Origin of the sequence: Mobiluncus porci, from assembly GCF_009695935.1 — a bacterium.
Classification (GTDB): Bacteria; Actinomycetota; Actinomycetes; order Actinomycetales; family Actinomycetaceae; genus Mobiluncus; species Mobiluncus porci.
Map to the genome: position 1 here is coordinate 57672 of NZ_VUMY01000004.1, position 57671 is coordinate 115342.

Annotated in this window: 42 protein-coding genes and 2 tRNA genes (2 of these 44 cut by a window edge); 26 read left to right on the forward strand and 18 right to left on the reverse strand. The window is 58.5% G+C overall.

What is annotated here, in order from left to right:
* A protein-coding gene (locus tag FYJ63_RS03000) for an N-acetylglucosamine-6-phosphate deacetylase (RefSeq protein ID WP_154543641.1) crosses the window boundary here: on the reverse strand, window positions 1-112 show its beginning. 1145 nt of this gene lie to the left of the window's left edge; 112 of the gene's 1257 nt are visible here — the first part of the coding sequence; the start codon lies at window positions 110-112; the stop codon falls past the left edge of the window.
* A gap of 55 nt (window positions 113-167) precedes the next feature.
* On the opposite strand from FYJ63_RS03000, the gene FYJ63_RS03005 reads away from it, so the two are divergent.
* Window positions 168-947, forward strand: coding sequence for an alpha/beta fold hydrolase (locus tag FYJ63_RS03005; protein WP_277027634.1), 780 nt, complete (start codon window positions 168-170; stop codon window positions 945-947).
* Window positions 948-1122: 175 nt separating this feature from the next.
* On the opposite strand, the gene FYJ63_RS03010 is transcribed toward FYJ63_RS03005, so the two are convergent.
* On the reverse strand, window positions 1123-2460 hold the full coding sequence (locus FYJ63_RS03010) for a coiled-coil domain-containing protein (protein WP_277027636.1): 1338 nt from the start codon (window positions 2458-2460) through the stop codon (window positions 1123-1125).
* 201 nt (window positions 2461-2661) lie between these two features.
* Here FYJ63_RS03010 and FYJ63_RS03015 point away from each other — a divergent pair, with 201 nt between their 5' ends.
* The 4 genes from FYJ63_RS03015 to FYJ63_RS03030 all read left to right on the forward strand — a co-directional run bounded on the left by FYJ63_RS03015 (window position 2662) and on the right by FYJ63_RS03030 (window position 7387).
* Window positions 2662-4158, forward strand: coding sequence for a hypothetical protein (locus FYJ63_RS03015; protein ID WP_154543645.1), 1497 nt, complete (start codon window positions 2662-2664; stop codon window positions 4156-4158).
* Window positions 4158-5213 (forward strand): DUF8094 domain-containing protein, encoded by a 1056-nt coding sequence (locus FYJ63_RS03020; RefSeq protein WP_229769904.1) that lies wholly within the window; start codon window positions 4158-4160, stop codon window positions 5211-5213. The genes FYJ63_RS03015 and FYJ63_RS03020 overlap by 1 nt, the downstream gene beginning before the upstream one ends.
* A 226-nt stretch (window positions 5214-5439) precedes the next feature.
* Window positions 5440-6462: a tetratricopeptide repeat protein gene (locus tag FYJ63_RS03025; RefSeq protein WP_154543647.1), complete on the forward strand. Its 1023-nt coding sequence runs from the start codon at window positions 5440-5442 to the stop codon at window positions 6460-6462.
* Window positions 6463-6754: 292 nt separating this feature from the next.
* Entirely contained in the window at window positions 6755-7387 is a 633-nt protein-coding gene (locus FYJ63_RS03030; RefSeq protein WP_154543649.1) for a TetR/AcrR family transcriptional regulator, read from the forward strand.
* 486 nt (window positions 7388-7873) lie between these two features.
* Here the strand turns inward: FYJ63_RS03030 and glgP are convergent, their stop codons facing one another.
* On the reverse strand, window positions 7874-10495 hold the full coding sequence (glgP, locus tag FYJ63_RS03035; RefSeq protein WP_287847449.1) for an alpha-glucan family phosphorylase: 2622 nt from the start codon (window positions 10493-10495) through the stop codon (window positions 7874-7876).
* Between the two features lie 232 nt (window positions 10496-10727).
* On the opposite strand from glgP, the gene FYJ63_RS03040 reads away from it, so the two are divergent.
* The 3 genes from FYJ63_RS03040 to glgB all read left to right on the forward strand — a co-directional run bounded on the left by FYJ63_RS03040 (window position 10728) and on the right by glgB (window position 17036).
* Window positions 10728-11471: a VIT1/CCC1 transporter family protein gene (locus tag FYJ63_RS03040; RefSeq protein ID WP_154543651.1), complete on the forward strand. Its 744-nt coding sequence runs from the start codon at window positions 10728-10730 to the stop codon at window positions 11469-11471.
* A 1123-nt stretch (window positions 11472-12594) separates the two neighbouring features.
* Window positions 12595-14715, forward strand: a complete 2121-nt coding sequence (locus tag FYJ63_RS03045; RefSeq protein ID WP_338106805.1) for an alpha-1,4-glucan--maltose-1-phosphate maltosyltransferase — start codon at window positions 12595-12597, stop codon at window positions 14713-14715.
* 77 nt (window positions 14716-14792) lie between these two features.
* Complete coding sequence (gene glgB / locus FYJ63_RS03050) at window positions 14793-17036, forward strand: 1,4-alpha-glucan branching protein GlgB (RefSeq protein WP_154543653.1); 2244 nt, start codon at window positions 14793-14795, stop codon at window positions 17034-17036.
* 350 nt (window positions 17037-17386) lie between these two features.
* On the opposite strand, the gene FYJ63_RS03055 is transcribed toward glgB, so the two are convergent.
* The 3 genes from FYJ63_RS03055 to FYJ63_RS03065 all read right to left on the reverse strand — a co-directional run bounded on the left by FYJ63_RS03055 (window position 17387) and on the right by FYJ63_RS03065 (window position 22108).
* The gene (locus FYJ63_RS03055) at window positions 17387-19246 is read right to left on the reverse strand and encodes a cell wall-binding repeat-containing protein (protein ID WP_154543655.1); all 1860 of its coding nucleotides are present in this window, start codon (window positions 19244-19246) and stop codon (window positions 17387-17389) included.
* A 288-nt stretch (window positions 19247-19534) separates the two neighbouring features.
* Entirely contained in the window at window positions 19535-20803 is a 1269-nt protein-coding gene (locus FYJ63_RS03060; protein ID WP_154543657.1) for an ATP-binding protein, read from the reverse strand.
* Window positions 20804-20896: 93 nt separating this feature from the next.
* Window positions 20897-22108 carry a tyrosine-type recombinase/integrase gene (locus tag FYJ63_RS03065; protein ID WP_229769905.1) on the reverse strand — a complete coding sequence of 404 codons (1212 nt, stop codon included), beginning with the start codon at window positions 22106-22108 and terminating at the stop codon, window positions 20897-20899.
* 221 nt (window positions 22109-22329) lie between these two features.
* Between FYJ63_RS03065 and FYJ63_RS03070 the strand changes: the two genes are divergently transcribed.
* Window positions 22330-23082: a PKD domain-containing protein gene (locus FYJ63_RS03070; protein WP_154543659.1), complete on the forward strand. Its 753-nt coding sequence runs from the start codon at window positions 22330-22332 to the stop codon at window positions 23080-23082.
* A 28-nt stretch (window positions 23083-23110) separates the two neighbouring features.
* Window positions 23111-23554 (forward strand): hypothetical protein, encoded by a 444-nt coding sequence (locus tag FYJ63_RS11135; RefSeq protein WP_229769907.1) that lies wholly within the window; start codon window positions 23111-23113, stop codon window positions 23552-23554.
* Between the two features lie 167 nt (window positions 23555-23721).
* Here the strand turns inward: FYJ63_RS11135 and FYJ63_RS03080 are convergent, their stop codons facing one another.
* Window positions 23722-24927, reverse strand: a complete 1206-nt coding sequence (locus FYJ63_RS03080) for a pyridoxal phosphate-dependent aminotransferase (protein ID WP_154543661.1) — start codon at window positions 24925-24927, stop codon at window positions 23722-23724.
* Window positions 24928-24980: 53 nt separating this feature from the next.
* The gene (locus tag FYJ63_RS03085) at window positions 24981-25745 is read right to left on the reverse strand and encodes a hypothetical protein (RefSeq protein WP_154543663.1); all 765 of its coding nucleotides are present in this window, start codon (window positions 25743-25745) and stop codon (window positions 24981-24983) included.
* Window positions 25746-25874: 129 nt separating this feature from the next.
* On the opposite strand from FYJ63_RS03085, the gene FYJ63_RS03090 reads away from it, so the two are divergent.
* From FYJ63_RS03090 to nusG, 3 genes are all read left to right on the forward strand, one after another.
* Window positions 25875-25947: transfer RNA gene (locus tag FYJ63_RS03090), tRNA-Trp, on the forward strand.
* Between the two features lie 294 nt (window positions 25948-26241).
* Window positions 26242-26511: a preprotein translocase subunit SecE gene (gene secE, locus FYJ63_RS03095; RefSeq protein WP_154543665.1), complete on the forward strand. Its 270-nt coding sequence runs from the start codon at window positions 26242-26244 to the stop codon at window positions 26509-26511.
* Window positions 26512-26528: 17 nt separating this feature from the next.
* Entirely contained in the window at window positions 26529-27368 is an 840-nt protein-coding gene (nusG, locus tag FYJ63_RS03100) for a transcription termination/antitermination protein NusG (protein WP_154543667.1), read from the forward strand.
* Window positions 27369-27444: 76 nt separating this feature from the next.
* On the opposite strand, the gene FYJ63_RS03105 is transcribed toward nusG, so the two are convergent.
* Both FYJ63_RS03105 and FYJ63_RS03110 read right to left on the reverse strand, forming a co-directional pair.
* Window positions 27445-27520: transfer RNA gene (locus FYJ63_RS03105), tRNA-Lys, on the reverse strand.
* 173 nt (window positions 27521-27693) lie between these two features.
* Window positions 27694-28134: an HIT family protein gene (locus FYJ63_RS03110; RefSeq protein ID WP_154543669.1), complete on the reverse strand. Its 441-nt coding sequence runs from the start codon at window positions 28132-28134 to the stop codon at window positions 27694-27696.
* A gap of 72 nt (window positions 28135-28206) precedes the next feature.
* Between FYJ63_RS03110 and holA the strand changes: the two genes are divergently transcribed.
* On the forward strand, window positions 28207-29481 hold the full coding sequence (holA, locus tag FYJ63_RS03115; RefSeq protein ID WP_338106801.1) for a DNA polymerase III subunit delta: 1275 nt from the start codon (window positions 28207-28209) through the stop codon (window positions 29479-29481).
* On the opposite strand, the gene FYJ63_RS03120 is transcribed toward holA, so the two are convergent.
* Both FYJ63_RS03120 and FYJ63_RS03125 read right to left on the reverse strand, forming a co-directional pair.
* Window positions 29384-31399: a ComEC/Rec2 family competence protein gene (locus FYJ63_RS03120; protein WP_154543671.1), complete on the reverse strand. Its 2016-nt coding sequence runs from the start codon at window positions 31397-31399 to the stop codon at window positions 29384-29386. The genes holA and FYJ63_RS03120 overlap by 98 nt on opposite strands.
* A gap of 588 nt (window positions 31400-31987) precedes the next feature.
* Complete coding sequence (locus FYJ63_RS03125; RefSeq protein ID WP_154543673.1) at window positions 31988-32935, reverse strand: ComEA family DNA-binding protein; 948 nt, start codon at window positions 32933-32935, stop codon at window positions 31988-31990.
* Between the two features lie 136 nt (window positions 32936-33071).
* On the opposite strand from FYJ63_RS03125, the gene FYJ63_RS03130 reads away from it, so the two are divergent.
* Window positions 33072-34679 carry a hypothetical protein gene (locus FYJ63_RS03130; RefSeq protein WP_338106802.1) on the forward strand — a complete coding sequence of 536 codons (1608 nt, stop codon included), beginning with the start codon at window positions 33072-33074 and terminating at the stop codon, window positions 34677-34679.
* Window positions 34680-34792: 113 nt separating this feature from the next.
* The gene (locus FYJ63_RS03135) at window positions 34793-36505 is read left to right on the forward strand and encodes a helicase HerA-like domain-containing protein (protein ID WP_154543675.1); all 1713 of its coding nucleotides are present in this window, start codon (window positions 34793-34795) and stop codon (window positions 36503-36505) included.
* 127 nt (window positions 36506-36632) lie between these two features.
* Here FYJ63_RS03135 and FYJ63_RS03140 read toward each other — a convergent pair whose 3' ends face one another.
* Window positions 36633-39560 carry a leucine--tRNA ligase gene (locus tag FYJ63_RS03140; protein WP_154543677.1) on the reverse strand — a complete coding sequence of 976 codons (2928 nt, stop codon included), beginning with the start codon at window positions 39558-39560 and terminating at the stop codon, window positions 36633-36635.
* A 303-nt stretch (window positions 39561-39863) separates the two neighbouring features.
* Between FYJ63_RS03140 and FYJ63_RS03145 the strand changes: the two genes are divergently transcribed.
* Entirely contained in the window at window positions 39864-40559 is a 696-nt protein-coding gene (locus tag FYJ63_RS03145) for a hypothetical protein (RefSeq protein ID WP_154543679.1), read from the forward strand.
* A 642-nt stretch (window positions 40560-41201) separates the two neighbouring features.
* Here FYJ63_RS03145 and rpsT read toward each other — a convergent pair.
* Complete coding sequence (rpsT, locus tag FYJ63_RS03150; protein WP_154543681.1) at window positions 41202-41465, reverse strand: 30S ribosomal protein S20; 264 nt, start codon at window positions 41463-41465, stop codon at window positions 41202-41204.
* Between the two features lie 205 nt (window positions 41466-41670).
* On the opposite strand from rpsT, the gene lepA reads away from it, so the two are divergent.
* The 5 genes from lepA (at window position 41671) to FYJ63_RS03180 (ending at window position 47062) form a co-directional block, all read left to right on the forward strand.
* Window positions 41671-43521, forward strand: a complete 1851-nt coding sequence (gene lepA, locus FYJ63_RS03155) for a translation elongation factor 4 (RefSeq protein ID WP_154543683.1) — start codon at window positions 41671-41673, stop codon at window positions 43519-43521.
* A gap of 143 nt (window positions 43522-43664) precedes the next feature.
* Entirely contained in the window at window positions 43665-44774 is a 1110-nt protein-coding gene (gene trmB / locus FYJ63_RS11140) for a tRNA (guanine(46)-N(7))-methyltransferase TrmB (protein WP_420846014.1), read from the forward strand.
* Between the two features lie 212 nt (window positions 44775-44986).
* The gene (gene hemW / locus FYJ63_RS03170) at window positions 44987-46297 is read left to right on the forward strand and encodes a radical SAM family heme chaperone HemW (RefSeq protein WP_229769918.1); all 1311 of its coding nucleotides are present in this window, start codon (window positions 44987-44989) and stop codon (window positions 46295-46297) included.
* A gap of 55 nt (window positions 46298-46352) precedes the next feature.
* Complete coding sequence (locus FYJ63_RS03175) at window positions 46353-46628, forward strand: ribbon-helix-helix protein, CopG family (protein ID WP_154543685.1); 276 nt, start codon at window positions 46353-46355, stop codon at window positions 46626-46628.
* Window positions 46629-46645: 17 nt separating this feature from the next.
* Window positions 46646-47062: a PIN domain-containing protein gene (locus FYJ63_RS03180; RefSeq protein WP_154543687.1), complete on the forward strand. Its 417-nt coding sequence runs from the start codon at window positions 46646-46648 to the stop codon at window positions 47060-47062.
* Here the strand turns inward: FYJ63_RS03180 and FYJ63_RS03185 are convergent.
* Together FYJ63_RS03185 and FYJ63_RS03190 are read right to left on the reverse strand one after the other, a co-directional pair.
* Window positions 47059-47409: a type II toxin-antitoxin system PemK/MazF family toxin gene (locus FYJ63_RS03185; RefSeq protein WP_154543689.1), complete on the reverse strand. Its 351-nt coding sequence runs from the start codon at window positions 47407-47409 to the stop codon at window positions 47059-47061. The two genes, FYJ63_RS03180 and FYJ63_RS03185, sit on opposite strands and share 4 nt — an antisense overlap.
* Window positions 47409-47684, reverse strand: a complete 276-nt coding sequence (locus tag FYJ63_RS03190; RefSeq protein WP_154543691.1) for an AbrB/MazE/SpoVT family DNA-binding domain-containing protein — start codon at window positions 47682-47684, stop codon at window positions 47409-47411. The genes FYJ63_RS03185 and FYJ63_RS03190 overlap by 1 nt, the downstream gene beginning before the upstream one ends.
* Window positions 47685-48014: 330 nt before the next feature.
* Between FYJ63_RS03190 and FYJ63_RS03195 the strand changes: the two genes are divergently transcribed.
* Window positions 48015-51830 (forward strand): cell wall-binding repeat-containing protein, encoded by a 3816-nt coding sequence (locus FYJ63_RS03195; RefSeq protein WP_338106804.1) that lies wholly within the window; start codon window positions 48015-48017, stop codon window positions 51828-51830.
* A 373-nt stretch (window positions 51831-52203) separates the two neighbouring features.
* Here the strand turns inward: FYJ63_RS03195 and FYJ63_RS03200 are convergent, their stop codons facing one another.
* Complete coding sequence (locus FYJ63_RS03200; RefSeq protein ID WP_154543695.1) at window positions 52204-53346, reverse strand: C4-dicarboxylate ABC transporter; 1143 nt, start codon at window positions 53344-53346, stop codon at window positions 52204-52206.
* Window positions 53343-54272 (reverse strand): translation initiation factor 2, encoded by a 930-nt coding sequence (locus FYJ63_RS03205; RefSeq protein ID WP_154543697.1) that lies wholly within the window; start codon window positions 54270-54272, stop codon window positions 53343-53345. The genes FYJ63_RS03200 and FYJ63_RS03205 overlap by 4 nt, the downstream gene beginning before the upstream one ends.
* Before the next feature lie 329 nt (window positions 54273-54601).
* Here FYJ63_RS03205 and hrcA point away from each other — a divergent pair, with 329 nt between their 5' ends.
* The 3 genes in view from hrcA to FYJ63_RS03220 are tightly spaced (at most 46 nt apart) and all read left to right on the forward strand, a layout consistent with a single transcriptional unit that may run on beyond the window.
* Window positions 54602-55684, forward strand: a complete 1083-nt coding sequence (gene hrcA / locus FYJ63_RS03210; protein ID WP_154543699.1) for a heat-inducible transcriptional repressor HrcA — start codon at window positions 54602-54604, stop codon at window positions 55682-55684.
* 46 nt (window positions 55685-55730) lie between these two features.
* On the forward strand, window positions 55731-56933 hold the full coding sequence (dnaJ, locus tag FYJ63_RS03215; RefSeq protein ID WP_154543701.1) for a molecular chaperone DnaJ: 1203 nt from the start codon (window positions 55731-55733) through the stop codon (window positions 56931-56933).
* A gap of 2 nt (window positions 56934-56935) precedes the next feature.
* Window positions 56936-57671: the 5' portion of an RsmE family RNA methyltransferase gene (locus tag FYJ63_RS03220; RefSeq protein WP_154543703.1), read on the forward strand. 296 nt of this gene lie beyond the right edge of the window; the window shows 736 of its 1032 coding nt (coding positions 1-736); its start codon is at window positions 56936-56938; its stop codon lies off the right edge, out of view.

Genomic DNA, 57671 nt, shown 5'->3' on the forward strand with positions numbered 1-57671 from the left:
CGGAAGATTCCCCAATCCAAGCTAAACGGTCATCTTTGACCACAACGGCACCATCGATCAAGATGGAATTGGGGGTAACAACTTGTCCACGCACTGCAAAAGCTTCACTCATGTCTGCATTATCGCATTTTTGTTACCTTTCAGGGTCTAAAAGCTAAGATAGAAACGTGAGAATTAATCTTATTGCCCGCGACATTATCCCCGGCCCTATCGGTCCGGCTCTGCTCTTGCTGCATGCGTACCCCTTTGACCACCGGATGTGGCTTCCCACAGTGGACCGACTGGCGGGGGTGCCGATTCTTTTGGTGGACGCTCCCGGCTTCGGGGAATCCGAGCCTTCCGTGGACACGCCGTCCCTGGATGCCTTTGCTGACGAGATTGTGGCGGGGCTCGGGAAGTTCGGGGTGGAACGGATTGTGCCGGTCGGAAACTCCATGGGCGGTTACGTGGCTTTGGCCCTGCTCGAGCGGCATCCGGACTTGGTGGCGGGGCTCGGGATGATCGGGACCCGCGCCGATGCGGACTCGGTGGACGCCAAGGCGGGACGCTTTGAGAACCTCGTGACGATGCTGGCAGGGCGCCGCGAAGAACTCCTAACCCCCCAGGTAGAGGCCATGTTCACAGACTCGACGCGGCGGGCTCGCCCCGAGGTCGTGGCCCAGGCTGTCGAGTGGTCTAAGGATGCCAGCGACGCGGGGCTGAGTTGGGCGCAGCGCGCGATGGCGGCGCGTCCGGATCGGCTGCATTTGTTGACGGAGTTCAACAAGCCCGTGCTCGTGATGCGGGGGGACTCGGACAATGTGTCTCCTGCGGAGGCCTCCGTGGCAATGGCCCAGGCCGCCGGAACCGAGGTGGTGGAGGTTCATCAAACTTCCCATCTCGTTCCGATCGAGAATCCCGGCGCGGTGTCGCGCCACTTGATGACCCTTTACCCGCAGTGTATGTAGCGCGACGGTCGGGGACTTGTCGGCTCATGCGCTGCACGCTGCCGACAAATCCGCGACCGCACTGCTAAATGCAGTTTTGGCGGCCTGGAAAACCAGACCGCCAAAACTATGGGGGTGTTAGGAGAATAGCTTGGATTGCGATTAGGTCGCGAGGTTGCGACCGGCAAATCGCGGTTTACTTACCTTCACCTTCCGGCAAAGCGTAGGCATCAACATCGCCGTCCGGCAGTTCCACCGGCTCGCGAGTCTCATCCTCGGTGTCATCAATCGGGTTCAAACCGGCAATGGCCGCAGCCGCCTTGGAACCGAGCAAGCCACGCATCTCATCGAGGTAGGCCGCCACGGATTCACGCTGACGCTCCAACTTCTCGACCGTGCGCTGCGCTGCGGCGCGTTCCGCCTGAGCCTCGGCGCGAGCGGATTCGCGCAACTGCTGGGCTTCAACCTCGGCCGCGGCGATCGTGGCCTCGGCGGTCCGGCGGGCATCCTCTTGACGACGGCGCACCACGGCGTCAGTGTCGGTCAACAGGCGCTCGGCACGCTGCAAGGTCTCGCCCAAGTGCTTCTCCGCGTCAGCCACCTGGGACTTCGCGGTGGCAACCATCGCTGAAGTTTCAGAACGAGCCTGCTCGTGAGCCTGGGCATCGGCCTCGCGAGCCGCGGCGCGAGCCGAAGCAATCTCGGTCTCGGCGTCCTGGCGAGCCTTGTCGGACTCGGCCTTGATGGTTTCGGCCTCTTTGCGGGCCTTGGAAGTAATCTCGTCGGCCTGAGCGCGGGTCTCCGCAAGCAACTTCTCAGCCATCTGCTGGGCCTGCTCGCGAACCTGGGTCGCCTCGGCGGTCGCCGCCTCGCGCAACTCCTGAATCTCGGTCGCAGCATCATTGCGCAACTGGGTGGTTTCCTGTTCCGCCTTGACACGGGCCTCGACGTAATCCTTCTCGGCCTGGGCACGCTGGAGTTCGGTTTCGCGGTCAGCAGTCGCGCGCAAGTCGTTGACCTGGGTGTTCACCTCTGCGCGCAGGGACGCGGCCTCACGCTCGGCAGCGGCCACCAACTCGTCGGCGCGGTGCTGGGCGTTGGTGAGAACCGTCTCCGCCTCAGCCTCGGCCTGGGTCGTGCGCTCTTCGGCCTCACGGCGCGCCTCGGACAGCATCGAAGCGGCTTCCGCCTCGGCGCGTTGCGTCAAGCGCTCGGTGTTGGAACGAGTGCGCTCCAACAAAGCCTCCGCATCGGCGTTCGCCTTGTTGATGACAGTCGTGGACTGTTCCTCAGCTGAACGCAGCAACTGCTCGATGCGCTCACCAAGACCGGTGTAGCTGGACTTGTCGGTGTCCCGCAAACGCTTCTGGGCCTCGGACAAATCGCCGGCCAAAGTCGCATTGCGGGCATCAAGGGTTTCCACCTCCCGACGCGCCTCCGCCAAAGCGGTCATCAAAGTCTGAATCTGCAGGTCAACCTGTACGCGGTCGTACCCACGCATCACGATTGGAAAATCTGTCTGCTCTTCGGTCACTTCCAAGTCCTCCTAAAAGACTTTTGATAAGGGCCACCTGCCCCGCCCAAATAGTATATCTGCTAGATAAGTCTATACCGTAAAAACTGCACGGTACGCCTTTTACGCTACTCATTCTAAGGGTAAGTCGCCCCGCTGGGGCAATCTGGGTAAGGTAATCTTGTCACCAAAACGGTTTTGGCCATCAATTGAAGGAGTCCCATGATTTCGAAGCGTCGCACTAAACAGGCTCTTGGCGCCGTTCTTCTCGCGGTGACGCTGGCCCTGCTGCTTTTCGGAATTGGTGGCCTGACCTGGATGAAACCGAGTTCCACGGCGAAGTTCATCTCCCCGGATTCCCCGTCTCAAGTCGTGGTGACCGGCGAAAATGTGTTGGAATCCACTGGTGAGTCGGTCACACTTTTGGCAAAGGGCTCGCCGGACCAAGAGATTTTTCTCGGAGTCGGTCTGACCTCGGATGTCAAGGCTTTTGCCGCCCCGATTGACCACCTCTTGTTGAAAAACTTCGCTCCCGGGGGGAGTTTCGAAGTTAAACAAGTGCCAGCCAAAAAGGATTCCGCTGATAGCGAACAACCCGGGGGAGGTCTCCAAGGGGGAGCCCGACCGGCTCAGGGCGACGCGGGGGACCTGACGACTTTGGACATTTGGAAACAGACCGCGACCGGCAAAGGCTCAGCGAGTCTGAAGTGGAATCTTTCCGATTCGCGGTGGAGTGCGGTGGTTTTCGTAAAGAGCGGGCCGGGAGCAGATGCGGTTAAAGTGCCGTCTCCGGAGGCTTCCAAACCGGCGGCTCCGGCGGCTCCGGCGGAGGGCTCAGCAAAGGAGGCTCCTGCTGGCAGTGCCACCCCGACGGCCACGTCCTCCGCCGCAAACGGGAAAACCCCTGGCGGTAAGGCGGAGCCTAATGGTCCGAAACTCCAGATGCAGTGGCACCACGAGCCTTCGCTGGCTCTGCCATGGGCTTTGACAATAACCGGAGCAATCGCGCTGGCAGCAATTTTGGTCTATCTTTTCCTCTCCTGGTTCTCGGAAGTGCGCTCTCGGGCGCGCCGCCAAGACGCGGTCGAAAAAGACAAGACCCGTCGTTTGGCAGCCGAGGTGACCGGAGAAATCGAAGCGACCGCTCATCCGCGGCGCGCGGCGCGGATGGCGCAGGCTCAAGGAAAGAAATCTCGGACGTCAAAGACTGAGAGGGGCTCAGCAAAGTCCGAGGAAGCTGCTGGTGAATCCGCGACTTCCAGCGAGGCCGAGGGGGCCTTGTTGAAAACCGCACCGGCCCCAACCGCCGCGGCGACTGCCGACAGCGAACCGGACGAAAATGCGGACAGTCAGGCCGACGCGGCCGAGGCCGCGGGAGGGAACCGATCTTTCGCGAAACCCCCGAAACCGGTGCGAACCTATTTCTGGAAGAGTAAAGCCGCGGCAGAAGACCCGTGGGCTGGAGGAGAATCCTCGAAACCCGAACCGGACGCGGAAAGTTCGAAACCTGGGCTGACCGCGGAGAACGCGCCACTGGGTGACGCGGGGGCGGCTGCTGGGAAAGAGGGTGTAATCGAGAAGGACAGCGCGGCTGTTGGGAAGGAAAACGCTACGTCTGAGACCGGATCGGCAGCGAACTCGAGGGGCTTTGTCTCTAATGCCTATACCCGCGTCAGGCACGGTTCAGATACCCGCTCCCAAGATTCGGAGGCGAACTAATGACTACGGTAGAAAACATGAGCGAGAGCGGATTTAGGCAACTTCGGACATGGCGTCGAGCGGGGCTCCCTCGGAAGAACCCTTTGGTGATTGTGGGGGCGCTGGTGGCGGCAATATCCCTTGCTGCCTGCTCTTACACCCCCACTTTGATCAGTTCTCCCACGGGGGACAAACTCCCGCCCGCCCTTGATGACACCCGCATGAACGCGATTCTCGAGTCCACCAACGCGGCTTCGGCTGCCGGAGACCAGGCGCGAGACTGGCAGCCACTCGCTTCACGCTTCACGAATCCGGCGCTCGCCATGCGAAACGGGGAATACGTCGTGACCGGAACCACCCAAGGAGCAACCATTAGCGGCCTGCCCCTGACAAAACCGCAGGCCATGGTGGTTCAGGAGGCCGGAAAATGGCCGCGATATGCGTTCACGGTTTCGCCCGCGACCGAGGGGCAGTCGCTCTTCGTTTTCGCTTTTGCCCAATCCCACGCGCGGGCGAATTATTCGCTGTGGGGGTACGTGAAGCTCTTCCCGAAAGTGAAGTTCCCCGCGACTTTCAAGCCCGAGGTGGGGTCTCCGGCGGTACCGGCGAAAAGTAAGGATTTTTTGGTGAATCCCGGCGGGATCGCGCCGAGTTATGCGGCTTTGTTGAACAATCCCGAGGATCCGGCCAAAGATGTTTTCGATACGGCGCTGGACTCATTTATGGCGACCTACAAGGAGCGGAGGACCTCATACGATGAACTCGTCAAGGGCGCGCGCGGGCTCAGCGTGACGATTTCAGCGGCTCCCGGGCCGGACGGTTTTGTGGCGTTGGGGACGACAGATGGGGGCGCTTTGGTGATGAGCGAGGTGACTTACGAGGTCACGATGAAGTCGGAGCGGCGCCTGAACCTGGGGCCGGCAGCAAAGGCCATGACCGGAAAGACGAGCGCCGCCTCTACTTTGAGCGAAAAACACACGGCTTTGGTGCTGTTCTCGGTTCCTCCCGCGGGGAGTAAGGCGAAAGTCTCCGTCCTCGGTGCCTCCGACGCGACCACGGCTATGTCCGCCGACTAACCCCCTTCCGGACACTATCTTCATGTGAAGACAGTGTCCGGAAGGGATCTGGCTGTCACAGGACAGCGTAAAACCCCGGAATCTATGCGTTTCAATAAATTGAGTTAGATGCGGACGCTATCTTGATATCAACTTAGTGTCCGGAATTACGCAATCCGCGAATAAATTCGCTCCGGCGTGGTCGGGAGCAATATATTAGCAAGGTATATGAGTCTGAAGGAGAAAAATGACCTCTGAACACGCTGAACAGTTGGCTTTTGCTGAAGCTGCAGGAAACGAACCTGTTGAAACCGCCGCCGCGGCTCCGAGCACGACCGCGTTCGCCGCGTCCGCCACACCCGAAACCGCCGGCGAAGATATTGTCCGCGGCCCGCTCATCCGCGACATTACCGAGGAAGACTTTGCCGAGGTGCTGGAACTTTCGAAACACGTCCCCATCGTTTTAGACATGTGGGCGCCGTGGTGCGGGCCGTGCCGTCAACTCGGGCCGGTTCTTGAGAAAACCACGAAGGAGTTCGGCGGGAAGATTGCGCTCGGCAAAGTCAATGTCGACGAAAATCCCTCCCTGTCCCAGGCCTTCCAAGTTCAAGGAATTCCGGCCGTATTCCTCCTGATGGGAGGGCATCCGGCGCCGCTATTTACCGGAGTGATTCCGGCAGCGACCGTGAAGAACGTGTTTGAAAAAATCCTCGAACTGGCTGCTAAAGAAGGGGTAACCGGACGGCTGGTTGATGACGCGGCAGCGGACGGTGCGGGCGGCGCGAGTGGCGTCGACGGAACCGACGGTGCCAGCGGAACCGGCGCAGAAGCTGCGAAGTCCGCGCTCCCCGAGGGGCTGGCAGAGGCTGCCGAACTCGCGGAGAACGGCGACTTTTCCGGAGCAGTCGCGGCCTATGAGTCATACTTGAAGGAAAACCCGGGTGAATCCGCCACGGTGGACCCCCTGCTCGCCAAGGCTCGCTTGGGTGCGCGCGTCGAGAAGGACGGCCCGATGGCCGGAGCGGAGGCGGTCGAGCGCGGCAATAAGGCGCCAACAACCGACGTGGAGGCCCAATTGGCGGCTGCCGATGCCCAGTTGAACTCGGGAGATGCTCCCGGAGCACTGACGCGGTTGCTGGCAGTGGTGGCGGAAACCGCCGGGGAGGACCGCGACAAGGCGCGGGCACGGATGGTGGAATATTTCGCGATTCTGGGCGATGACCCGATTGTGGCGCCGATGCGAGGCCGCCTCGCGACCTTGCTTTACTAAGAGACCTCAGCGTAGCCACAGGGTCGGACCTCTCTGGCGTAACTAAGTTCAGCCAGAAGGGTCCGACCCAGGTGGCTCCACCCTGGGGACTGTTCCGCTTTTCTCCATTCGCTTCGCTCATTACGCAAAGCCGAAACCCACCCTGACAGCTCCGTTCGAAACCGTCCCTTTTCCGCTCCGCTTGCTGAAATCACCAAAGGATTTCGCCCGCCTCGGCGCGCCATTGTACCGAATGTTACAGATTCGCGTGATACTGACTTAAAGCAATGTTGCCGTGGGAAAGGTAAGAACGTTGGGAAAACCCAATCGCGAAGCAATAGTCAGCCAGCTCGCCGAACTTTTTGAGACGCAAGGCTACACCGGCGCGGGGATGTCAGACATCAGTCGGGTCACCGGCCTTGGACGCGGCTCTCTGTACAACCTTTTTCCGGACGGAAAAACCCAGATGATGCGCGAAGTCCTTGCCGCCGTGGAAACCGAGTTTGCCGCCGCGGTAACCGCCCCACTCGACAGCGGCGACCTCGAGGGTATGTTCAACGGGCTCAAGGACTTCTTCGATGACGGCAGCAAACAGAGCCTCTGGGGACGGCTGACCGGTGATCCGGCAGGTGAAACTTTCAAAACCGAGGTTCAAGACCACTATAACGCTTGGCGCGGGGCGCTCACCAAGGCGCTGCTGAGCGCGGGCGTGGAGCGCGGGACTGCCGCCTCTCTTTCAGAGCGGACCATCAGCGGCGTGGAGGGGACCCTGGTCTTGGCCGCGGGCTTTGATGATGCCGGCGCGCTCGGGCGTGGTTTGCGGACGATGAGCGCGGAGGTTTCGGCGGCGTTGGCTGCGGGTTCCACAAAGGGCGCGGCTGCGGGCGCGGGCTCGACAAAGGCCAAACGGAAATCCTCCACCGCGAAGAAATCCGCTGCGAATTAAAAGGACAAATTGTGTGTCTGCAGGTTTAGTCCTGGGTGTTGTTGTAGGGGTTAGTCTGGTCTAGTTTGTTCCAGACGATTCTATTTCCCTAAATACGGAGGCTTTTCCTGATCAGGCTCATTCTCCGGTGGTGTTTGAAGCATGGTTTACCGGTTTGGCCCGTCCCCACCGGTAAAAAACTTGCGACAGAGGAGCGGGACCCGCGTGGCACCCTCGGAAGTGTGCACGAATGTACGGCGTAGCCGGTTTGGCTTGGATTCGTCGGCAGGGCATTTAAGTGTTTGCGCAGGTCTTGGTGTTTTGGGGTTTCAGGAGGCAAGGCTCGGCGGGTTTACACCGTACATTCGTGCACACCCCTGAGCCGAAACAGGAAAAATCCGATTTGTCCAATACCCCTCCGCCACCGGAACGAAAAATAAGCAATTAACTAGTTGAACCCGAGCAGCAGCCCGGGTTCAACTGTGTTGGGAGTTGGGATTAAGAACTTCAGCTCCCGAAGTTGAAGTGAACCTCAGGAGAATCCGAGGCGCGCTCCGCGTTCGTCGCGAGCCCAAGCTCGGTGAATCCCGCCATCATGTCGTTGTGCGGCACGACGCGAACGAGATACCCGTAGGGGCCGGCCTGCTTCAGAGTAGTCACCAACTGGTACTTGAACAGCCCGTTTTCTTCCCCGACGCAGTTCATCGGGAGCGTCTGGAAACTCGAGATCGTGTCATCGGGGGTGACCCGCCCGAACACGACCTGAACTTCCACATCCTCGGGGCGCAGATTCCCGAGCTGGACATCGGCAAAGAACGAGGCCTCATCCCCGACCGTCGCGGTGTCTCCGACTTCGGAAACGACGTGGTTGACCGAAATCTGGGGCCAAGCCGAGCGTACCCGCGCCTTGTAATCCGCCAAAGACCGCGTGTCAGAGTGGCCCAAAGCGTTCAAGCGGCGCGAAGATGCGGCCACCGGAGTGTAGAGCTTTTCGACATACTCGCTGACCATGCGTTGCGCTTGAACCTGGGGTCCGAGCGTCGCCAAGGTGTGACGCACCATCTCCATCCAGTGGCGCGGCACCCCGTTTTCGTCGCGGTCATAGAACCGCGGGGCGACCGTGTTTTCGATGAGGTCATACAACCCGGCGGCCTCAATCTGGTCGCGGCGAACCGGATCGTCAACGCCGTCAGCGGTCGGAATCGCCCAACCGTTGCGCCCGTCGTAAAGCTCGTCCCACCAGCCGTCAAGAATCGAGAGGTTGAGTGCCCCATTTAGAGCGCACTTCATGCCCGAAGTGCCCGAAGCCTCGAGCGGCCGCAAGGGGTTGTTCAACCACACGTCCACGCCCGGCATGAGAATCTGGGCCATATCCATGTCGTAGTTCGGGAGGAACGCAATCCGGTCGCGCACCCCGTGCTGGTCGGCGAAGTGGACGAGTTGCTGGATCAACGAAACACCCTGCTCATCGTCGGGGTGGGACTTACCGGCCACGATAATCTGGACCGGACGATCCTTATTGGTCAAGATAGCCGCGAGCCGCTCGGGGTCATTAATCATCAAGGTCAATCGCTTGTAGGTCGGGACGCGCCGCGCGAAACCGATTGTCAAGGTGTCGGGGTCGAGAATCTCATCGCACCAAGCGAGTTCCGCCGGGGAGGCCCCGCGTTCGAGCCAGCTCGCCTTGACGCGGCGGCGAGCGTCTTTGACAAGTTGCAAGCGCAAATCGCGGCGCAACTGCCACAACTCCTCGTCACTAACCCCGCCTTCGGAGGCAGGACGCACCCAGCGGTAAGTGTTGACGTGCTCGCCAGGGTCTTGGTGACCCCGTGCCAACTCCGCCAACCGACCATCAGTCCAGGTCGGGCCGTGGACGCCGTTGGTGATCGAAGTAATCGGCACCTCGGTGACGTCGAAGTTGGGCCACAGCGAGTGGAACATCCCGCGGCTCACCTTGCCGTGGAGTTTCGCCACACCGTTGGCCATTCGCGCCATCCGCAGCCCGAAGACCGCCATGTTGAAGACGTTCGGATCCCCGCCTTCGTAGGATTCGGCGCCGAGGGAGAGAATCTGGTCGGTCGTGACCCCGGGGATCTCGATTGCCGACAAATAACGCTGGGCGAGTCCGCGGTCGAAACGGTCGATACCTGCGGGAACGGGGGTGTGGGTGGTGAACAAGGTGCCGGAGCGGACGGCTTCGATCGCGGTTCCGAAGTCGAGGCGCTCCTCGCCGTTCATGAGCTCGCGGATGCGTTCTACCGCCATAAATCCGGCGTGGCCCTCGTTGCAGTGGTAGACCTCGGGGGTCGGCGCGCCGGTAAGTTCGCTGAACAAGCGCAGCGCCTTGACCCCGCCGACACCGAGGAGGAGCTCTTGTTCCATCCGGTGATCTTTCGACCCGCCGTAGAGACGGTCGGTCACCAAGCGGGTGGCCTCATCGTTCTTGGCGACGTCAGAATCCAGCAGCAGCAAGGGGATGCGCCCGACTTTCGCGACCCAGATTTGCGCCCAGAGCGTGCGACGATCGGGGAGCGGGATGGAGACATAAGCGGGGGAGCCGTCTTGCTGACGCAGTAGGGACAGCGGCAAGTTGTCCGGGTCAATCACCGGATAACTCTCGCGCTGCCAGCCCTCGCGGGTCAGCGACTGGCGGAAGTAGCCGGCCTGGTAGAGCAGTCCGACGCCGATAATCGGGACACCGAGGTCGGAGGCCGACTTCAAATGGTCGCCGGCGAGGATTCCGAGGCCGCCGGAATATTGGGGGAGGACTGCGGTGATGCCGAACTCGGCGGAGAAATAGGCGATGGCCTTCGGCTTATCGGCATTGTTGAACTCGGATTCGAACCACAGAGGCTTCGACAAGTAGTCGGACAGGCCGCGGTCGAGCTCCTGGGCCTGGTTGACGATGTCGGGGTTGGCGGAGAGTTCCGCAAGTTTCTCGGTGGAAACCGAGCCAAGGAAGGCTACCGGATCATGGCCGACCTCGTCCCAAACCTGGGGATCGAGAGAGGCGAAGAAGTCGCGGGTGGGGCGATGCCATGACCAGCGCAGATTCTGGGCAAGGTTCGCCAGCGGCTTCAAATTATCGGGGAGAACAGAACGTACAGTAAATCTTCGAATTGCTTTCACGGTTACCTATCCTATCGAAGCGCTGTTAATTTTGGGTAAAGTGAGCGTTTGATTTGATTTTTCTTTTATTCAGTAAGGGATAGCCTGCGTTTTATCGCAGCCGGCGGGTCGGACCCTTTGGCTTCGTTCCATTCGGTCACTACGCCAAGAGGTCCGGCCCGCCGGCTACGCCAAAACTTAGGCAAGCCTTGGATTCGTTGTAAAACCGCGAGTTTTCGCTTACGCTGAGTCCATGAGCACCGCTGTTGAACCCGTTAAAGATGCCGCTGCGAAAGACAAGGAAAAGGACAAGAAATCCTCTACCTCTTCACGCCTGAACTGGCTGCGCGCCGCAGTTCTCGGCGCGAATGACGGCATTGTCTCCACTGCTGGCGTCGTTGTCGGGGTCGCCGCTGCTGCCCCGACGAATACTGCCGCCATTGCGACCGCCGGTATCGCCGCAGTCGTCGCCGGCGCGCTGTCGATGGCTGCGGGCGAATACGTCTCCGTTTCCACCCAGCGCGACACGGAAAAAGCCGTGGTCGCAAAGGAACGCCGCCTCATTGCCGAGGATCCGGACGCCGAGTTCGAGGGTCTGGTCGAGTGCTATATGGACAAGGGCTTGTCGCGCGAAACCGCGACCCAGGTCGCCCATGAATACAGCGCTATCGACCCTATTGTCGCCCACGTTGCCGCTCACTACGGGCTCAACGCCGAGGAATTTACCTCCCCCTGGGCTGCCGCTTTTTCCTCGGCAGTATCCTTCACGCTCGGCGCGCTGATTCCGCTGTTGACAATCCTCCTCGTCCCGCCCCAGTACTTCGCGATTCAAGTCACTTTCTGCCTGGTGATGGTGGCCCTCGCTATCGTCGGCTATGTTTCGGCAGTCCTCGGTGAGGCACCGCGGTTGCGGGCCGTAATCCGCGTCATGGCTGGTGGGGCGTTTGCGATGATTATCACCGGCGCGGTCGGTCACCTTCTCGGCGTGACGGTTTGAGGCCGTTCAACAAGAATTCACTAGGCTGGTAAAGGTTGGGTAAAATTTAGGGCTTGGCTGGCTGTTTGTATTTGGGGGTATTTCCGTAACTCGGGAGATTTTGGGCATCTGTGGGATATATGGCAGTCATTGCCATTTTTTCCTGGGTTACGGATCGGACACTAACTACAACTCCCAATAAAGCAAGGTTGGGTGATGATGTGACCCTAGTTAGAGGAGCCTCGGCTCCGGAGTTCGAAACCGAGGCGATTGCCCTATTCTTTTGGCCGTTTTTCGCACTTTTCAACAATGTTAATCAGTGCTAAAATAGTTTCCGGAAGGGCAATCAGGATTGTGATAATTCCTAGTATTATCGTGATTATCCTTTCCTCTTAGGCTCCGAGCGTGTACTCGGGGCCGAACTATATCCGTAGCGGTTGCTTCGAATATACTCACGCCTCAACGTGAGCAATCTAAACATATCAAATAACCTCTAAACCTAGCAATAGGCAGTAACGGTTCGTTCCGGCCTCGCCAACGAGGTTTGGCCCGCCGGCTGCGCAAACGTCTGGCCCGCCGGATGCTCCGACTCAAGGGGCTGGACTAGGCCGCCGGCTGCGCCGACTCGGGCAAAAGTCTTCCGGCGGGCGCATAAATGTTTTAGGCTTTGAGTGTGACTACAGCAAAGAAATCAACTTCAGGCCGCCATTCCGGATCAGCTTCCACTCCGAGCTCTCAGGGTTCTCAAAACGCTCCGAGCCGTCGCCGCGCGGCAAAAACCGCTGACGAACCCGCCGTGAAAGAGACCGCTGAGCAGGCAGCGGCTAAGGCTCCGGCTAAACCGGCTGCGACTTCAACAAAGGCCAGCGCGAAAACCCCCGCGCCTGCTAACGAGTCGCCCGTAGTTCCCGAGACATCAACAAAGGCGAGTGGGGATTCCGCGGTTGCTAAGCCTGCTCCAACTGCGGTTACTGATTCGGGTGCTGCTCTGACCGATGCTGAATCGACCGCGACTTCATCAAAGGCGAGCGCAGGGTCTGTCGAAAAAGCACCAAAGGCGAGCGCGAAAACCCCCGCGCCCCCCGCGAAAAAATCCCCTGAACCCTACCGCCTCCCGCCGACCGCGGAGTTCCCCCGCGTCTCCGTGATGGAAGTCGGGCCCGTGGTGGAAGGCGGCCATCTCCCAGCCAAAGCTGCTGTGGGGGAAGTTTTCCCCGTTACTGCGACAGTCTTTATTGACGGCCACTCCCTGTTCGGCGCCGATGCCGTCTTGCTGCGCCCCGCGGACGAAAAAGACCGCGGCACGAACGGCTACGACCTTTACTCCGCCCCACCGAACCCCCATGACCCCGCGAAGTGGGAGGTCGTGGACCGCGCGCGGATGCTTGAATACGGCTCAGGTCTGAACCATTTCCAAGCCGAACTCCAGGCTCAGACGCCAGGTCGCTTCGCCTTCGCGATTGAGTCCTGGGTGGATCCGTATCTCACCTGGGTGCATGACGCGAAAGTGAAGATTCCCGCCGGTATCGATGTCGAGTTGACCCTGGAGGAGGGCGCGCGGCTCCTCGAACGGGCCATTAACGCGGAAGCTCATCAAGTCCCCGACTCGACTGCCAGCCCCCAGGCTGAACTGTCCGAGCCGGATAAGGCGGTTCTTCAAGGCGCCATCGTGGGGCTGCGCGAGAAAAAGCGCCGCCCCCAGGTTCGGCTCTCGGCGGCCACGAACGAGCTGGTCGCGAACATCTTGACAGAAACACCCCTCAAGGATCTCGTGACCCGCACGCGCCTCTATCCCCTCCGTGTTGACCGCGAGCGCTCGCTCGTGGGGTCATGGTACGAGATTTTCCCTCGCTCCATCGGCTCCTACTGGCAAGACGGACACATCGTCCCTGGAACCCTCCAGACTGCTAAAGAGATTCTTCCCGACGTGGCCGCGGACGGCTTCGATGTCCTGTATCTCACCCCGATTCACCCGATTGGGGTGGCCTTCCGCAAGGGGAAAAACAACTCTCTCGGCGCGGGGCCTGACGATCCGGGATCGCCTTGGGCTATTGGGAACCAGGACGGCGGACATGACGCGGTGAACCCCGACCTGGGGACGCTCAAAGACTTTGATGACTTCGTCGCGCGCGCCCACGAACTCGGCCTCGAAATTGCCCTCGATTTTGCGCTGCAGTGTTCTCCGGACCATCCCTGGGTTACGGAACACCCCGAGTGGTTCACGACCAGGGCGGATGAGACGATTGCGTACGCGGAGAACCCGCCGAAGAAATACCAAGACATTTATCCCTTGAATTTCGACAACGACCCCGACGGCCTCTACGCGGCGATTCGCGAGGTTATCGAGTTTTGGATTGACCACGGGGTCACGATTTTCCGGATGGACAACCCCCACACGAAGCCCGTGCGATTCTGGCAGCGCCTTGCTGGAGACCTCCACCGAACCCACCCCGAGGTGGTCATGTTGGCCGAGGCCTTTACGAAACCAGCAATGATGCGGGGGCTCGCGAAGGTCGGCTTCCACCTGTCCTACACCTATTTCACTTGGCGGAACTCGAAGAAGGAGCTCACCGAGTATTTCGAGGAACTTGCTTACGAGACCGCCCATGTCTTACGTCCCGCGCTGTTCCCGATGACGCCCGACATTTTGACCGACTATATGACCCAAGGCGTTGAGGCTTTCAAAGTTCGCGCGGTGCTCGCCGCGATGGCCGGCCCGACCTGGGGGATTCTCGGCGGCGGGATTTACGAGTTCGCCGAACATGTCCAGCGCCCCGGGGTTGAGGAAGTTAACGACAACCCGAAATACGAGGTCAAGGTCTATGACTGGGGGGCGCGCGATACTTATAGGATCGCCACGCTGAACCGGACTTTGAACGAAATTCGTAAGCGCCATCCGGCTCTCGGACAGCTTCGGAATATCAAATTCCATGCCTGCACGAATGACAATCTTCTCGTGTTTTCGAAGCATCTTGATGCGGCTCATTCACCAACGGGGCAAGACGATACCGTGCTGGTGGTCGTGAACTTGGACGCGCGCAATACGCAGTCGGGGTGGATTTATTTGGACGTGCCGACGCTCGGATTGAGCCCGCTCGATTTTCCGGAAGTCGCGGCGGCGGAAACTCGCGGAGAGCCACAGTTTGTGGTCCGCGACGAGTTGAACGGCGGGGCGGAATACACCTGGGCGGCAGACAATTTCGTGTCGCTCAACCCCTACGCGAATGTCGCCCACGTGTTTAGTTTCCACCCCCTTCCGGATTGAGAGGAGCCAGCGGGTCGGACCCAGCTGGCGCAGCGAAACCCGCCCCAGCCTAGACGTAAATGTGCAAGGATATATTCATGGCAAAAATCCCAGTTTCTCCGGATCTCCTGAACCAAGTAGCATACGCGAATTACTACTCTCCCCACTCCATCCTCGGCCCCCACTCCGACGGCGAAGACGTCACTATCCGCACGGTGCGCCACATGGCCGACCGCGTTACGATCGTGACTGAGCACGGCGAATTCCCTGCCGACCACGAGCAGGACGGCGTCTGGGCGGCAGTCATCCCCCACGCGAACCTCGAGGATTACCGCGTCAAAGTCACCTACGGCGACCAGGAAGTCATCTCGGATGACCCGTATCGTTTCCTGCCGACCCTGGGGGAGATGGACACCTATCTCATCTCGGAGGGCCGCCACGAGCGCCTGTGGGATGTGCTCGGCTCTCACATCAAGGAGTACGAGGGTCCGATGGGCAAAGTCCGCGGTGTCGCTTTCGCCGTGTGGGCCCCGAATGCCCAGGCCGTCAAAGTCGTCGGCGACTTCAACTTCTGGGACGGTGCGGGTTCAGCAATGCGCTCTCTCGGCGCGTCCGGCGTCTGGGAGTTGTTCATCCCCGGCGTCGACATCGGCGCGCGCTACAAGTACGAAATCAAGGGCCCGGACGGTGGCTGGCATCAAAAGGCTGACCCGCTCGCCCGCGCAACCGAAATCCCGCCCGCGACCGCGAGCGTCGTGACCGACAAGTTCCACGAGTGGCAAGACCAGGAATGGATCGACCACCGCGCCGCGATTGCTGAAACCCACCCCATCCACACGCGTCCCGTTTCCGTCTACGAATGCCACATTGGCTCTTGGAAAGAGGGCTACGGCTACCGTGACCTGGCTGAACACTTGGTGCCTTACGTGAAGGAAATGAACTTCACCCACGTCGAGTTCATGCCTGTCGCGGAACACCCCTTCGGACCGTCTTGGGGATACCAGTGCACGTCCTATTACGCCCCGACCGCGCGTTACGGCACGCCCGACGACTTCCGTTACTTGGTAGATGTCCTTCACCAAAACGGCATCGGCGTTATTCTCGACTGGGTTCCGGCTCACTTCCCGAAAGACGATTGGGCGCTCGCCGGCTTTGACGGCACAGCGCTATACGAAGATCCCGACCCGCAGAGAGGGCAGCATCCGGACTGGGGGACGCTTATCTTTAACTACGGTCGGCGTGAGGTAAAGAACTTCCTCGTCGCCAACGCGCTTTACTGGATGGAGGAGTTCCACATCGATGGGCTCCGCGTGGACGCGGTGGCCTCGATGCTGTACCTCGACTATTCGCGCAAGGAAGGCCAGTGGCACCCGAACGTCTACGGGGGACGGGAGAACCTCGAGGCGATTGCGCTCTTGCAAGAGGTCACCGCGACCTGTTACCGGGTTTGCCCCGGGACGGTCATGATTGCCGAGGAATCGACCGCCTGGCCGGGCGTGACCGCGCTGACTTCCTCTGGTGGCCTCGGTTTTGGCCTCAAGTGGAACATGGGGTGGATGAACGACACCTTGCGCTACCTGGCCGAGGATCCGGTGAACCGCAAGTGGCACCACAACGAACTCACATTCTCCCTGGTCTACGCGTTTTCCGAGAATTTCATGTTGCCGCTGTCTCACGACGAGGTCGTTCACGGCAAGGGATCGCTTTTGTCTAAGATGCCGGGGGACTATTGGCGCCAGCTCGCGGGCGTGCGCTTGCTTTTCGGCTACCAGTGGACTCATCCGGGCAAGCAGTTAATCTTTATGGGTTCAGAGTTTGCCCAAGGCGGCGAGTGGAATTCGGGCGCGTCTTTGGATTGGTGGCACTTGGACGTGGCGGGGCACCAAGGCGTGAAGCGGCTCGTTGCTGATTTGAATGCGCTCTACAAGTCCGATCCGGCGCTGTGGTGCGATGACTATCGTGGCTTCGAGTGGATTGAGCCGAGCGATGGGGACCACAACTTGCTGAGTTACATCCGCAAGGCTGACCCCGACCAGTTCGGGCCAGCCGAGGCTGCTAGCGGCTCTGGCGCTTCGCCGGATTCGCGGGGGATTCTCGCGGTGATTGCGAACTTCTCCGGCAATCCTCACGACCCGTTTAGGGTCGGGCTGCCGTTTGCGGGTGGCTGGGACGAGGTCATCAATTCGGATGCGGAGATTTACGGCGGTTCCGGAGTCGGGAATATGGGTCATGTGGAGGCTGAGGACGTGCCGTGGAACAACCGGCCGGCTTCGGTTTCCTTGCGGATCCCGCCGCTCGGGGTGATTATTCTCCGGCCTTCCGCCGATAACCCGAATCTCTGAATCGGAAGGCTAAGGCTTAGTTGGCTAAGGCTTAGTGGTGAGAGCGTCCGGTGGGGGCGCTCTCACCCTTTTTTGTTCTCTTAGGCGGGCTTTCCAGGCGCAGGAACGGGAGGCTCAACGCGGGGGAAGCTGAACGGGCGTCTTATTGGAGTTGACTTAGTTCCGACTGGAGGCTGCAATCGTGTCGAGACCGCTCAAGCAGCCAAACCCCGGGGAAGACTCCATAACCCCGAGGTGCCTCTACAGTGGGGGCAGTATCTTTGATGAACCCAGTTAAAGTGTTCTCCCGGACAGCCTTCGCTGCCCGGGAGAACGTTATATTTGATTGTGTCTAATCGGTTACCTGTCGATTAGATGCCCATGGCCTTAGCGACGGCCACAACTGCGTCATCAGACACAGCCTTCGGTCCGCCAATGACGTAGCCCTGGATGGTCACGTTCTGCTTTACCAAACGAGCCAATTCGAGCTTGGTCTCATCGGACAAGTCAGCGCCCGGAACGAGCATGATCGTGCCGTTGGTGAGCTGACCGGCAACCACGGAGTCAATCAGGTGCATGTCTTCGCCGCTAGCCAAGTAAACGTTCTTGACACTGTCGTTAGTCATCGCGTTGGTCGCGTAGTAAGAGATCAGAGCGGCAGTCTCGTAGCGATCCTTACCGATGATGCGCTTCACGCCCTTAGCCTGGGTGACAACCTTAGCCCAAGGCTTAGCGTTGTAGGTGGCAACAGCGTTTGCCAACTTCTTCTTAGAAGCCTCGGTCAAAGCCTTCTGCTTGGCAAAGTCGGCCTGGAGAATCTCGTTGAACTTTTCCAAGTTCTTCGGGTCTGCTGCGCCAGGAGCCGCAACCTGAGTGTCGTCCTTTACTTCCAAGGCTTCCTTGATCTTGGCGTCTTCATTCTGGGCGTAGTCCTTGCCGAGCTTCGCGATGAAAGCCTTGTTCAGACCGGTCAGTTTGCCGTCCTTATCGACGTTGAAAGCGCCCTGATCCTTCACCTTCACCTCGGGGGAAGCTCCATCAACCGTGGTGGCCTTGAAGCTACCCGTACCGTAGAGAGCCTCGAACTTATCCTTTACGAGAGTCTCGACACCGTTAGCATCAGTTCCGGCCTTTACAGCGTTGGCTACGGCTTCGTTCAACTCAGCCTTAGCGGTCTTGTAGGCGCCGTCAATCTTAGTGGCGTAGATGTCGTACTGAGCCAAGGTCGGCTTGAAACCGGAGAAAGCCTCAGCAGGATCAGTCACCTTCTCGGCCTTGATCTTACGAGGATCCTTCATTGTTCCCTCGGTGGCAAGCGAATTGGCATCGCCCAAGCCGAACAGAGCCTCAGGGGTACCGTCGGTCTTGAACTTCAGCGTATCGGCCATGCCCTGCCAGGTCTTGTGACCCAAGTACTCGATAGCGGCCTTCTGGACCTTCAGCTTCAAAGATTCCTCAGTCTCGGCGAACTTCCAAGGAGAAATGCTCTCGGTTTCGCCAACGACCTGCTGAACCTGAGCATCAGACAGAGCAGTTTCGCCGCCCAAAACCAAGACGTTGTCGGAAGGCTTGCCGGTCGAGCGGTAGTAATCAACGATGGACTTATCTACCGTGCCGGAGGGATTCACGAGCAAGACCGGACCCTTCTTGTCGGTAAATGCGTTCAAGGAGCCAGCGGACAAAGCGTCGACCGGGTTGTCGCCACGGGTCAAGAACACGGTGCTTACAGCGGTTGCAGCAAAGGCGCGCTTGGCGATGTTGGCGGAAGTCTCGTAACGGTTCTTGCCATCGATGCGGGAAGTCTCGGTGATGGAATCATCAAACTTCTTGATGTTTTCGAGGACAGAATCCGCAACTACGCTGGTACCACCAACGGCAACCAACTTCGAAATGTTCGCGAGCTTGGCGTCATCTTTCATCGCCTTGCCCAGCAACAACTGGCCGCCACGGTCACGAGGAGCTACCAAGATAACTCCGTCTTTAAGGGAGGACGCGGAAGCCGCATCCACAACAGCGTCGTAACCGACGATGTAAGCGGTGTCAACGGTCGACTGTTCCATACGAACCTTGGCAGCCTCCAAGGAGGTTTCCACGCGATCCGGTCCAGCCAGGCGCTCCACCTTGGTGCCGTTCGGCAAGTAAATTTCAGCAGCGAAAGCCGGGGCAACGCCCATCGAAGCAATCAGCGCCACGGAGGCGGCGCCAACCACAAACTTCTTCTTCAAATTCATCTAAATAAACCCTTCTTCTGGGTATTAAAGGGTGGAGAATTTGACGGTGGGCGGGGCATTGTCCCGTCGGTGCTTGAGGTTCGCTGTTGTGGCTGGGCGTTGGGGGGCTTTGCTGGGCAGGCACAGACTTATCCGTGTTGTTTCCCGACTTGATAATCTGTGGTGAGACGTTCGGAGAGTATTTAGAAGGCTCTTCCAACACGGCGGCTGCCGGCGCTGCCAGAAGCGCGGCTGGGTTCGTGTCTTTGAACCGTGCCACGTCCCGTCCCCTGAATTCAGCGCGCGCGTTTAAGGGCGGAGCGTGGTGATAGGTATCACATAGACCCCGTCTTGGCGCTGGTAGGCATACTGTCCGAGACCTGTGATTACGGCTAGGAATGCTGGTGGTTTTACCTGGTTGGCTGGGTTGCGTAGAAGCTTTTCCCGTAGCCGCACCAGATTTTTTGCTGCCTTGTCCACCTTATTTTCTCCGAGTTTTATCTCGCACGCCGCCCATTCCTGGCTACTGGTTTCAATTATCGCGTCAACTTCTAACCCGGCATCGTCGCGGTAGTAGCGTAGTGTTGCTCCTAAAGCTTCCGAATAAACTGCTAGGTCTCGCAGACACAAGTTTTCGAAGACTAGACCAAAAGTCTGGAAATCTCTCTGCAGAGAGTGTTCATTCAGTCTCAAGAGCACTATTGGTAGGGACGGATCTATGAAGTACCGGCGTTCCTTGGTTTGGAAACGTTTGGGGGAACGCGCTGGCGGAGCCCATCCTCCTACCGGCTCAATCAGAAACAGGGAGTTTAAAACGTCCAAGTATTCCCCCACTGTGCGGGGCGCAATCTGCCCCGGCTCTTGGCCGTACATATCCGCCACCAGAGTTTTATAGGTTGCTAACTGTCCTAGATTCCGTGCGAGCGAGCGCAGCAATCTGCGGGCTGTCGCCGAGTCTTTACCCTGAGCCGGCACGCTTGTCACTAACGCCGCTTCCAAATAGTCTCTGGCCACTTGTTGAGCATCAGACGCACTAAAACCTAAGACACCCGGCCAGCCCCCGCGACAGCACAGTTCTGCCAAAGTCGAAACATCAATTCCTGTCTGCGCAGGAGAAAACTTGCCGGCAAATAATCCCTCCAGGGACACCGCACCTACGGAATCCTCCGATTCAAACAACGACATAGGACGCATCCTGACGCGGCCGAATCTTCCCGCACCGCTGTGCCGAGTTTTGCTGTAAGCCGGGGTGGAGGAACCAGTAAGAATCCACAACCCCTTTTCCGCAGCCTCATCAACCGCATGACGAACCGCGTCCCACACGTTTGGAGCTAACTGCCACTCATCAATAACTCGCGGTTTGTCCCCTTCAAGAACCAACTCCGGCGCAGCCTTAGCTGCAGCCAAAGCATTACTCTCATCCAAATGCACGATACTGTTAGCGTGATGCCGAGCAGTCCAGGTTTTTCCGCACCACTTCGCCCCCGAAATTTCTACTGCCCCATATATGCGCAGACAGCGCTGCACTTGCGCGTCAACGACACGGGGAAGATAACCCGCAGGATTGATTGTCTCCATACCACCAGACTACTAAAATCCGAGATCTTCAACAACTAAAATCCGAGATTATCAGCGGCGAGAATCCGAGGTTTGCGGTCAGCTCGCGGGGCGTTAGGCGTCGGCCGCGCGGCGGAGTTCGCGGCGGCGCATGGCATCGAGCGCGGACCCGACCGCGCTCAGATCCTCGGCAAATAAATCGGCATAAACGTCCAAGGTCAGCGCCGCGCTTGAATGCCCGAGCATCTGCGCAACCGCCTTGACATTCGCCCCCGCGCTCACCGCGAGCGAAGCCGCCGTATGACGCAGGTCATGAATATGTAATCCCGGATGTCCGATTGCTGCCGCTGCCAGATCGAAGTGGTAGCGGAGATTCGAGGCCCGCAGCGGATTCTTCCCATCCTCGGTCGGGAAAAGATAAGCGCTCGCAGTAGCCCGACTCCCAAAACTCGCTTGGAGGCGAGCCAAATCTCCCTGCAGGAGAAACTTCGGAATGGGAACCGTGCGGGAACGGCCATTTTTGGGCGTATCAAAAACCTGGCGCCCCCCAACCTCGGTCACCGCGCGGTTCACGCGGAAAACGCCGAACTCCCAGTCCACATTTCTCCAGGTCAAAGCCAGAGCTTCCCCAATGCGAAGCCCGCAATACCCCAAGACTCGCGTCAAAACTTCGAGGCGGTTGGCGCTTACCGAAGGTCGCTTTTCGCTGACTCGAAAGGTCACATTTGCGCATCTCGTCCTGCGCCGTCGCAGCCAACCCGAGCGACCCTTGGACGAGACGGCGATCTCCTCGCCAGGCAGAGGTGAAGACTTCAAAGTCCACCACCCTACCTCGCGAGCCAATAACTCCAGTTCAAGAAGACTCAATCTCCGATCCAACCTCCCGCCGCCCGTCCGTAATCGCGGCAAAGGTACCCCATCTGCGGGATTGCTCTCAGGAGGAATCGCCCCCAAGCGCCGCGCGAGTTCCAAGGTGGCTCGCATCACCCCGACTGCGGAGTGAACCTGAACCGGCCCGAACCCGCGATCGCTGACGAGCCGCGCCACCCAGGCCATGACATCAAGATGGGAAATCTCCCTGATAGGAAGCCCCCAAAAATCAGCGGCACTGCACTTCAACAGGGATTGATAGCAAGCCCTGGTGCTCTCCTTGACGTCAACTTTCGTCTCGAGCCACAGCGTTGCCAAGTCGCCAAAAGTGGCGGATTCATCAAGGGCTTCGCGAAGTGGTTCGCTGGGCATTCTTCTGAACAAGTCCCCCGACCCTCCTCTATGGTCTGCGTGCGCGGCTTCGCTATGGTCAACAGTGGATTTATCAATAGTCATTGTTTAGTCATACCGAACCAGTCCGCGGGCTGTTGCCATTTTGTTGCCAAAATGTGGCGGGAGGGGACCAAATGCCGACTCTCTCACCTGCGCCTTTGATGAACACCAAAACTACAACGAAGTGTTTTCGCCGCTCCTGGGTGTTTCATTGCCGTTTGAATGCTTTTGTTGATTTCGGTAACTTGGGTGCAGACGTCAGCAACGAAGCCGAAAGGGGAACGATGCAACGCAAAGCAATGGTGGCAGCCGGAATGGTGGTCGGACTGGCGCTGAGCTGGGGGATAGGTTTCTGGGCGGTAGCGACTCAGGGAAGTTTCAGCGGATCTGGTTCTTCGATCAGTGGAACGATTACCTTCTCCAACGGCGCCTTCAACAATTTCAGCCACAGCGCACCCCACGACGGCAGCGACGGGAATCCCGCAGGCTGGACGTATTTCAAGGATGACACCGGAAGCAAACTGCGAAATTTTTTCAACTCGAAAGACCAGTTTCTAGGTTCTCGCCAGACGCCACTCGACATCGGGTACCATCCGGAGCCAGTCATCGTGACCGAGGATGTTAAACTCGAAATCAAGGCTCCCGAGATTAAACTGAACCCCGAAGTCAACGCCATCGTCGGGAAGGACACCTACGCCTATGTGGTGGATCCGAAGCCGCAGGATCTCGAGGTTCGGGCGGGAGGATTTTCGGTAAAAGTCAGAGTCACACCGGTCGGGTACGAGTGGGATTGGGGAGATGGCGCCGTCACTAAATCCAAGGAAGCCGGCGCCCCTTGGCCCGACGGGACAGTAAAACACCAGTATGCAAAGCCGGGGATTTATACCGTGAATTGTCGGGTGTATTGGAAAGGAGACTGGGAAGTTTCCGGAGGGGACAGCGGAGATGACGGGGACGTTGAAGGAGATTTATTCACGGATTCTTCCGCCACGCCCTTGGAGGTTCGCTACCTCATCCCCTACCTGGTTGCGCCCTGAGGTGAGGATCGCCTGGTAGGCTGGTGGCGTGAAAAGAAACGAGATTAGTTTTGGGGGCGTAAGCGGGTTTCCGGAAGAGGATTCAGTAAAGGCCAGCGGCAAACCGGCGATTACCGGCGGGGGTGCGGCTGCGAGATTCGATTTCGGAGGAGAGGGGCCGTCGGTGTCCGAGCAATTGGCGGGGTCTGAGGCTGTTTCCGAAACCCAGAGAGAAGAAGCGGCAATTCCGGGGCGGCCTCCATCGAGTCAACAGGAATACCAGCGAGTGATGTTCCTCGCGCGACTGGTTCTGGGATTTACGATTTTGGCGGCGCTGACCTTGGGGATTGTGGCGGTGGCAACGGGGCGCGATTTTGCTTCAATAGGGGTTGGGGTGCTTTTAGTAGCAGCGGCCGCAGGGTATTACACCTGGACCTCGCGTTCGGTGAAGCGGGATTTGGCGGCGAACCCGCGCACGGGTTCGGAGGAATAGCAGAGCAGTCGGGCACGGCTGTGGCGGAGCCGGTGGGTGTGACCCTCGGCGTAGCCGTTTCAAGCTATCCCCGCTATGCCACTTGGGGTCAGACCCTTCGGCTCTACTTCGTTACGCCAGAGAGGTCTGACCCCGTGGCTCCGCTGGGCCTGACCCGCACGCCACGGTTATTTAGCTCTCGCGAGGAGGTCTTGGACGCGGGAGATGCCTTCTTCGAGGTCAGCGTCAGCAAGTGCGTAACTAAAACGCAGGAACCCGCTCGGGCCGAAAGCCTCGCCAGGAACCGCCGCGACCTCGGCCTTCTCCAAAATTAACCCCGCGAGCTGCCCGGAAGACTCAATCTCAGCTCCGTCAAGCGTCCGCCCAAAAAGACCCGTCACATCGGGATAAACGTAGAAAGCCCCGCGCGGAACCGGCACAGAAAGCCCGTCAATCTCGGATAGCATCGAGACAATCTTCTTGCGGCGCCGGTCAAAGGCGTCTCGCATCTTAAAGACCTCATCAAGCGGTCCGCTCACTGCGGCAATCGCAGCGCGTTGGGCAATGTTGCAAACGTTTGAAGTCAGGTGAGACTGGAAGTTCGCGGCCGCTTTGATGACGTCCGTGGGGCCTTCCATCCACCCCACGCGCCAGCCGGTCATCGCGTAAGACTTCGCGACACCATTCAAAACGACGCAGGTGTCGGCGAGTTCAGGGACGAGTTTCACAATGTGCGCTGCCTCGGCGCCGTCGTACAAGAGATGCTCGTAAATCTCGTCGGTGATTACCCAGACGCCGTGGTCAACCGCCCACTTGCCAAGCGCGGTCAACTCTTCGGGCGTATAAACCGAGCCAGTCGGGTTCGAGGGCGAACACACGAGCAAGACCTTGGTTTTCTCCGTGCGAGCCGCCTCGAGGTCCTCCGGTGTCACCTTGTAGTCCTTGTCCGCCCCGGCGAAAACCTCGACCGGAACGCCGCCCGCGAGGCGAATCGCCTCGGGGTAAGTTGTCCAGTAAGGCGCGGGTAACAAGACTTCGTCGCCGGGGTCAACGAGCGCGGCAAAAGCCTGGAATACGGCCTGTTTCCCGCCGTTCGTGACGATAATGTTATTCGGGTCGACCTCGTAGCCGGAGTCGCGGAGAGTCTTGGCGGCAATGGCCTCGCGCAACGCGGGCAGCCCCTTGCCCATGGTGTATTTGTAGTTTGCAGGATCTTTACAGGCCGCAATCGCAGCCTCGACGATGTAGTCGGGAGTCGGGAAATCCGGCTCGCCAGCGCCGAAACCAATGACCGGTTTTCCGGCGGCTTTCAACTCTTTGGCCTTGGCATCAACAGCAAGGGTAGCGGACGGGGCGATAGCGGCTAAGCGCTTGGAAACACGATTTTTACTCATGACCCCATTCTCGCACTTTTATGGCGGCTTAGGGCGGGTAATGTCGGAAATCCCTAGCCCAAAACTTCGACTTCTCCGCTCGGAGCTCCGATGGGGAGGGAGGTGTCGGAGGGCCACTGCAGATAAGCAATCGCCACGGTTACAGTCTTTCCATTGTGGGGCTGCCACTCGGAGAGGCAGTCCTCGAGAGTGTTTCCGAATTTATCCGAAGATCTATACCCCAGGCTGATGATGTTGCAGTTCCGAGTGGAAGTGCCCATTCCGTCGCCACTGCCGGCAGTAATTGATTGGGTAGGACTGAGGAAAAGGAACCCATATTCATTGGAGTATGTTTCGCTGTTTGGGTTGAGCGCTTGGGCAGAGGCTCCCATATTTTGCCCATCAAACTTTGCTTGAAAATCAGCCATTTTATCCAGGGGCATAATCTGCACTGTCCCGGTAAAGACCTGTTTCCCTGCTGCCTTAGCCGCCGCAATCTTGCCGTCCAATGGATTCGCTTCGGCAGAGGGATTTTTCTCTGTCTCAGGCTCTTTTTCAGTAGCAGATTCGGTGGGTGTTTTCTCTGCCCCGTCTGTTTCCGAGGTGGTTTCCGTTGGCGTAACTTCGGTTTGCGCCTCGGTCTTTCCGGAGTGCCCTTTGTCCAGGAAAAACATCGCCAGCACCAGCGCCAGCACAACCACGAGAGCCACTGGCGCCCCGATACCGATCAGCAGCGCTGGGGGCTTCTTGGCGGTGGCGTGTGGGGAGTGCTGCCCGGCAGGCTGCTGGCTTGTTCCGACAGGTCGTGTAGGCGTTGGCGGCAGCGAGTTGTGGATCATGAGGAGGCATCGATTGAGCGCTCACAATATCAAGCGTACGCCGACTTTTCGCCGCGTTTAGCGATACGGCTTGAAAAAACCGCGGTCTTTAACTTAGACTTAAATACTGTTCGGCTCCCAGCCGGTCGAAGGGCAGTGGCGCAATTGGTAGCGCAACGGTCTCCAAAACCGTAGGTTGCAGGTTCGAGTCCTGTCTGCCCTGCAAATTCAAGGGCGTGCGTCCTGGGTGGCCACTTTCAAGGCTTGATTCAGAGAGTTCTTTTTTAAACCCGCAGGTAAAGGCGATTTTAGTTTCGTGGTTTGTTTTATATCTTCTCCAAAGTGGCCACCCAGGACGCGGTGCCCGTGAAAGGACGGCGGAGTGCCCCCTCTAATTGGTGAAATCGACGCCTTTCGCGTATGATTTGACACATCCCCCCTAAATTATGTGAGGGTGGAAGTGCGCCTAAAGTCCGGTGGACGCGGGCGCGATTGAATCAACAGGAGGACAGCAGTTATGGCTGAAGCTGAAGCCAGCGCCCGGGCGGTGCAGAAGAACGAGCCCACCCCGGGTTCCGACGAGCAAGTAGGACTTTTCCGTCGCATCGCGCGGTTTATTCGCCAGGTTATCGACGAAATGAAGAAGGTTGTTTACCCGACTGGCGAAGAACTGTGGCGCTATTTCCTGGTGGTGATTGTTTTCGTTTTGATCATCATGACGGCGGTGGGTCTGGCTGACCTTGGGTTTGGCGCGCTGACAGATTTGATTTTTTCCTCTATTCAATAATGTGGAGATTTTGACTAATGACTGAAGAAGATTTGGAAGCGGTAAAGGACGAGGCTGTGGCCGAGGAAACCCTTGCTGAAGACGTATCCACTAGCGATACCGAGACCGACACGGCTGAGCCAGCGGAAACTGCCGCGGAGACAGAGGCGGCTGAGACAGAGGCGACCGAAGCCGCGGTTCCCGCTAATGTTGACCCGGAAACCGGAGAAATCCTTGATGAATCCGGCGAAACCGACCCTAAAGAGGAACTTGCGAACCAACTGCGCGGGCTGCCCGGCCGCTGGTACGTGGTTCACACCTATTCGTCTTACGAAAAGCGCGTGAAACAAAACATTGAACAGCGCGTGGCGAACAATCCCGGGATGGAGGAGTGGATTTACCAGGTGGAAATCCCGATGGAGGAACACATCGAGGTCAAGGCCAAGAGCCGCAAGAAAGTCGCGCGCCCGCGGATTCCGGGATACGTCCTCGTGCGGATGGATATGGAGGAAAACTCCTGGCGCTTGGTGAAAGACACTCCGGCTGTGACCGGTTTCGTTGGAAACCAGCAAGATCCTGTGCCGCTGACCTTGGAAGAAGTCGTGAATATGCTTGCCCCGACCGCGGAAGAGGCCGCAAAGGTGAGCGTGGCTGAGGACGGCGCTATTGAAGGCGTGGCGACTTCCGCTCCGGTTCAGATTGTGACCGATTTCGAAGTGGGCCAGGGTGTCACCATCACTTCTGGGCCTTTCGAGACGATGAGCGCGACTATTGCCGAGATTTTCCCCGAAACCCAAAAGTTGAAGGTTTTGGTGACGATTTTCGAGCGCGAAACCCCGGTGGAGTTGAACTTCAACCAAGTCGAGAAGGTTTTCTAAGCGGAGACGCGAGAACCTTGATCCGCAAAGAGCGGGGGAATACGAAAAAGGCCGGTTCGAATGAACCGGCCTTTTTTGGTACGCCATCAGGGACTCGAACCCTGAACCCACTGATTAAGAGTCAGTTGCTCTGCCAATTGAGCTAATGGCGCAGGTTACTTCAAACCCAAAGTTTGAAGTGGCTGTTGCATCAGCAGAGAGTGAACGCCGCAACGCAACGACTATTTAGTTTAATCCTCCGCGAGGGATTTCACAAATTCAGACGCTGATAACTTTGCTGTCGCTGAATTGTGGGCTCGGGGGATAGGGGAGCCGGTCTCGGTAGCTAATCGAGTCGGTCAACGGCGGTGGGAACGTTTGCGGCGTAGCCGAGTTCCCGCAGGGCGGCGCGGAGTTTCTCTGTGTTTTCCCGCAAAACCTCCGGCTCGCCTTCAACCTTGGAATCCGGATGCAAGACCCGCATCGAGTCGGCAGGGATGACGTGAATATGCAGATGAGGGACATCGAAACCGGCGACGACTATCAGCGCGCGGCTGACCTCGAAAGCGAGCCGTCCCGCTTGACCGATAGTCTGGGCGACCTGGGAGAGATGGCCGATAAGCGCGGGGTCAGCATCAAGATAGTTATCGACCTCGAGGCGCGGCACCACGAGCATGTGACCCGCAGCGCGGGGTTCAATCGTTGAAAACACAACGCATTTCTCGTCTTGCCACGCAAAGTTGCCGGGGATCTCGCCGTTGATGATTTTCGTGAAAACAGAAGACATGGGGTTCCTTTCCTATACTTGATTTTCATTTTAGGGGAATTTAGGGGTGGAGGTTGCCGGTAAGGTTAAAGGGTGGCGACAAAGAAGAAGACTTACAAAGGCAAGACGCCGGCGGCAGGGTCAGGCTATCCTTCCTGGTCGCGGGCTCGGCTCGCGCCGGTGGTGCTCTTGCTCGGGCGCCAGGAGGTTTTCGTGCGCCGCGCGCTGGATTCCCTCAAGGCGCAAGCCTTGGCAAGCGGCGCCGGAGATTTTGGTCCACCAGAGGTGACGGAAATTTCGGCGGGGGAATACGTCGCGGGAGCGCTGGCCCAGTACCTGTCGCCCTCGCTTTTTGGCGGGGCGCCGCTGGTCATCGCACGCGGGCTCGAGGATGCCAACGCGGGTCTGCTCGATGACCTCGTGACTTACGTGACTGGGCTCAGGGACGGTGCGGAGCCTCAGGCGCATTTAATCTTGACCCATGCTGGCGGGGTTCGCGGGAAAAAGGTGCTTGACCTCGTCAAACAGCTCGCTGCGGGGGAATCGGCTCAAGGCGGTCGGTCTGCGGGGGATTCAGCAAAGGCAGGCTCCGCGAGTTCAGCAAAGGCAGGCTCCGCGAGTTCAGCAAAGGCAGGCTCCGCGAGTTCAGCAAAGGCAGGCTCCGCGAGTTCAGCAAAGGCTAGTGGGAAAGACTCTTCGGCCTCGAAGCAACCCTTGGCGGGGATATATTCCTGCGATGACCTCAAAAAACGCGAAGACAAAGAGAAATTTCTCGCTTCCGAGGCCGCGCGCCTCAAGCGTCCGATTGACCCGGCGGCCGCCACCGCGCTGGTTGATGCCTTGGGCGAGGAGTTTACCGAACTGGTATCTGTCGCCGACCAGCTCCTGGAAACCGCTGGTGACCTCGATAAACCTTTGGATGAAGGGGCGGTGAAAGCCTATCTTCGGGGACGGGTGGAAACCACCGGCTTCGATATAGCAGATGCGGCCGTGGCGGGGAATGTGGGCGATGCCTTAGCGAAACTGCGCCACGCTCGCGCAGTCGGGGTGGAGCCGGTGGCAATCGTCGCCGCCGTGGGAATGAAATTGCGGCAGTTGTTGCAGCTTGCGGCTCCCCCGCCGGCGCCGCTGGTGGTTGGAGAGGGGCTTTTGGCTGAGGTCAAGCCGATGCCGAGCTGGATGGCGAATAAAATCCGTCCGGCGCTGCGCTATTGGGATGACGCGAGGCTCGGCGCTGCCCTCCAGGCCGTTTCAAAAGCCGATGAACAGGTCAAAGGCGCCTCACGAGACCCCGACTATGCCCTGGAGGCGATGGTTCTCGAGATTTGCCGACGCGCCAGCGCTGGACGGAGACAAAACGCCAGGTGAGCCACAGTCCCGCCCCGCTAACGAGGAGAATTCCGACAACCCCATAGCCCGACTCCACCCAGGGGACTTCCGCGCCGGAGACTCCCGCGAAAAAGCGGGCCACGCGAAGAACCCAGGTGGCGGACGCGCCGGTGACCTGCGTTGTTACTGTGGTCAGCGGGGCCAAAACCGGAGTGGCAGGGAGTGCAATCAGGACGAGTCCGCCTACGGTTACGACCGAGGAAATCGCTCCGGTCAGGAGATTCGCGGGGAGAGAATACAACTGGAGCTTGCCGCGCAGGATTAGCATGAGCGGCTGGCATCCGAGCTGGGCGGCGAGGGAGACTGCGAGTGGGAAGGCGATAATTCGCGGAAGAAACACTGCCAACCAGTCCGACAACACGTCCCCCAGGGTCACAATCGACAAGGTGGCGACAACAGACAAGGCGAAACCCCAGCTCGTAGCCTGCCACGGCATGACGAGAAGCATCCCGAGAACCGCGAGACTCAACGCCGAAATGCTCCGAGACGGCCGGCCCAAAGCCAGTCCGAACAGGGTAATCGCTCCCATCGCAGCGGCTCGTGTCACCGAAGAAGAGCCCTCGAGCATGGCGAGGAAAGCGATGGCGAGAACGGCTGCGGTGCCGACCTGAATCGGGCGTGGGAGACGGATTGTAAGACCAAGAGCGAGGCCGATGAGGACGCTCAAGTGCATTCCGGAAACCGCTGTGAGGTGGGCTAATCCGGAGACACGCATGGCTTCGCGGTCGGCCTCGGTCTGGGTGGAGGTGAGCCCGAGCGTCATCGCTTGCACCATCGACTGGATGTCTTTCGGGAGGGTCGCGGTTGCCTCGGCTAGGCGCTCACGCACGGCGTGGACATAGCGATATCGACCGCTCGGCGGGGCGGTGAGCTGGGGTTTTCCAGGGCTTTTCGCTTGTCCGAGGAATTCGCCCGTCGAGTCGAGGCCGGCGAGTCCGAGACGGAGGCTCACCGTGGCGCCGAGGGGAATGTTGTCCCAACCCTTGCCTTTGACCTGGAGTTTCGCATGGGTACGGTAGGTAATATCGCGCCAAGTGAAGCTCTCGCCGCGGAGTTCCACGAGGTAGGAGTCGCCTGAATTCGGGACTATGGCCCCGCGAGATGGGGTGACGTGGGCTGAGGGGGAGGAGGCGCTATCTCGGGAAGGAGGCTCGGCGGCTTCGGAGCGTGGGATTATTGCGCGTGGAGTGGTTATAACCTGGGCATTTAGGGTGAATCTATGGGCGGGGTCCGAGCCAATCACCGCGAGCGGGTCGCGAGCGGTGATGGCGAGGTTCACGGCGTGCGCGGCGAAGCCGAGTGCGACCGTGAACGCGGCGAGCGCGACTAGCGCCGCCGCGGACCCGCCCGGGAACAGGCGGTGACGCGCAGTTCGGCTCCGCCAAAATTCCCGAAAAGCTAGATCTGGGCCGCCAGGTAGCGGCGAACTTTGCGAGCTCCTTCCAGTCCGCGTGATTTGTGAAAGCGTCCTGCCAGGTGGCGGCGAGCCCCGCGAGTCTCTTCCAGTCTGCGGAGTATGCGATGAATCCTCGCGGGCACCGGAATTCGCTAATCGGTTGAGGACGGTCGCGCCAAGCGCTAACGTCCCGAACACCGCCGCTATCAGAAGGCTTGCCTTTTGATCAATCATTCCCGCCAGGTTTGCCACCAGCAGCGTCACCCATAGAGCGCCGGACGGAATCGCCAGGCGGAAATCTACCGGTCGCGGAATCCGATCCGTGTCACGGCGAACCCGCGCAATATGACTCCGGTTCGAGACCCCAGGAAAGGGCTTCAAGCCAGCAGTCTCGTTACGTGCTTGCCAGGGCACTCCCCGTGGCGTTTCGCTGTGTCCAACTCGTTCCCTATCGGGCTCCATTCCGAACCCGATTAGATACCCCTCAAACAAACCCTTCATCGCTCCCTCCTGTTTCGCTTTGTGTCGCCTTTGTGCGCCGGTTATTTAACTTGACAGGCCACTAGGAGCCGCTTGGGGGACGACCGCTCGGCAGCTTGGTGCTTGCAATGCTTCGCATTGCGCGCCGCTTCCTTGGTCTCGGCAATGCTCGGGCAAGCTCGGCATTGCTCTCGACCTGGGTCGCGGTGGGGTCCCGCTCTGTTTTTCTAAGCAGCAAGTTGCTAAGAAAAACTACGAGCACCCGAAGGGAGTGAGGTCGAGCCAAGCTTGTTTGAGATCGAACCGAAAGACCGAGGGTATGCAATCTCGAAGAGATTGCTAATACCCGAAGGGAGTGAGGTCGAGCCAAGCTTGTTTGAGATCGAACCGAAAGACCGAGGGTATGCAATCTCGAAAAGATTGCTAATACCCACAGGCTGCCTACGCGAACGTCCCTCACGCGCGGCTTCGACAACCGCGCAAACCAGAACCAAGCTCGACGCTACCAAATGACTGATTATCTCGAGCGAGAGATTGTGCACTCGCCGACCGGAACTTGAATGAAAGATTAACGGACAAGTCGATAACAGGCATGAACCCGATGTCACCTCACACCGTGACGTGGGAGCGGAGGCGCTCCATGAGGGCGGGGCCGATGCCGCTGATCTCATCGAGCTGGTCTACGGACTGGAACTTCCCGTTCGTGTTGCGATAGTCGATAATCCTTTCCGCCAGAGCCGGCCCAATCCCACTCAAAGTCTGGAGTGCAGTGGCGTCGGCGGTGTTGAGATTCACCAAATTGCTGCCCGCATTGGTGCCACCGCCTGTTGAACCCGCGTTGCCTGAACCCGCCCCGATACCCGCGCCGACTCCTGCGGGGAGAGGCTCGCCCGGCAGGGGAACATGAATCTGTTCCCCATCGGCGACGAGGCGCGCTAGATTCAAAGCCTGCAGGTCAGCCCCGGGATTTGCCCCGCCGGCTGCCTCCAAGGCGTCAGCAACCCGCGCCGGATCGCCCAGATGCACGATCCCGGGCTTTGCCACCTGTCCCGAAACATAGACCACAATCTCGGAGCCGTTTGCCCCGGGAAGAAAGAGCTCCGGCGCTGTTCCCGGGCTCACCCTTGGGGAATCGCCACCTTTCGTTTTCGAGACCTCGCCGGACATAGACCCCGACCCGCCCGAACTATCAGCAGCCTTCAACGCAGACCCCATCTCACCGGAGTGATCTACTGTGCCCGCAATCGGTTCGCTCGAAGGCGTCGAAAAAACTTGCCATCCCACGATGAGAACTGCGAGAACAAGTAAGAACCCAGCGACCAAAGTGGCGACCCGCGGACTGGGAGCAAGGCGAATCCGCTGGTGAGAGCGGGCGGGTGGGGAAACTTCGAGGGAGTGCCGAACCGAGGATTTGGCCTTGTCCGCGGCGCGGGGAACTACCGAAGGCTCGGAACCTTCAGAACCATAGCCAATCCCCGCGGCGCGAGCCCGCGCGAAAACTCCCGCGGTGAGATCCTCAACCCGATCCGCGCGATTTGTTGAATGAAAAACCGTCATGGGGCAAGCGTAGATATGGCCTGACCCCAAAGCGAGCGAAAAGAATTTACCATGTGGAAACAGCCTTAAATTTGCACCTGTGGAAAACTCGGGTGGAATCGAATTTTCGTTGCTATTCTCGGGTTAGACTGGGATGGTGAGCAAAAAAGCAGACGAGTTAATGACAATTTCTGGCGACAACTTGACGCCCGAAGAACGCGCGCCGGCCCTTGATGAATCCCTTGATGAATCCACGGCCGCCCCCGCCACCGCCCCAGCCGCTCCCGCCGCCGCTCCCACGGCCGCTCCCGCCCAGAAAAAACCCCGCAAACCCGTCCGTCTCCCCTCCCTTCCCGAACGGATTTTCGGCGCCTTCCTCGTTATTGCTGCGGTGGTCGTTCTCGTGACGGCAACTACCCAGTGGATTTCTGATACCACCCGCATCCGCAACCAGGCCACGGTGAAAGTCATCAAAACCGTCGCTCCGCTTGATAAAGGCTGGCAACTGGACTTGCCGAAAGAGATGAAAGACCCAAGGTCAATCCAGGTTTGGGACTACCAAGACTCCCAGAACTCGCTTGCCGCCCAGGACAACGCGACCGGTGCGACCGCAAAGCTTACCGAGACCCAAAACCTGGTCCTCGTCAAGGGAACGGACGGCAAGAAAGAGACCCAGGCAATCGCGCTCATCGACACCGCGACCGGCCAGGCAGTCTGGTCTAAAACCTATAACGACCTGCCGCTCGATTACTGTCTCGACCAGTTGTGGACGAGTTCGATTGTCTGCGAATCTGGCGCCGCCAAGAAGGTCGTCCGCATCGATCCGACAGGTAACGTCGCAGTTGGGGATCTCCCGAACGGGATTTGGGATCTCGCGACAGGTTCGCACCACATCGGCTCGGTTTATGACCAGTTCCTTGTCGTGCCGATTGCGGTCGCGCAAGGCGCCTCCGCGGGGGTCGACGCGCAATATATCAACCCGGATTTCAGCTATCGTGCGCATTATCAAATCCTGGTTCCAAACGCCGCGGCCGCCGAGCCCATCTCAACCCAGTCGCGGGGCTCAACCGTCCTAGTCGGGGTGGTGACCTCAGGGGCTAACGGGGAAAACCTCAAACACACCTGGGGCTGGGCGCAGACTCTCAACACGGTGACTGGGACGATCAACACGTCCAGCCTCGGTTCGCAATCCCAGGTATCGATGCTGGAAGCCGGGTTCTTCGGGTCGTCCAACCCGGAAGACACCGCTAGTGACCAGGCAGATTGGGCAGTTTACAACCCTGATGCCTCGGTGGCCGCGCAAGGGAAAGCCCCGCGGGTGGCGGTGCAAGCCATGCATGCCCAGCTTCGCTCCGGGTTAGTTCTTGACGCGACCGCGGCAACAGCGGCGATGCAATCCGGAAAAGTCCCGGTCATTATGCCTGATAAGACCTATTTTGTTGGCTCGGCAGGGGAGACCTGCTCGACTTGGCCGGGATGCGCCGCGAGGGAATGGACTACCGGGGATGGGGCGGCGATAAGGCTTAAGGATATCGGCTCACCGCTTACGAGTGACGGGAAAACCGCCGTGTTCAGCGCTGGGGGCGGCTTGCTGGCCTACGGGGTGGTCGACGGGAAATTCCTCTGGGAGGGGATTACCCCGCCTCTTGAAGGCGCGGCTGTTACCGGAGATCCTCAACCTCTGGGAGCCGGAATTGCCCAGTTAGCCCAGGTCGGAGAGGTGAAGAACGCGAAGGCGGTCCTGGCTTATTGGAATCTCCCTTAGTGAGTCGCTGGAGGATGCGCCTAACTCTTACGATTTTTGAATTTATTGCCTAATAAGGCAATAAATTCAAAAATCGTATGCTCTAGGCGGAACCCGCCCGCTAGGATAAGTTCATGGATGTTTCAAAACTCGCCGAAGCCTATAAATTCGACTCCACGACGATGACAATCGGGGCCTTCCTGGTTGATGGCGCGCCCGTCCCAGACGCGCTGGTCAACATCCCCGTAGGGATGCTAAACCGCCACGGGCTCGTCGCCGGCGGAACCGGAACCGGGAAAACCCGGACAGTCCAGCTCCTCGCCGAGGGCCTCTCTGCCAACGGGGTTTCCGTCTTCCTCTCCGACGTGAAAGGCGACTTGACGGGCCTCCTCGAGCCCGGCCCGCCCTCGGAAAAACTTACCGCCCGAGCCGCCGCCCAAGGCCAAGCCTGGCAGCCCGCGCAATTTCCCGTAGAGTCCCTTTCTCTTGGCGAAACCTCCGATACCGCCCCCGGTGCCCCAATCCGCGCCACCGTAACCGACTTCGGGCCGATTCTCCTCTCCCGCGCCCTCGAACTTAACCAGACCCAGTCCCAATCCCTCCAACTCATCTTCACCTGGGCGGACAAGAAGGGTTTGGAACTCATCGACCTCAAAGACTTGAAAGCGGTCGTCCAATTCCTCACCGACGAAGGCAAGGACGAGCTAAAAGAAATCGGCGGGGTTTCCACCCAAACCGCGGGCGTGATTCTGCGCGCGGTTTCGACCTTGGAGGCCCAGGGCGGCGACGTGTTCTTCGGCGAGCCCGACTTCGAGACTGCCGACTTGATGCGGGCAATCGATGGCAAGGGTGTCATCTCGATCCTTGAGATGAACGACCTGATGAACCGCCCCGCCTTGGCTTCTGCCTTCCTGATGTGGCTTTTGGCAGACCTGTTCAATGGCCTTCCCGAGGTCGGCGACGCGGATAAGCCGAAACTCGTGGTCTTCTTCGACGAAGCCCACCTCCTCTTCAGCGGTGCTTCCAAGGAATTCCTCGCCTCCATCACCCAGACCGTGAAACTCATCCGCTCCAAGGGCGTCGGCATCATCTTCATCACCCAAACCCCGAAAGACATTCCCGAAGATGTCCTCGGCCAGCTCGGTACCCGCATCCAACACGCGCTGCGCGCTTTCACCCCTGATGACAAGAAGGCGCTCAAAGCCACCGCCGACACCTTCCCCGAAAGTGAGTTCGATGTCGAAGAACTTCTGACGAGCCTCGGGACCGGCGAGGCTATCGTCACCACCCTCGACCCGAAGGGTCGCCCGACCCCGACTGCGCCGACCAAGATTTGGGCTCCGGCCTCGGTTATGGGCCCGGCCTCGCCAGAAGCTCTTGCTGCTCTTGTTGCGGCCTCGCCCCTGGGGGCGAAATACGGCACTGCGACCGATCGCTTCACGGCTTTTGAGGATCTTGAGGACGGAGTGATCGGTAACGGTTCAGAGGTCGCGGGGGGCGTCGGTGCGGGGTCAGCAAGTGATTCGGCGGGGTCAGCAAGCGCGGATTCAACAAATGCCAGCGGCGCAAAGGGACAAGCCCTTGATGAATCCGCATTGAATTCCCGCGAACAAGCGGAACTTGAACTCGAAAGGAAAAAACTCGAGCTCGAACTAAAGAAACAAGAGGCCAAGGCTGCCTCCGAAGCCAAGAAGGAAGCCGCCGCCGCCGAGCGAGCCGCAAAGGCCGAGGCGCGGGCCCGCGCGAACTCGCCGATTAATAAGGCTCTCACGTCTTTCCTGCGGTCGGCTGGGACGCAGGTGGCTCGCGAGATCACCCGCTCGGTTTTCGGGGCGCGCAGGCGGTAACAGCATAACCTTTCTCGCTACGCCGACGGGTCAGACCCTGTCGGCTTCACTTCGTTCGCCGCCGAGGTCCGACCCGCCGGCTACGCTCAAAGGTAACTTTCGCACTCAACTAGGAGTCGCGAGTAAACTAAAGCACCAAAGAAACCAGCTTCGGAGCCCGGACAATGACCCGCTTTGGAGCCTTACCGTCGAGGAGCTTCACGACTGCGGGCTCCGCCAAAACCTTCGCCTCCAGGTCCGCCTCGGAAATCTCCGGGTCTACCTGGACTTTCGCCCGCACCTTGCCGGCGACCTGAACAACACAGGTCACCTCGTCGGCTGCCAACAAGGACTCGTCGGTTACGACCGGGAACGGCGCTCGCGTTATCCCTCCAGAATGCCCGAGCCGAGCCCAGAGCTCTTCCGCGATATGCGGCGCGACCGGCGCAACCATCACAACCAGGGCCTCGATCGCCTCGCGGGGAACCGCCGAGAGCGACGTCAAGTGGTTATTCAACACGATCATCTTCGCAATCGCCGTGTTCACGCGCATATTGTCGTATTCCACGGTAACGTCGCGAATCGTGCGGGCCAAGAGCTTCGCGGTAGCCAAGTCGGGGGCGTCATCGGTTACGGTCAACTCGCCCGTGTCCTCGTTTACGACGTTGCGCCACAGCCTTTGCAAAAACCGCTGCGAACCGACCACTGCGCGGGTGTCCCAGGGGCGAGACATGTCGAGCGGACCCATGCTCATCTCGTAGACGCGGAAGGTGTCGGCACCGTAATCGGCGCACATCTGGTCGGGCGTCACGATGTTCTTGAGCGACTTGCCCATCTTGCCGTATTCGCGGTTGACCGGCTCTCCCTTCCAGGTAAAGCCTGCTTCCTCGGAACCCTCGACCTCCTCAGCCGGTACGTATTGCCCGCGCGAATCGGTGTAGGCGTAGGCCTCGATCATGCCCTGGTTGAAGAGCTTGTGGAACGGCTCTGAACTCGAGACATAGCCCAAATCGAACAGCACCTTGTGCCAGAATCGCGAGTACAGCAGGTGCAAAACCGCGTGCTCCACTCCGCCAACATAGAGGTCCGTCCCACCGCTGACATTTCCGGAATCGGGCCGCGGGCCCATCCAGTAGGCCTCGTTCTCGGGGGCAGCAAAGGCTGAACTGTTGTCCGGGTCGGTGTAGCGCAACTCGTACCAGCAAGAGCCAGCCCAGTTCGGCATGGTATTCGAGTCGCGGTGGTAGGCCTGTTTCCCTTCACCTTCGCCCAGGTCGAGTTCGACAGTCATCCAGTCGGTAGCGCGGTTCAAAGGCGATTCCGGGGTGGAGTGCGCGTCGTCAGGGTCAAAGGTTCGCGGCCTAAAGTCAGTCACTTCCGGCAGTTCCACCGGCAGCATCGATTCGGGGAGCGCGTGAACCCGCCCGTCCTCGCCGTACACGACCGGGAAAGGCTCACCCCAATACCTTTGCCGACTAAACAGCCAATCGCGGAGGCGATAGGTCACGGTTTTCTCCCCGCGACCGCTCGCCGCGAGCCAGTCGGAAATCTTGTTGATGGCATCGGCTTTCCCAAGACCGTTCAACGAAATCTCGGAGTTCGCGGAGTTTTCGATGACCCCGTCGCCGGTCCAGGCTTCCGCCTGGACATCCGTCCCCTCGGGGCCGGAAATCGTTTGAATAATGTCCAAGTTGAACTTCTTGGCAAAAGCCCAGTCGCGCTCATCATGAGCCGGCACGGCCATAATCGCGCCGGTCCCATAGCCCATCAAGACGTAATCGGCGACGAAAATCGGAACCTTGGAGCCGTTGACCGGATTCGTTCCGAAAATGCCGGTAAACACGCCGGTTTTTTCGGTGAAATCGGTCTCTGCGGTCCGTTCCGTGTCGGACTTGGCGGCGGCTTTCGCGCGGTAATCAGCAACGGCCTCGGCAGGGGTCGCAAAACCGCCGGTCCACTCGGTGCGGGTGCCTTCCGGCCAGGCCGCGGGCACTTTCAATTCGGTTGCGATTGCGTCCTCGCCGCCGACCAGTGGATGCTCGGGGGAGATAACCATGAAAGTCGCACCGAAAAGCGTATCGGGACGCGTCGTAAAGACCTGGAGCGTTTGCGGTTCTGGCCCTTGCCCAGCCTCGACAGTGAAGTTCACGGTCGCTCCGTAAGACTTCCCGATCCAGTTGTGTTGCATGGCGCGGACCTTGTCCGGCCAGTCAATCGTAGCGAGGTCCGCGTCCAGCCGGTCGGCGTAGCGCGTAATCCGCATCATCCACTGGCGCAGTTTCGTCTTGAAGACAGGGAAGTTCCCGCGCTCGCTTCTCCCGTCGGCGGTGACCTCCTCATCGGCCAAAACCGTCCCGAGTCCGGGCGCCCAGTTCACGGGGGCGTAGGCGACGTAAGCCAAGCGCTCGGAATCAATCAGGTCCGCCTGTTCTAACTTGGATAAATCCGCCCAGGCCCGCCCGTCGGGGGTTTGGCGCTTCCCAGATTCGTAGGCCGCCACGAGTTCCCCGATCGGCCTGGCCGCGCCCTTGCCGGTGCCGTCGCGGCGCTCGGCCTCAGGGTCATACCAGGAGTTAAAGATCTGGAGGAAAATCCATTGGGTCCACTTGAAATAGTCCTCGTCGGTGGTGGCAAAAGAGCGGCGTAAATCGTGGGACAGTCCGATGCGAGCAAGCTGGGAACTCATATTGGCGATGTTCTCACGGGTGGTTATCGCCGGATGCTGCCCGGTGGCGAGAGCGTATTGTTCCGCCGGGAGGCCGAAAGCATCGTAACCCATGGTATAGAGGACGTTCTTTCCTTGGGCTCGCTGGTAGCGGGCGACGACGTCGGTCGCGATGTAGCCCAGCGGATGCCCCACGTGAAGCCCCTTGCCTGAAGGGTAGGGGAACATGTCGAGAATGAAGAACTTCTCTTTCTCAGCCAGCGGCCCCGCCAAGTCCCCCTCCGGGTTATCCGCGCAGAAAGCCCCGGTGTCTTTCCAGGTTTTTTGCCATTTCGCTTCGATTTTGCCGGCGAGTTTAGCGGTGTAGCGATGGGCGGGAACGTTTAATGCCTCTTGCGGCTCTCTCGACATAATCCTAACCTCTATCGTTGGTAACAAAATATTTTCTTCTCATCTAGTTTAGAACGTTACCTCCCGGTTCTGGAAAACACTCCTAAAAGGTATCCGCACACAGAGCCGTGACGGCTTCAACCACCCCTCGCGAGAACTCTCCACTGTTCGAAGAACGCAGCTAGGATTCTAGTCAAAGATGTTACTAATGAACCCATGTTGGTATGGTATTCAAGACTAAACTCCTAAACAGGCGTATCGCTAGTGTGCTATACTCATCGTACTGGTGAAGGGAACGCCACTTTTCTGGGAAAGGGTTATCCCATGAAACTTCGATTCTATGCGGTTTCATGCATTCTAGCTGCGGGTTTATCAACGGCTATACCTGCACAGGCTGTTGCATATCGTGAAGTTACAGACTTTCTAACTGGAGCTACCTTGAAAATCTGGAATGAAGGTCATTGCGAATCCTTCCGGATAGAGGAGACAGTTCCTAGTGATATGGATAATAGGAAGATAAAGCTGTCCTATGATATTGACACATCTTGTACTGTTTCCAAATTTACAGGCAGATTTGAGAATTTGCCTGTAACTATATATTCGAATGACATTACAAGGTCAGGCGATCAGTGTAAAACCCTCTACACAGAGCACTATCTGAAGGATCCTGTAGGATTGGTAGTCTCAAGTCTACAAATGAGGAGTCTCATGTGTTGGAACGGTGCCACAAGTTATTTCAGTGCGCCCAGATACGCAAAGGCTGCCGCACCGCTGTCTTGGAATCATGTAGCGAAGCAAGCATATTTCACCTCCATTGGCGACACCTATGGTAGAAACGCGCGCATTAGTGCAGTTGCTGATTTTAAAACTGACTTTGTCACCTGCATAGGTAAAACTTATAGCATGAGCAATTCAGCCACGTCTAATCCCAACGGCGCGTATTCAGCAGGGTTCTCGCACGATTTACGCGGTTGCATAGTCGATACGGTTCACGCGGAGACAAGTCATTATGCGCGCTAGGTTTCTTTTCGCACTTATTGGTTTAGCGCTCCTGGTTCTAAGCGTCATCCCGGCTCCGAATCCGTTAGAGAACCAGCTTCCTACAGTCATAGTTCACTCAGGCCTTCTCCTACTACACCTTGTAGGGCTAATCCTGGTTCTACCTTTCGCGTGGAAGGCTCCTGCCCTACCCTTCCAAAGTAAAATCCCGGTCTGGATACTGGCTGCGATCGGGGGAGGCTACCTGATCTTCTTAGGATACGTCTTGGTGAACTCCTCGATAAGTCCAGACCCCGATTTTTTGCCCGCCACAGTAATAACCCTGGGGAGTTTACTCGCAGCCCTAGTAATGCTGCTAGTGATGGTGTTGCGTTTTCGAGACCGTCTTCCCAAATGGGTGGGATTCATTCTACTGCTGTGTACGGCAGGGGCAAGTATAGAGATGTTCTCCGGCTGGGTTATCACGGCGATAGCAATCTCGGTTACCCTAATCCAGTGGGCTCACTATTGGTTCACCCAACGTGTCCAAACCCCGCCCGCTGTTCGTTGATAGCCAGGCTCAAGATAGGTAGAACCAAAACCTAAAATCTTATATAAAAAACACACCCGCCGCTATTTTCAAAGCAGCAAAGCAGCGAGCGGCAAAGCGACGCCTGGGAAAACCTACTGCATCGCAGCGACGCGGCTGGCAAGCTTGGACTTGCGCTGGGCAGCCTGGTTCTTGTGGATAATGCCCTTGGAGACGGCGACGTCGAGTTTGCGGGTCGCCACCCGGAGGTTGGACTCAGCCAATTCCTTGTCCCCAGCTTCAACAGCCTCGCGCGTCTTGCGCACGAAAGTTTTGAGCTCGGACTTTACCGACTGGTTCCGCAGCCGAGCCTTCTCGTTCGTGCGAATCCGCTTCATCTGAGACTTAATATTTGCCATTTCATCCTCAAAAATCGATTGGTTTTCCGTCGCGGTTGGCGACACACAAACACCAAGTTTACGACATTTGGGCGGGCCTTCACAAATTGCGGGCGCGAAGGCGCAGGCTGAAAACTGCCGGGCGCGCCGCGGTCGGGTCGGCAGGGCGGCTGCGAGGATGGCGCGGAGGAGTTTTAATGTGAAAATGGGGGGAGAAAGGGGAGAGATGTCCATTCCTAATGACACTTTGTTGCACACGATTCAACCGGCCGCAACCGAGCCGAGCCTGATTCGTAACTTTAGCATCATCGCTCACATCGACCACGGCAAATCGACGCTGGCTGACCGGATGCTCGGGCTGACCGGAGTCGTGACCGAGCGGGAGATGCGGGCGCAGTATCTCGATCGGATGGACATCGAGCGGGAGCGTGGAATCACCATCAAATCCCAAGCCGTGCGGATGCCGTGGCAGGTCGGGGAGAAAGCCTATGCGCTCAACATGATCGATACCCCCGGTCACGTCGATTTCACCTATGAGGTTTCGCGCTCGCTCGCGGCTTGTGAAGGGGCAGTCCTGCTGGTGGACGCCTCCCAGGGGATTGAGGCGCAAACCTTGGCGAATCTCTATCTGGCGCTGGAAGACGACCTGACGATTATCCCCGTGTTGAACAAGATCGATCTTCCCGGCGCGATGCCGGAAAAACACGCTGAGGAACTGGCGAGCCTGATTGGCTGCCAGCCCGAGGACTGCCTGAAAGTGTCGGGGAAAACTGGCGAAGGCGTCGCCGCGCTCCTGGACGAGATTGTTCGCCAAGTCCCGCCCCCCACCGGCGACCCAGCCGCGCCGACCAGAGCCATGATCTTCGACTCGGTTTACGACACCTATCGCGGGGTGGTCACCTATGTTCGCGTCGTGGACGGCTCGCTCACGGCTCGGCAGCGCCTGAAGATGATGTCCAGCGCCACCACCCACGAATTATTGGAGCTCGGCGTGATCAGCCCGGAGCCAACCCCGACTTCCGGACTGGGAGCCGGAGAGGTCGGCTACCTGATTACCGGGGTGAAGGACGTGCGGCAGTCCCGCGTAGGTGACACCGTGACCTCGGCAGATAAACCGGCCGCGGAGGCCTTGGCGGGATACCGAGACCCGATGCCGATGGTGTATTCGGGCCTCTATCCGATTGAAGGGACAGATTTTCCGGTTTTGCGCGACGCGCTTGATAAGCTCCGGTTGAACGACGCGTCGCTGACCTACGAACCGGAGACTTCCGCGGCCCTCGGCTCAGGATTCCGCTGTGGATTCTTGGGGCTGTTGCACCTGGAGATTATTCGCGAACGCCTCGAGCGGGAGTTTGATTTGGCGCTGATTTCGACCGCGCCGAACGTGGAGTATCACGTGGTGACGGAAGACGGAACCGAGCTCGATGTCCACAACCCTTCCGAGTTCCCCGACGGGAAATTGAAAGAGGTCTTGGAGCCGGTAGTGGCGGCGACAATTTTGACGCCCTCGGATTTTGTTGGGCCCGTGATGGAACTGTGTCAAGACCGGCGCGGCACGATGAAGAATATGCAGTATCTCTCCGCGGATCGCGTGGAGTTGCATTACACGCTGCCTTTGGCGGAAATCGTCTACGACTTCTTTGACCAGTTGAAGTCGCGCACCCGCGGGTATGCGTCCTTGGACTATCACTTGGACGGGCTCGCGCCGGCTGATTTGGTGAAGGTCGACATTTTGTTGAACGGCGAGCAGGTCGACGCGTTTTCGGCGATTGTCCACAAGGATGCGGCCTATAACTATGGGACCACGATGGCGCAGAAACTTCGGAAACTGATTCCGCGCCAACAATTCGAGGTTCCGATTCAGGCCGCGATTGGGACGCGGGTTATTGCGCGGGAGAATATTCGCGCTTTGCGAAAAGACATGCTTGCGAAGTGCTACGGCGGCGATATTACCCGTAAGCGTAAGCTCCTCGAAAAGCAGAAAGCCGGCAAGAAACGAATGAAGGCGATCGGGCGCGTCGAGGTTCCCCAAGAGGCGTTTATTGCCGCTTTGTCCTCGGAGGAACCCAAGAAATGAGCAAGACCGTGCGGTTTGATCCGGATGAAGATGCCAGCGTAGCCAGTGGGGTCGAACCTCTTTGGCGTAATGAGCGCAGCGAATGTAGCCAAAAGGGTGCGACCCCAGCGTGGCGTAGCGATTCGATTTCTTCGGCTTCGCCGTTGGGTCAGACCCTTCCGACTACGCTCCCTTCAGTCGCTACGCCGGAGAGGTCTGACCCGCCGGCTTCGCCGTATCCGCGCGTGCGGACCTTCGCGCGGCGCGGAGATCGGATGGGGGACACTCTCGAGCGGACTTTCGAGAAATACAAGCATGCCTATTTGCTGGATTTGGAGCGCGGCGCCGGCGTGACGATGGTCGCGGAGACGGCGCGGCTCGACCCGCGTTTGGTGTTCGGGCGCGAGGCGCCGCTGATTGTCGAGGTAGGCTGCGGCAACGGGGAACAGATTGTTCACGCCGCAGCGAACCATCCGGAGAATAACTATCTCGGTTTCGAGGTGTGGCTTCCGGGGATCGCGAAAATCGTCTCCAGCGCGGTGCGGAACTTCGACGGTTTGCCGAACTTGAAGGTAGCGGACGTGGATGCGCTCCAGGCTTTGCCGATTCTGTTTGCGGATTACTGCGGGGGAGCGGGTTCAACAAGGGAGTCCCGCTTGATGAATGCCACAGCGGAATCCGGCTGGTCGGGCGGTCTCGGGGAATCAGCCAATCTCGGGGATTCCCGCGAGATTTCGAGTCCGATCCAGAGCGCTGAGGCTGAGGTCTTAGGCGAGGCAAGTCGCGGAGTCATCAACGAATTGTGGACGTTCTTTGCTGACCCCTGGCCGAAGCATCGCCACAAGAAACGTCGGCTCGTGGCTCCGGAATTTGCCGGGATTGCCGCGGATTTGCTGGTGGACGGCGGGCTGTGGCGGATGGCGACAGACTGGTCCGATTATGCCTGGCAGATGCGCGACGTGATTGAAGCCACGCCCGGATTGGTGAATGTTTACGCAGGCGAGCGGCCCGATCCGGAGGATCCGGAGGGGATGCGGGGCGGGTTTGCGCCGCGTTTCGAGGGGCGCGTCGTGACGGCTTTTGAGCGGCGGGCCGGGCGCGAGGGTCGTGAGGTGCGGGATTTGTGCGCGCGGCGGGTTGTGCGCGGTTCCGAGGAGGAGCGTCAGCAAGCGGCGGCTCTCCGGGTCGTCGAGCGGCTCGGGCGCGAGCGCTTGGAAGAGAAGCCAATCGACTCCGGATTCGAGCCGCGCGACCCCTGGTATCACGAGGATTAAGCGTGAGCGGAGCTGACGGGGGCAGGAGCGGAGCCGCTGGGGTCAGACCTCTGGCACGCGGTGGCATCGGCGCAGCCGAAAGAGCCACCGCGTTACTGGCGGAGGCGTTAAAAACAGCGGAGCTGTTTAGCCGAAGCTCCGATAACGGCGCTTGCGCCGTACCCGAAGGGAACGCAGCCAAAGGGTCTGACCCGCCGGCTGCGCCTGCGTCGTTGTCCGCTTATGTCCATGTGCCTTACTGTTTGCAGCGCTGCGGGTATTGCGATTTCAACACCTACGCGAATCTCTCGCTTGGTCCCGGGGTGGACGGATATGCCGATGCCCTAACCCAAGAGATCAAAATGAGTCATGGGGACGTGCTTTTTGACTCATTTTTCGCAAAGCGAATGAGTCAAAAAGCACGTCCCCATGACTCATTAAGCACGGTATTCTTTGGCGGAGGAACGCCGACGATTTTGCCGGCGAGCGACCTGGTGAAAATCCTCGAAGCGCTTAGGGCAACTTACGGAATCGTAGACGGAGCCGAGGTTACCGCCGAGGCAAACCCGGACACCGTTGATGCGGGCTACCTTGAAGAACTCGCCCGCGGGGGATTTACCCGCGTGTCTTTCGGGATGCAATCCGCTGCCCCCCACGTCCTCGCAACTCTCGACCGCACCCACACGCAGGCTCATCTCGAGGCCGCTGTCCGCGCCGCCCATAACCTCGGTCTCGAGACCTCGGTGGACCTCATTTACGGTACGCCCGGGGAGAGCCTTGACGATTGGAGAGCGTCCCTAGAAGCGGCCTTGAATCTCGGAGTGAAACACATCTCTTGTTACGCGCTCACGATTGAGCCGGGGACTCGGCTTGGGCTAGCGCTGGCTCGCGGGGAGATTGCGCCGGTTGATCCTGATGACCAGGCGGATAAATACGAGATTGCCGATGCCGTCTTGAGCGCGGCCGGGCTCCAGTGGTATGAGATTTCCAACTGGGCAGTTCCGGGCCGTGAGTGTCGGCATAATCTCGCCTATTGGCGAAACCGGGATTGGCTCGGTTTCGGCCCCGGTGCGCATTCGCATTTGAGGGCGGCTACGTCTCGGTCTGACTCGTCGGCTGCGCCTGTCCCGCTTGGGTCCGTGTCTGACTCTGCGGGGGTTCGGTGGTGGAACGTGAAATCGCCGGTGAAGTGGCTAGCGGCGGTCAGCAAAGGTGAGCTGCCGGTGGAAGATTCAGAAGTCATAAAGGGGGAAGCGGCCTGGTTGGAGCACGTTTTGTTGAACATTCGCTTGCGAGAGGGCTTGGATTTGCGAGAGCCGGCTACGCAATCTGGTGACGGTTCCACTTTGTTCCGTTCGCTTAGCTCACTACCCAAAGCCGTAACCGTCCCCGATTGCTCCGCCAATCTCCGGAAAGCGGCGGAGGCGCTCGCGGGGGAGGGGCTGCTGGACGCGGATGCGCTCACCAGCAACCGCGGGGTTTTGACTCTCAAGGGGAGACTCTTGGCCGATACGGTGACGCGGCGACTGAGTGAGTTTGATTAATTGCCGACTAAATACGCTCTCGACAGGTCTTCACCGGTAGTGTATACTTGTATACATGAGTAAAACTGCTGTACTTTCCGCAAGGGTGGATGCCGATACTGCGCGAAGGGTTGATGCACGCGCCCAGGAGCTCGGGAAAACCCGTTCGCAATACGTGGAAGACCTGGTGAAAAAGGATTTGGGAAACCTCAAAACTCTCGAGGCTAAAAAGGCTCGCGAGGCGGAGATTAACGAGGTTATGGACTTAATCAGGCGCTTGATTCCTCCAAATACCAAGGAAATCGACGTTAAAGAAGCGCGCTACGAGCGCCTCCGCAAGTATGTTGACTGAATCCCCGAAAGCAAACTATGCGCTGTTTAATCGACACCAATGTATTGATTGATTTACTGGGTGGTCGCGAGCCTTTTTATGAGGATGCTGACCGGCTTGTAAGGCATTTTGATAAAAACGACTTTCTGGTAAGCGCGTCTTGCGTTACCGATATCTACTACATCTTGCATCGAAACTATGTCACCAAAGCGGACGCGATACTTTCCGTGAGGCTGCTTCGAGAAAAGATTGCCACCATTGTTGAAGTGACTGATGCCGATATCGCGGCGGCCCTTGACTCGCCCCTTGACGACTTCGAGGACGCGGTCCTGGATGCGGTTGCCAAGCGCCACGGGGTTGACTACCTCATCACCCGCAACCTCGAAGACTTCCAAGGCTCGCGAACCCCGTGCCTGACCCCAGCGGATTTCTTGGTGGAATTCGGAGAAAACTAAATCCCGTAAATCGCGCCGATAATCGTGAGGATGCGGCCCATCGTCGAGCGGTCCAATCGACCGATTATTCGAGCGTTCCGTGCCTCAAGATCGAGGGAACGCGCTTGCTCCACACAAACCACTCCCCGCACCGCCTCGCGTCCGTCCTCCATGTCGAGAACCTCCGGCAGCGGCACATGGAGGGGGAATCCGTTGTCGCGTAAAGTGATTGGCGCCACCATGGTGAGGCTGGTTGCGATATTGAATTTCGTGGTCGAAATCACCACGCCTGGCCTGGTCTTCATGGCCTCATGTCCGCGCGAGGGGTCGAAGCTCACCAGCACAATATCGCCTTGGTTCGTAAGCATTACCAGACCTCGTTCTCACTCGGCTCGCCCCAGTCGATTTCGTTTCCGATGGTGGGGTAATCGTCCGGTGGTTCGTAAGTGCCGTTCCAGTTCTCCAACAGTTCGTCCATTGTTACCTTGGTGGTTCGCCTGACCACCGGCGAGATGATGATATTTCCTTCTTTTACAGAAAGGTCAACTGTGTCCCCCAAGGCCAGTCCGGCTTCGTGCGCAAGTGGTTTGGGGATAATCACGCCTTGGCTGTTTCCCCATTTCGTAAGCGTTGCCGTGCTCATTTCACACCTCCATAGACATGTTTATACATAGTATAACCGACATCGATTGGGAAGGTTAATAGGTGAATTGTCAGGACATGCACGTAAAGATTTTGTAACGATGGAACAGTCGGACGCGGATGGCGTTTTGGTTGACCTGGGGGTTTACGCCGCGACCAGGGATTATGAAAAATCCCTGGGTTAAGCGGGGGTTTTCGCTGAAATCACGCCAAAAGGCTCACAATTAAAGGAGCGTAACCGAACAGATAGATAGGCGTTTGGAACGCTCGTGCTAGCCCCATCCGGAGGGGCTGGTGAACGAATCCATGGATGGTATTCGAGGAGGACACAGTGGAAAATCACGTTTTGAGGAAGATGCGCCGCGCAGGAATTGTTATCGCCTGTGCTGCTGGGCTGACGTTCGTGGGGATTGCGCCGGCGAATGCGTTGAGTGGTCAAGGGTGGCAGACGAGTGATTTAGGGAAAAATGGAACCGCAGTTGCTCAGCTAGCTGTGCCCAAAGGGGACGGAACTATCGGCTATAAATATTGTTCCGGTGTGCTAGTTAAGCCCAACGAAGTGTTGACCTCAAGTGATTGTTTCTCGTTTTCCAATGACCCCTATCACGACGTGTTTGCACGAGAATCCACCACGACAGAGGACAATCTCGCTACTAAGACTGCTCGCGTTACTTTCGGTAAAGATGCTGAACAGAATAACAAGTCCCAAGATCGCGTTTACTTTTCGGTTCGCGTAGAAACTCCGGCTTCGAGCGCCTGGGGGCTGTCTATTGTCCAATTGGATCGTCCGGTTACGGGAATCACTCCCGTGTCGAAAGCTAGCGGAATCACCAAAGATGGCACCATTGGGAATCTACTAGGATGGGAAACCACCGACTTTGTTCCCATGCCTGGTGCGATTCCTACCACTATCACTTCCAATGATAAGAATATTGCTTACCGAGCACTTTCCGGCTACGAGGTTTCCCCCCTGACTTGGGAACAATTCGAGGCTACCGGTAAGAGCATTCCTGAAATCGACATGCCGAGCGCTGGCGATAAAACTGCGGTAGTTCCCGGTTTCCGAGTGAAGGGAATTCGTGTCTCTAAAGAAAACACTAAGGAGCTTGGTTCTCCGGTGGTGACGACTGATGGAAAGCTGCAAGGCATCTTGGTGGGGTATGACAAGAATGGACAGGCGGTTTTCCTCGATGCGGGCGAACCTAATATTTCTGACTGGATTTACCGCGCCCATACCCAGCGAATTCTGGAAAAGAAAGAAAAAGTATCCAGCGAGAAGGCTCTGTCGGGACAATATAAGGACTTACGTGACTTGATGTGCGGAAACCCTGCCGCTTCGGACATGAAAACCTTTGAGTCCTACGCCATCACCAACGGTAATAGCACTAACAACAGCATTAACACTCATAACGAGTACGTGACGAATTTGGGACGTCCGGAATTCAAGTACGCTCATACGGACAACCACGCACCTAACTATCCTGTTACCTCTACAAATGATCCGAGCTACATAAAGGATATTTCCAAGGATGCCCCTACCTTGCAGGCTATGTGTCAGCCGGGAGGTGAGAATCGTAAGCTTGATCTGGTAACTATGTACCAGCGCGCAATTACTGAGGAACAGCACTATCAAGTTGAACGCGGTAAGATTCAGAAGAAAGTGACTGACGCGGAAATTGCCAAGAATCTCGCTGAGCAGGCATATAAGACGGCTCAGACTGAGGAGGCCAAGGCCTACAGCTATTACAAGGTTGATATTAGCGACTCAACAAACAAGAAAAAGTGGGAAGACGCAGTCGCAAACACAAAGGCTAAAAAGACCGATATGGAAGGTAAGGTCAAGGAATACAACGTATTGCTCGAACTCCAAGAGCAGGTTGTGAAGAGCCTTGACCCGGTGGTTTCTGATGCCTTGGGTGCTGTCAAGAACGGGATGCTGGAGTTGGAAGCTAAAGTTGAGGCTGCCCAAAACGATTGGGCCGATAAGGACGATGCTTTTCGTAAAGCCTACGACGATGCGATGAGCAAATACTTAGCCGAGCTTAAGAAAAAAGCCGATAACGCGGTGAAAGCTGAGGAAAACACAACCTATTGTATAGGTCACCCGGATGACACGAAGTGTGGGGATCCTAAAGGATATCCCAAAGCGTACGAGAGGGTGAACCAGTCGATCCTCGATAAGGATCCCTACAGTGAATATCTTGTCCTTGGTGGTGGTAAGGATCAGGTAGAGCGCGACCTTGGTGCCTATGCGGAGCCTCTGAACCAAACGGTTCCGATTATGCTTGAGGCTCGTTACCAAATTTGGAACATGACTCGCATGACAGACATGCTAAAGAAAGGCGCAGTTCTAAATCCTGCTGATAAAGAGGCCATGCGCCAGGAGATTATGGAACTTCTAGATAAGCAAGAAGAGCTTAAAAACCAGATTTCCACGGCAAATGGGAAGATGCAGGAAGCCGCCACTAACCTCAAGAAATCCTACGAGACCGTGCCCGAGGCTCTGAAGAATTACTTGAAAGAAAAAGGCTACGATCAGGTTATCCAGGATTTCAACAATGCCAACCTGGCTTATAACGGCGCTAAAACTGATTTGAAGAATCTGGATCAGGTTCGAGATGAATTGCCCGATGCAGCTACCACCACTCAGATGGATTCTTTGTTGAACAAAGCCAGCAAGTCCTACGCGAACCTGATGGACATTCTCGACCAAGTGACTGCTGCCACCAACAAACTAAGCGAACTAAACGCGATTAGTGAGCTTGCCAAGAAAGGCTTGATTAAAGATGACGATGACCCGACTGCTGGCATGACCCCGGCGGAAAAGGAAAAGTACGAAAAGGAGCAAGCTGCCAAGAAGGCTGCTGAAGAAGCCGCCGCGAAGAAGGCAGCAGATGCTGCCGCCAAGAAGGCAGAAGCCGAGGCAAAGAAGGCTGCGGCTGAGGCTGAGAAGAAAGCCAAGGCCGACGAGAAGCGCCTCGCTAAAGCCTTGTCCAAGAATACCTTGCGGGCTGAGGGCGCGAATCGGGTTCTGACCTCGATTGCGGCGTGGAAGATTGGGAAATTCCCCGGTGACTCTCTCGTCCTTGTGGATGGCAATGTTCACGCCGATGGGCTGTCTGCCACCCCGTTTGCGGCCGGATTGAAGGCGCCCATCCTACTGACCCAGTGGAAGACCGGCCTCGAGCCAGCCCTGATGGATCAGATTAAAGCCTCCGGGAAGAAGAAACTCTACCTGGTTGGCTGGCAAGTCCCGATGACTCCCTACGATGAGTTTGAACTGCGGGACGCCGGAATTGACATTATCCGGATTGCTGGCTCCGACCGCTACGCGACTTCGGTGGCGGTGAACCAGGCTACGGAGCCGCTCATCGGTGCGTCCCCCCAGAAACCGCTTCATCTCTATGTGGCTGACGGCATCGGATTCCCTGATGCCTTGGCGGCTGGCGCGGCTGCGGGTCGCGTGGGTGGCTTGATGCTCCTGAGCAGGGGAACCACCTTGGATCCGCAGACCTACAACTACATCTCGAACCTCGGCCAGACTCGCCCCTTGAAGATTACGGCAGTCGGCGGGCCTGCGGTGACAGCCATCAAGAACACTCCGTGGCCGACCACGATGAGCGTCGAGATTGACCCGGTGATGGGTTCGGATCGCTATGAGACCGCGGCGAAACTTTCCACCACTTTGCCGGGAACCACCGCGGCAGTCCTCGCGACGGGAGAAAAGTTCGCGGATGCTTTGGCGGGCGGGTCGCTGGCTGTGGATCAAAATGCGGCGCTGGTTTTGACGAAGTCCAAGGAACTTCCGAATGCGGCCTACCAGTCTCTGCAACGCTACGGTTCAGAAAAGACCATCGTGGTGGGCGGGCCGGCAGCGGTTTCCGCTAAGGTTGCCGAACTCGTCAACGGCGCGACCCTGAAGAATCCGGACAGCGTCAACATCGAAGGCACTCTGGCGGCTCGCGAGCAGGTGAAGGCCGCTGTCGCAGCGAAGGCTCTCGAGGATCAGAAGAACGCGCTGGAAACGGTGAAGGGAATGATCAAGAACGGATCGGATCTCCAAAGTGTTATGAACCAGCTCGGGATTGGGTCTGTTGACCAACTCGCGAAACTGCTCAGCCAACCGGCGGGGACTTACGGGACGTGAACTACTGCAGGGACTGCGACTCGCTCAACAGTCGCTGACCTTCCCGGAAGTGGCTGGAACTCGGTTCCGAATCCGACTAACTCCTGATTCCTGATTAGGCAATGGCTTCGGGTGTCGCCCTTGGGGCGGCACCCGAGCTTTTTGCGGGCGGCAAGTCAATCTGATTGTAATCACTGTGCACGAATGTACGGTTATCCTCACGGAGCCGTTACCACTGGAAACTTGAAAACTCTGCTGCCTGGGGTTTTGTTCTGAAACCGAGGTTGGGAGAAACTGGTTTCGGTCTAACGCCGTACGCTCGTGAACGCTTCGGGCGAGAAAACGCCGGAATCGAGACAAGAAAAACCGAATCTAGCGCGGCAGGCGACCAGGATCAGGCCATGATTGGCGTCGCGGTCAACGGATAGGGCTCATCGCGCGGGGGCAACACACGCGCCAGAATCCCGCCAATCACGCTAGCCACCACGAGCATGCTCGTTAGAATCGAAGCCGCCACCAGTTGAGCCGCATCGGCTCCGAAAGGCACTGCGAAGAATCCCGAAAAGACTGCAACCGCAAGAATCGCCCCGACCTCCGGCCCGAGAATAACCCCGATAGCCGCCGCGGTTACAAGCGTCCCGAGCAAGACCAATAAGACAGCTCCGCCATTGGTGACTGCCGTCGAGGGAAGAAGCTGCGTTCGCTCCAGGAATCCTGCCAGCAGCCACCCGCCGGCGACAACGGAGGCCAGGTAACCGAGAATCGCCACGGCTCGCCAGCCGGCCTCCGCCAGCCAGCCCGGTCGCGAACCCTGGAGGAAACCAGCAACCAGCACGGCTACGAAAACCACTCCTGCGAGGTCGTCAATCCCCACGGGTAAAGCCAGAATCGCCACCAATAAGCCCAGCCCGAGAATCCCCGGCAGAGCCAAGGTCTTCACGGCGTCGCCCTTCGAGGCGCTGCGCTTAGTACGTCCCTCCTCGGTCACCTCGGCAGTCGCCTTTGCGGTAGTCTTCCAGGACTCGCCGTCCTGAGACTTCATCTTTTTGAGCGTCATCTGGCTGATTTTCGGCGCCGAACCGAGCGAGACAACGGCGGCTATCCCGCCTACCACAAATAAAATCACCAACATCTGCAACAGGAGGAAATGGTTATCAACCATCCCGCGCATCCCGGCGACCAAAACCAGCGCCACCACAGTCAGCGGCAAACCGTGAAACGACCAAGCCCAGGCACTGCGGCGTGCAGGCGTGACCTGTCGTCCGGCAAGGACATAGAGAGCAGAAAACCACCTTTCCATCAGTCCGGATTCAATCGTGACCGCCGCGGTTCCGACCCAAACTAGGAGCGCTAGGAAGGAAAAATTGTTGAATGGAGAGATGAGCTGGAGGCCGACAGTGACGAGAGTTCCGGAACCTTCGAGAACCATTGTCCCGAGCAACGCCGGAAGTCCCAGCGCGACGAAAATCGGCACGCGCACGGCCACGAGCAGGAGCGCGACGACAATAACTGCAATAGCGACAATCCACACGGTCATTTGCGGCCCCCTTTCTTTCCGGCTTTGCCTCCGTCGGGGGACACTGCTTTGATTTTCACGCCTTTGAGCGCGGGGGGAGACGGAGGACTCGGGGTAGCCTGGGTCTTCGGAGGTGTCTGGCTCGCAGCCGCGCCGCAGCGGGAGGAATCGGGCGCTGCTGTGGCGGGATTCTCGGTTCGGGTGGGGCGAGAGGTGCCGGTGGCGATGGTGGTGGAGGAACCGCTGGAGGCTCTGAGGGAACGCGGCAGTCGCGACGACTTGGGCTGGCGGGGCGCTTTGGGACGCCGCGCCGCCTTCGTCTTTCGTGAGTCAGTTGATTTCGCGGCAGCAGTTTGCTGACCCCTCTGAGTATGCTCCCGCGCCTGGTTGTCCGGCAAGTCATTAATGGCGTTCAACAAGCGCCTCGCACCGGAGACGAGAGCCACAATTCCGAAGGCGAGTGCGGGAAGAAGCACGAGAGACATCGGGATTCCGACGATCATCATTTTTTGGTCAGCGGAGGAAACCAACGAAACCCCGGAAAGGAGCGTGAGAAACAACCCGAAAAGAACCAGCGCGGCGGATTCGATGAGTTCTTGAAGTGAAGTGCGTTGGTCTGGATTTCCGATGCGAGCCATGCCGAGAGTAAACAGGGCTGCGGCTAGCGTCAAATAGGCAACCCAAGCGCCGAGAATCCCTGAGAACTGCTCGGCAGCGAGCATCAGGAGAATCACAGGGGAGTCCTGGTAGCCGAACCAAACCTCAGGACTGGGGAGTTTCAGTCCGCCCGGCCCGAGGTAGGAAACGCGGCCCACCAGGTGCAGGCTAGTGAGGATGGCACCAACAGCGGCCACCCCAAGCGTGATGTAGCCAAGGATACGCTGCCAACTAGGGAGCCCCGAGGATTTTTCGGCCGGTTCAGCTGGTTCGGCTGGTTTTTCTTCCACCCCTTGATTTTAGCCTGTCGAGTCACGACATTCGGGGATTTGGCTTTTTACCAACGGGGACGGGCCAATTTGGTAAAAATCTGAGGTCTAGCGATTGGTCTGCGGTTCCGGTCCGGATTCGGACTGGGTTTGGTCTGGCTTAGTTCGGGTAGAAGCGGAGAGATTTAGAACGGTTCGAAGCGGCGCGTTTCAGATTTACCATTTGGCCCGTCCCCATTGGTAAATTTCTTGGGAAAGCAGCGACCGTATTAAAAGAGTAAGATTAGCAATCGAAGGTTCCGAGTGCTAACCGGAGGAAAAACCCGAAGACACCTGAAAAGGAGGCGAGGATGAGCATGGATAAGGCCGGAGATAGGCGGCTTGATGTCCTGCGCGCCATCGTCTCCGATTATGTCGAAACCCAGGAACCGGTCGGCTCGAAGGCCCTCGTCGAGCGACATTCCCTCGGGGTCTCCGCCGCGACCATCCGGAACGACATGGCCGTCCTCGAGGAGGAAGGCCTCATTCGCCAACCCCACACTTCCGCCGGCCGCATCCCGACCGACAAGGGCTATCGCTTCTTCGTCGACCAAATCGACCAAATCAAGCCGCTGTCCGCTCCGGAACGCCGCGCCATCACGGAGTTCTTTGAACAAGCGGTCGGGCTCGAGGATGTGATGGAACGCACGGTTCGCCTCCTCGCGCACTTGACTCATCAAACGGCAATGATCGAATTTCCGGCGTTTAGCCAGTCGGGCCTAAGGCATCTGGAACTGGTGCCGCTCGGGAGCGGCGGGGCTGGGGCCACCGCCGCGACGCCCGTCATCAAAAAGGTTCTCGCGATTGTGATTTCTTTGACCGGGCGGGTTGACCAAATTCTCGTGGATCTTCCGACGTCCCTTAGTGAAAACACCTTGAACGAACTGGCGACCCCGCTCGAAAACTTGTTCGGAGAAACCTCCACGGACCAACCCGACTCTAGCCGCACCAATCAAGACATCGAAGCATGGCTTTCCACCCTTTCCGACCCCGACACTCGCGAAAGCGCGCAGATTCTCGCTGAAGCCATCGCCACCGCGCTCGCCCAAGGCCAAGCCGAGACCCGCATTGTCCTCGCCGGCATGGCAAACCTGTCTCGCGCCGGAGACTTCCAAGACACACTGACCCCGCTGGTCGAAGCCCTTGAGGAACAGGTCGTGCTGCTGAATCTTTTCAACGAGATGCGTGAGCCCGAGGCTGTTTCCGTCATTATTGGCCAAGAGTCCGGTCACGAAGTCCTGCGCGACACAGCCATCGTGTCCTCGCGCTACGACGCGACCGGCGCAAGCGCGGCCCACGTCGGGGTGATTGGACCGACCCGCATGGACTACCCTGGTTCTATGTCGGCGGTAAGAGCGGTCGCGCGGTATCTGTCACGATTTTTGCATCAATAATCAATAGCATCAAGAGATTGTCGATTCACTAAAGAGAAAGAAAAAGTTGAGCGATTACTACGAGACCCTGGGTGTGAGCCGAAACGCGACCCAAGACGAGATCAAGAAGGCTTACCGCCACCTGGCGCGCAAGCTTCACCCCGACGTCGCCGGACCCGAAGCGGAAGACCAGTTCAAAGAGGTCACGGCCGCTTACGAGGTGCTGTCGAATCCCGACAAGCGCGCCCAGTATGACCTCGGCGGTTCCGGCTTCACCGGCATGGGCGGGGCTAGCGCGGCGGGCTTCGGCTTCGCGGACATTCTCCAAGAATTCTTCAACGCTGCCAGCGGGGGAGGCGGGCCGACCCCGCGCGGATCGCGCGGCCAAGACATCCTGACGACTATCGACGTCTCCTTGGAAGACGTGGCTTTCGGAGCCACTCGCGAGTTGAAGATCAACACTTTTGTAAAGTGCAAGACCTGTAAGGGGACTTGCTGCGCGCCGGGAACCCATCCCGAGACCTGTAAGACCTGTGGCGGGTCGGGGACAGTGCAAAGGATGGCGCGTTCGTTCTTGGGTCAGGTAATGACCACAGCACCCTGCCAGACTTGCGGCGGCCACGGGACGGTGATTGCCCACCCGTGTCCGGACTGCTCCGGGGAGGGGCGCGTGCGGGCGACGCGGAAGATTAAGGTCGAGGTGCCGGCCGGTGTCGAAAACGGGACGCGGATTCGGCTTTCCGGGGAAGGCGAGGCCGGGCCCGCGGGCGGTCCTGGGGGTGACCTCTATGTCGAGATTCACGAGTTGCCCCACCAGGTTCTCCAGCGTCGCGGTGATGACCTGCATACTCGCCTGCGGATTCCGATGACGGCCGCGGCTTTGGGGACGAAGTTTGAGCTGGAGACTTTGGACGGGAAACGGACGATTACGGTCGATCCGGGCTCCCAGCCGGACGGGGTCATCAACCTGAAAGGCCTCGGGGTAGGGCGTCTTCAACGTGCGGGCCGCGGGGATTTGTATGTTCACCTAGACGTCGAGGTGCCGACCGATTTGGATCGGCGACAGCGGGAGCTTTTGGTTGAGCTGGCGCGGCTTCGTGGGGAGGACAGTGAGGGATTTATTGACGCTGCCGCCGGGGGGCCGACTGGGGCTGGCGGGGCTGGTTTCGGCGGGTCCGGTTTCAGCGGGTCTGGCGCGGGTGGCTCCACCGGCGCAGGCAGTGCGGGCGGCTCGAGTGGTTCCGGGGCGCGCCGCCGCAGGGGAAACTAGCGATGACGCGGCAGGTCTTCGTAGTTGGCAGTCTCGGACGCGGGTCGGTCGGCGCTAGCAGTCTTGGACTCAGCGGGCTCGGTCAGGGAGGGACTGGAGTCGGCGTGGCTCGGACGGGTTTCGATTCAACAAGGGATTCTGCTTCAATAAGGGGGGACTCCTTGGCGGGGCTTTCCTCCGGAGATGAGGTCGAACTCGCCGGAGAAGAAGCCCACCACGCCGCGGTGAAACGCTTGTGCCTAGGTGAGATCGTTGACCTGGTTGATGGGCTCGGCTCACGGGCGACCGGTGAAGTCGTGAGACTCGGGAAGACTATCCGGATTCGGCTCCTGGACGCGGCTCAGCTCGAGGCAGAACCGGCATTGCGCTTGACCCTGATCCAGGCACTGGCCAAGGAAAAACGCGACATGCAGGCCTTGGAATCTGCTTGTGAAATCGGGGCGACACGGGTTGTGCCCTGGGGTGCGGCGCGCTCAGTTTCGCGGTGGGACACGGTTCCGAAGCGGGCCAAGGGTCGAGAAAAGTGGCGGAAACTGGCGCTTTCAGCGATGAAGCAGTCCCGTCAGTCGCGCCTTGCTGAAATCGGTGAATACGTTGAAAGCGGGGTTGATGTCGCTCGCGGCTACAACGCTGATTCTCCCGACAATCGTCCCGATAGTAAAACCGTCTTTTCCGAGGTGGAACGCATCATCTCCCGAGGCGGCGTCGTCTTCGTCCTCCACGAGTCCGCAACCGAAA

Excerpts from the sequence above, each read along its gene's own strand:
- FYJ63_RS03015 (WP_154543645.1), top strand. The coding sequence starts at position 2,662 with ATGATTTCGAAGCGTCGCACTAAACAGGCTCTTGGCGCCGTTCTTCTC.
- FYJ63_RS03020 (WP_229769904.1), top strand. The coding sequence starts at position 4,158 with ATGACTACGGTAGAAAACATGAGCGAGAGCGGATTTAGGCAACTTCGG.
- FYJ63_RS03025 (WP_154543647.1), top strand. The coding sequence starts at position 5,440 with ATGACCTCTGAACACGCTGAACAGTTGGCTTTTGCTGAAGCTGCAGGA.
- FYJ63_RS03040 (WP_154543651.1), top strand. The coding sequence starts at position 10,728 with ATGAGCACCGCTGTTGAACCCGTTAAAGATGCCGCTGCGAAAGACAAG.
- glgB (WP_154543653.1), top strand. The coding sequence starts at position 14,793 with ATGGCAAAAATCCCAGTTTCTCCGGATCTCCTGAACCAAGTAGCATAC.
- FYJ63_RS03055 (WP_154543655.1), bottom strand. The coding sequence starts at position 19,246 with ATGAATTTGAAGAAGAAGTTTGTGGTTGGCGCCGCCTCCGTGGCGCTG.
- FYJ63_RS03060 (WP_154543657.1), bottom strand. The coding sequence starts at position 20,803 with ATGGAGACAATCAATCCTGCGGGTTATCTTCCCCGTGTCGTTGACGCG.
- FYJ63_RS03065 (WP_229769905.1), bottom strand. The coding sequence starts at position 22,108 with ATGACTATTGATAAATCCACTGTTGACCATAGCGAAGCCGCGCACGCA.
- FYJ63_RS03070 (WP_154543659.1), top strand. The coding sequence starts at position 22,330 with ATGCAACGCAAAGCAATGGTGGCAGCCGGAATGGTGGTCGGACTGGCG.
- FYJ63_RS03080 (WP_154543661.1), bottom strand. The coding sequence starts at position 24,927 with ATGAGTAAAAATCGTGTTTCCAAGCGCTTAGCCGCTATCGCCCCGTCC.
- FYJ63_RS03085 (WP_154543663.1), bottom strand. The coding sequence starts at position 25,745 with ATGATCCACAACTCGCTGCCGCCAACGCCTACACGACCTGTCGGAACA.
- secE (WP_154543665.1), top strand. The coding sequence starts at position 26,242 with ATGGCTGAAGCTGAAGCCAGCGCCCGGGCGGTGCAGAAGAACGAGCCC.
- nusG (WP_154543667.1), top strand. The coding sequence starts at position 26,529 with ATGACTGAAGAAGATTTGGAAGCGGTAAAGGACGAGGCTGTGGCCGAG.
- FYJ63_RS03110 (WP_154543669.1), bottom strand. The coding sequence starts at position 28,134 with ATGTCTTCTGTTTTCACGAAAATCATCAACGGCGAGATCCCCGGCAAC.
- FYJ63_RS03120 (WP_154543671.1), bottom strand. The coding sequence starts at position 31,399 with ATGAAGGGTTTGTTTGAGGGGTATCTAATCGGGTTCGGAATGGAGCCC.
- FYJ63_RS03125 (WP_154543673.1), bottom strand. The coding sequence starts at position 32,935 with ATGACGGTTTTTCATTCAACAAATCGCGCGGATCGGGTTGAGGATCTC.
- FYJ63_RS03135 (WP_154543675.1), top strand. The coding sequence starts at position 34,793 with ATGGATGTTTCAAAACTCGCCGAAGCCTATAAATTCGACTCCACGACG.
- FYJ63_RS03140 (WP_154543677.1), bottom strand. The coding sequence starts at position 39,560 with ATGTCGAGAGAGCCGCAAGAGGCATTAAACGTTCCCGCCCATCGCTAC.
- FYJ63_RS03145 (WP_154543679.1), top strand. The coding sequence starts at position 39,864 with ATGAAACTTCGATTCTATGCGGTTTCATGCATTCTAGCTGCGGGTTTA.
- rpsT (WP_154543681.1), bottom strand. The coding sequence starts at position 41,465 with ATGGCAAATATTAAGTCTCAGATGAAGCGGATTCGCACGAACGAGAAG.
- lepA (WP_154543683.1), top strand. The coding sequence starts at position 41,671 with ATGTCCATTCCTAATGACACTTTGTTGCACACGATTCAACCGGCCGCA.
- FYJ63_RS03175 (WP_154543685.1), top strand. The coding sequence starts at position 46,353 with ATGAGTAAAACTGCTGTACTTTCCGCAAGGGTGGATGCCGATACTGCG.
- FYJ63_RS03180 (WP_154543687.1), top strand. The coding sequence starts at position 46,646 with ATGCGCTGTTTAATCGACACCAATGTATTGATTGATTTACTGGGTGGT.
- FYJ63_RS03185 (WP_154543689.1), bottom strand. The coding sequence starts at position 47,409 with ATGCTTACGAACCAAGGCGATATTGTGCTGGTGAGCTTCGACCCCTCG.
- FYJ63_RS03190 (WP_154543691.1), bottom strand. The coding sequence starts at position 47,684 with ATGAGCACGGCAACGCTTACGAAATGGGGAAACAGCCAAGGCGTGATT.
- FYJ63_RS03200 (WP_154543695.1), bottom strand. The coding sequence starts at position 53,346 with ATGACCGTGTGGATTGTCGCTATTGCAGTTATTGTCGTCGCGCTCCTG.
- hrcA (WP_154543699.1), top strand. The coding sequence starts at position 54,602 with ATGAGCATGGATAAGGCCGGAGATAGGCGGCTTGATGTCCTGCGCGCC.